This window comes from Shewanella sp. MBTL60-007 (genome assembly GCF_019654915.1).
In the GTDB taxonomy this organism is placed as follows: Bacteria; Pseudomonadota; Gammaproteobacteria; order Enterobacterales; family Shewanellaceae; genus Shewanella.
This window is the reverse complement of the sequence record NZ_BPET01000013.1, coordinates 1-57671: the sequence shown is the minus strand read 5'-3', so window position 1 is coordinate 57671 and position 57671 is coordinate 1. Positions and strand designations below refer to the sequence as shown.

The following is a 57671-nucleotide window of genomic DNA, read 5'->3' as shown; positions in this document are numbered from 1 at the left end:
AGAAGCTGCCCGATGCTTGCTTCAGACCAGTCTTATCTTCACGCTGGTAGTTAACGTAAGTACTCCATAAGCTTTCACCTTGGTACTCGAAACCTAAGCCTGCGCGTTTACGCTTAAGCGACAACTCAAGTGGATTAAGGCTTGAGTATAGGTTCGTCATATCTTGCGTACTGCCACCGTGAACCCAATCACCCGGTAGGGTAAGGTCATCGCCACCAATACCTTGATAAGGGCTCATTGCCTTATCGGTTTTGTAGGTTGCGATCTGGCGGTAGTTTAGGTTCAAGTTATATTGACCCGCTTTACCTGCATTAATCTCAGCGCGGCCATTTTCCATGCCGAGGTTGTCCGCTTCGATACTTGCTTGGTAGCCGTTTTCGCCAGTGTATTTTACATCGGCGTCAACTTTACCTGCAAAGCCATCTTCGGTAGCAAAGGCGTTAGCTGAGCGAATATCATCGCTGTCGCTGTAACCAGCACCAATACCAACTGTGCCTGATACGCCTTTTTCGACTTTACAGTTTTTACAAACCCACTTATCGAATTTTACTTTTTCAGTGTTCGCGTTTTGAATGCCATAACCGTCAGCCGCGATAGCGGCGCCAGATAGCATGCCAGCATGGGTAATCAAAGCGAGCGTGACTAAATTTAATTTGAATTTCATCTTCTCGTCTCCCTTAGCGCTGCAGTAGCTTGCCAGATGGATGGTTTGAACCATGGATCTGGTTGTGACAGTTCAGACAGCTACGGCCACCAGTCATGGCGTTACCGCCAACAGTAGAACCTTGAGCTGTGTTGCCAAAGAGTGCTTGACCGCTGTGAGCAGACGAGTGGCACTGTTGACATAGCTGAGGAGCACGAGTCTTAAGCATGCCTTCGTTAACGCTTCCGTGAGGGTTGTGGCATGTCACGCAGTCTTCAGTAACGGGTGCATGCTCCCACAGTTTTGGGCCGCGCTTCTCCGCATGGCATGAGTAGCAGGTTTCATTAACGTTTGGCTTAACAAGATCGGCTTCGCTCATGGTGCCGTGTGGATTATGACAATCGCTACACACCATTTGCGCCCACTTCATTGGATGGCTTGAACGCTTGTTCATGTCAGCTTTTTGCTGAGTATGACAGCTAGTACAAACTTCCATTTCGGTGTTTTTAGATAGCACTGGATCTTTAGCTGTGTGTACTGAGTGACAAGAGGCACAAGCTACATCTGCATTGTCATGGTGTCCGCCATTCCAATCCATACGCTTGTCGTCTTTATGACAGCTCATACAAACACTGTTTTGTAGCTCAGGAGCCAGAGTTGAGTCTGGGCCAAAAGCGATCATCGGCTCGTTACCGCCGCGGTTATGCTTACCCATAGGGCCGTGACACGCTTCACACTGAAGGCCTGCCATTGGGCTCTTGCTTGAGTCAACTGAACCGTGAACGCCTTTGAATAGATCCATCACTTTTTCAGACTTGCGGTGACACATTAGGCAAGAGTCTGCACCTTTTGGTGAGTACTTACCTTCGGCAAACTTCTGATCCAGTGTGGCTTCAACTTCATCAGGGGTCATCTTGGCGTCCCATTTAGAAGCAGTAGCCGTTTGAGCAAAACCAAGTGACAGTACAGCCGATGCCATTAAGGCTGGCAGTAGGTTTTTAAATTTTTTTGTGATCTTCATAATAGCTTCCTAAACTTGCACAATTTTGAAGAGAAAGTGGGGGAGAGGCCTCCCCCTTTTTCAAAACTCATGGACTCAGGTGGTTAACACTTGAGTCCATTTGAGTTGCGCAAATTACATCTTCACAGAAGTGTGATCGTCTGCAGTTGGCTTGTGGCAGAAGAAACAGGTTTCTAGCTGCGCAGCATCGCTTACTTCTTGCTTATCAAAGCTATTAACGATTGCGCCTTGACCTTCAACGTGAGCCTTAAACTTGTTTAGAGACTCTTCGTTATAGGTATGGCAAGACATACAAGTTGCTGCGATAGGTGTTGTATATGCTCCACCAGCAGTTGCCAAAGCGCCTTTCTTCTTGAATGCATCAAGGTTTAGGTCGTTATGACACTGGTCACAAGTCATGCCTGCAATAGCAGCATAATCACCAGCGCTATGAACCTTATGTACTTTCATCTCAATCGAGCCCATGTTTGCACCGCTAGCATAGGTACCATCAGGAGTGTGACAAGTAACACAACCATCAACGCCGACAACCATTTCACCGTTTACTTCACGACCTAGCTGTTCTGTCATAACAAAGCCTGCATGGTACTTAGTGTGGCTATTTAAAGGCCACTCAGTGCCATGACAGCTTTCACAAGCTTTGATGTTAACAGAGTCTGTATGACGTACACTTGCAGCTTCTCCAGATAGTGTGCCGTGAGCCATAGCAGCCTTCATACTGGTGTGTGATACACCCTCTTCGCATTTAACAGCGGTTGTACCATCGTTGCAAAGAGACAGACCGATAAAGCTAAATGCTGTATCAGTATCGCCTTCACCGTATGGAAGATCTTTAATTACTGTTACGAACTTACCATCAATAATTTCAACTTTTGGTTCAACAGATAACGCACCATCTTTGACTAGGTTAATAAGAACTTTATGTTCGCCATTGATAGGGTTGTTGTTGTAACCCATGATTGGGTAGTTAGGGCCAACGTTAGTGATGGCTTCTAATTGCTTAATATTGCCAATAAAAGTCGTCGCATCAATCGCAGTACCAGCTGCATCAGTAATGGTCACACTTAACGTCGTTTCGCTACCAGCGTCAGTTGCAGCAGCGGTTAAACTTGTTTCCATACCATACTGCTCGACAAACGCTTTCTTTTGAACGAAGCCTTCAGTGTGGATCTCTTCAGTCCAGCTCGCGTTATGACAAGCGATACAGTTTGAGTTGTCAGCTTGTTGTGAGTGGCCTTTACCTGCAACGAAGTCGATGCCAGTGTGACAGCTTGTACAAGTTTCCATTGTTGGAACGCGAGACCAGTTACCCCATTCGCTTAACTCATCGCTACCTTCAGTAGGTGCTACGTGGCAGGTAGTACAATTGTCTTGAACGATAGCGTTAGCGGTTTCTGCACTCTTGTCCATGTTTCTGCCGTACATTTTTGCATCGTTATGTACGTTATGGATTAAGTGATTGTAGGCAACTTGTGGCTTGCCTTTACTATCAGCCATCTCTTGGGTATGACATGCAGCACAAGTTTCAGAAGAGGTGTAGCTATGATAAATCTTCTTGCCTTCAGCGTGGCATGAGTTACAGCTTGCAGTAGAAACAACATCTTTTGTGTATGTTGCTTCGTAGCCTTCACCTGAGAAATCTTGTGAAACTTCAGTACGCGGTACGCTTGTTTCGCCATCGGCTAGTGTCGAAGCACTGGCGATGATGTTATAACGCTGAGTTAGCTCAGAGTTATAGCCTTCAACTGGAATAGTGAAGCTATAATTACCATTCTTTTGGTCAACAAACTCTTTTTGTGAACCAATGTATTGCCATTCTGCACTGTTACCCGCACCAGTAGCGCCTTGTGGGATAAGCTGTACCACTTTTTTTACTTCAAGCGCAGTTAGACCAACAACAGGTAGGTCTTCTTCGTTTGTAGCAAACACATTGATTGTCGGAACGCCATCGGCATAAGTAACGTCAGTCACTTTTAGATTTAGCGTGTTGATGTAATCAGCAGCTGGGCCACCTGGGTTGCCGTTGTTACCATCATTACCATCGTCGCCACCACAACCTGTTAGGGCCATAGAGACAGCACCTGCTGCTAGAAGCAGCGCTATTTTAGATTTGTTTGTATTCATCATTTTTTCCCTGCATAGGTTTGGCACTGTCTTAGGCGTGTGGCTCAATTTAGTAAAGCCGACTGTAATTTTTTAATTGCCGCTTAAGTCAATGCTGGAAATAAGATTCCCCAATGAAAGGCTAACGTAATGTAGGGCTAAAATCTGCATAACAGGTGTCAAGATGTGACCTAGATCTGTCTATTTCTAAAGAGGTATTAGGGGGAGAGGGGAAACGTTGTAAAAGTTAAAAATATCGGACTTATATGCGTGATATATGTAATAAAAGTTTCCAGTCGTTATTGATAGTGGTTTTCCAGTTATATTCTAAATAAAAAGGGAGGCTAAGCCTCCCTTTTTGTATTACACGTTAACTGTGAATATAACTACCCGAGTAGTTACTTACCCCAGTTTGAGTGAGCGTCTAGTAGTGCAGCGTCTTTATGACAAGTCGCACAAGTCTCTTGTACATCTAATGCTTCGTACTCAGAAGCTGGGATACCTAGTGTTGTCAAAGATGCGCCTTCTTGAACTAAGATGCCGCCCATAGACTTGATGTGTGAAGCTGCAGAGCTATCTAGCGCGTATGGCGCTTGGTGACAACTTACACAAGCTGCAGTTTGTGGAGAGACAACAAGCTGCTCACCCCAAATAGTCTTGCCTTCAGCATCAGTACCTAGGTTCTCTTTACCGAATGCAACAGGAGCTGCGTCGCCTTTGATCTTGCTTAGTGAGAAACCATCTTCACCGTGACACGCTTGACACTCAGCTTTCTTGAAGAACATGCTTCCGCCGCTGTCATACAAGTAGTGCTTGCTATGAACGATATACGCTAGGTTAGATGAGCCTGTACCTTTCTTGTCGCGAGTACCGTTGTGACAAGTTGCACAGCCGTCCATATCGTTGCTGAAGCGGTGCTTGATGTCGGTAGTGTGACATTGCTGACAATCTGTCATTGCAGCGTGCTGTACACGTGGTGACTCTTCAACTTTAGCGCCATCTACTGCAAAGTAGAACGTATCAGATACGGCATATGGGCCAGAGTTAGGGATTGAGCCGTCTTCAGCTTTTTCACAGTCTTCTACAGCGCCTTTACCGTCAAAACAAACGTGTAGCTGGCTGCTTAGTGCGGCTTTAACACCTTCAGTTTCCATTACTTCAGCAACTTTATAGTCTGCGTCAGTAAAGGTCACATCGATTGAGCCTTCAGCGCCGGCAGTGAACTTGTCATAACCTACTTTTTGGTAGTTAACAACGAAGTCATCATTAACAACACCGTTGAATAGGATTGCGCTTGTGTATCCGCCATACTTGTATGGGCTAGGATCAATTTGAGCAAGCGTAACAGTGGTGTCACCGTTAGTAACAGTCATGTTAGCAACAACAGTCTTAGATGCGGCATCATAGCTCATGCTGTTAAAGGTAACTTTTGTTACAGCAGCTTGTGCATTGTCGTTTTCAGCATAGTGACCACGCTCTGCACCACGGTAACCGTCAGGGTCGTTGTGGCAGCTTACACAGTTTTTCTTGCTATCAGCGATCTGGTTGTTTTCACTATCCCAGTGCCAGCTTGGTACTGCGTATTGGCTGTTGTGACAGTTCATACAAGTCGCAGTATCGATATCGCCTTTCCAAGCGTCAGCCATTGCTAGATTTTCATCAGGCTGGTGACAAGTTAAGCAATTTGAAGCTGATTGTGGGTAGATACCGTTGTAGTAAGAGTGGCTGTGAATATCGTGAGCCATACCCTTGATTGAACCATCGAACTGGTATGGTTCGCCAACAGCATTGCCGTCTTCATCTTTGTCTTGCTTCATGTAAGTGTTGTAGTCTGCATGACAGAAAGTACATGATTCAAGAGTAACGTGTTTGCCACCGTGCATCGCTAAAGCGCCATCTTGACCAGGACGGTGACAAGATTGACATGTTTCGTTGGCGATAACAGCTTTTGGTTGTTCTTGAGCTGTATCAGAACTTGGCTGCCAGTAGAAGAAACTATTATCTACAAGAGTTGAACCAGCATCGTTTGCAGATTTAACGCCTAAATAGATGCCGCTTGTTGCTTCCGCATCAAACGCATATTTATCTAAAGTATCAACAGCTTTGTTTAATACTAATGTGTAGCTACCATCGCCGTTGTCAGTTAGGCAGTCTTCGCAGTTTTTACCTTGGAAGTAAGACGAGCCTGTGTAATGGCCATCACCTTTATCTTTGTTGAAGTAGCTCAACCAGATTTCGCGTGGTGAACCTTCAATATCAGTAGTGCCGACTTCGTCTTCATTACCCATACGGCCGAAAGAAACTGCACCAATGTCATTTTGCTGTAAGCCAAATACTGCTGCGCCGTTAGCGTCCGCTAGATTGAAGTTTACGGTTAGGAAGCCGTCTTCACTCACACTTGCTGAAGTGATGTCAGCTTTTACTTGTGATACTGCACCGATAGGCTTGCCAACTGGACCTGGCTTACCATCTTCACCATTTTTTCCATCATCACCGCTACAACCCGTAACTGCTAGTGATAGCAATCCGGCTGTAAGCAATGCTTTTGAAGCAGCGCTTAGATTAAATTTGTTCATCATTTTATGTCCCTGCAATAGTTTTTAATCATCACTAACTGCAGGTCTTTTATGAGAATTATTCTCAACTAGCTGCAATTAGTGTGTGGAATTTTATTTCCAACTCTAAGGCTATCTAAGAGGGAGATATTTAGCAGGTGTTTTAGCCCCTTTATGTGATTAAGGTCAGACTATTTCTTTAGGGGTAGTCAGAAAAGTGTGTTTTTAGGACTAATTTAATTATCGATTAAGAATTGTTCGCAGGAAAAGCGTCTATTGTTGCCTAGTTGTTGCTCGTTTTATGTTCACGTTTTAGTCTGTTTATTTAGATGTTTTTCTTTATGCGGTGCATAGATAGGAACGTTAGTTCTTGGGCAAAAAAAAGCGAGAAGATAATCTTCTCGCTTTTTTGCTTGAGTTAAGTTGTAGCCGTGGTTTTCGGCTAGCATTTACACTTATTTGTAGTTAGTCGGGTGCACTTTATCTACTCCGAAAGATTTACCTTCAGCGTGACAAGTCGCACAGCTTTCTGTGCCATCATAAGTGCCGAGAGGCGCGCCGAAAACACCACCATTACTTTCAACATGGCCTCTTAGTGAGTTACTATTTTTGGTATGGCAGCTAGCACAAGTCGCTGCTATAGGCGAGAACTCTACAGCATCACCGCGCTCGGTCGCACCTTCTCTTGCGGTGATAGTTGCCGGTAAGCTATGCATCTCATTCATATCCAACTGGCCTTTATCATGGCATGTCGAGCAGTCGCCATAGTGGTTAGGGAATGTAATAGCATCGACATCGTTATCACCATAAGACTTTGTGCGCTTATTAGCATGCAGTGTATGCACAAGGTTGCGATAATCGAGGGTATTATTTAGCTGACGGAATGGCTGAATATCACCTGGTGTATGCTTCGATGTTGCATTTAGGTACATAGTCATATTGCTGTTATGACAACTTGCACAGTTACCATCGGTAAAGCTAGTTGCTGTAACCGGTGAATGACATGCACCACAACCAGAATCAGATGGCGTGCTGTTTCGGTTGTGAACCGCTTTGATATCGAATTCACCCTCGTGACAGCTAATACATTTAGCTTCAGAGGCAGCATGGCGACGGCTTTCAGTTGTACCAAACTCTGTCCCTTGCGCAACTAAGGTGACCTCTAGCAGTTCAATGCTATTTTCGTCACCAGCCGCTACTTCACAAGAGGTAAGTACCTGAGCCTTTTTATCGGTGCACACAATTGCTTTGGCCATAAGCATACCTGAATGCGTGACGCCGAAATCATTGGCAGTAATATTCTCAATAGTGAAATCGGTAGAGAATGCTGATTCCTCAGCTGACACGTTAGCATTAGATATCAGATCCCAGACTTTACGAGACTGATTGTTTGCCACCTCACTGGTGAAACCATTATCTACTTCACCTGCTGCTGTTAACCAAACACTATTCACGCTGTCGGCAAACACACTTTCCAAACCTTTATGGTTTAATGTGAATGTCATGGTACTCGTTTCGCCCTCGGCTTCACTCATCAGTGTTGCATTAGTCAGCGCTAACTCAATATCAGAGATGATTTGATCCCGAGTATAGGTATGTGCCATATGGAATATAGCCGCGCCCTGAGGGTTACTATCATCGGCATGGCAGCTTGAGCAAGACTGGTTTTCAAATACACCACGAACATCTGCACCTTCTACACCATCGATTTCAGGTGTTGCATAATAGTGGAAGTAGTTACCAACAAAACCGCGATCTTTGCTTTCCCCCGGGGGAGTTAGCCACTCGGCATTATCGACTGGGTTGAAATCGGCCATGTGACAAGATGCACAGGCTTCTTGGCGATGGAAGTGGAAGTTCTCTGCTTGTGCTGGCGAGTGATCTTCATTGATATGGCAGGTCTGGCAATTACCCATATCAGTTGGGAAGGTCGTGTTTGTGTAATCATGTACACTACCTCCGTAACCCGCCATTAGGTACGTGCCGTCATGGATGCGGTGAAGCATTGAACCAAAATCGATTGTCGCGCCTGTTTCTGGATCGCCTGAGTAGGTCGTATGACAAACTACGCAGTTTTCTATTTCAATGCGCTTGCTGCCATGCATCATTAACTTAGGTGCCCAAGCGTGCTCGTAATCATCACTGTGACAACGGATACATGATTCTTGTAGATCAACGAGATTGCGAGTCTCATCTGCTTCAGCTGCACGATCAAACGCAGGCACAAAATCATAGTGAGTGTTAACAAGAGTGGCAGCGCTAAAGGTGCTCGTTGGCTTAAGCTCTAATGTGACACGGTGTGTAAGCTCTGGATTAAACTCTGTATTGACTGCTTCTATCTGTTCATATTCTGAAAGTGCTTTTGAGAAGGTATAGCGGTAGGTTCCGTGCTCTAGTCGCTCAATACAATCTGTTTTACAGCCTGTTTCAATATTGGCTTGGATTTGATCGCCTGCAAGATGGTTGTACCCTTCAGGAATGTGCTCCAAGTTGGCGCTTTTTACGGTGTTAATGTAGCTAGTCCATTGGGTGGGTTTTACCCCTTTAAACTGTTCAGGTGTAGCTGGCTGTCCTACTGCATGCATGTCGCGCTTTTGCAGTGCATCAAGCTTAGCGATACCAAAGCCTAAGGTGTTTATGTCATCGAATGACTCTAAGCCTGACACTGCCACACCGTTAGCGTTTTCTAGCTTAAAATCAACCGCGACAACACCTTCAGTGATCGTGGCGTGGAGGATATTGGCTTGCAAGCTAGTGGCTTGCTGGATATCGACACCGATATTGCCATTTTCGCCGTCTTCACCATCTTTACCGTCATTGCCACAACCGACAAGCGCAATGGAAAGTGCACCAATACCGATTGCTGACTTAACAGCTGTAGTTAGTTTATATCGATAATTCATCATCATTTTATTCCCTGCATAGGTTCTATTGCTGTGAGGTTTTTACCTCTTAAGCATGAGGGGGAGCCTCAATACGATCCTACCCAAAAGAGGTAGTCGCCTTTGAGGTGGTAGGGTTAAATGTGACCTAGGTCGTCACGGCAAGGTTGAACTGTTAATTTATGTTAAATCGCTTACTTATTAGTATGTTGGCTTTGATTCGTATCGCGATTTAAGTTTGTGTTAATTTTGAGCGGGTGAAACTTAAAGTAAGCTTAATTGGTGGCGTAAATTTGAGCATTAGCTTGATTTAAATCAAAGCGGTTTAGCTTCGAGAGGTTAGCGTGCTAACCAAATATCAACATTTGCTCGGGTGAAATGTTGCTCAGGTTATCGCCAGTGTTTATACCCTGTTAGTGATTATTGATTCCGATGTTGTATTAACTGGGCTGGCACAGCATCAGCAGCTATCGAGCGGCTAATAAAAAAGAGGCCGAAGCCTCTTTTAGTTGTTTTTTAATGAGGGTTTATCGCATTCAGAGTTAGTTGCCGTGAATTTCCATTAACTGCGCTGGATTGTGACACGTTGCGCAGGCTTCGGCTGCACGTCCACGAGCATCATCGGCGCTCATACCATCTAAAATACCACCATTCGCAACGATATGGTTTGCGCCAGACTCACTCAAGTACTTCTGGTGGCAGCTTAGGCAAGCGCCTGCATCTGAAGACACCCAAATACCAGCTTGCTCCTTAGTATCTAAGTTAGGATAGTTCCATACCCTGTCGGATGCTCGACCAAGCTGAATACCATCTTCAGTATGGCAGGTTGAACAATCAGTTTTGAGTACCGTGCCTGACTGAACGCCTGCATACTTGAGATAATGGCCATCGGCTTCATGAGCCTTGTATGCGTAGCTTGTCGCCTTATCGTATTCGCCAGAGCCTCTTACAGACTCTTTTGTTGGCTTATCTGATGTATGACAAGTCTGACAGTTATAACCATTGTTGTAATGATAGTTTTCTTGGTTGTGGCAACTCTGACACTTAGCCGCGTCAATGATTGAGCGGCGCATCGCAGCCTGCATGGCGTCATCGACACCTGTACCTGACCAAACAAAGCGATAAGGAGCTTCTTTAACGGCAACCGATCGTGTTCTGTCAGAACACTCAGTCATCTTGATCTCTGCAACTGCGTAACCTCCGTTATTAAAGCAAACTTCAACCGTAGACCATAATTCGAAGGTCTTGCCATCAGCATCATCTGGCATATCGAAGGTTGTGCCAGTAATAGTAAAGGTCTTAGTAGCCGCGTCATAACTACCTTCTGATAACCTAAATCGGCGTTGGCTATATGAGGCGTCACTATATGCAGGGAAGTCTTTATCCGTATCCCAAGCCACAATGACACGGGTACCAGTTTCGATAAACTCAGCACCAATCGCTTCACCGTTACTATCTTGAATTTGTACGTCAAACATCAATTTGCCGTTACCATCAAGGCCGATATTGCTGAACATCACGCCCATGGCCTCAGCTTCAACATATGCCTTTAAGACATCGCCATGACGTTTCTCTGCACTGCCGGTTCCAGGGTAAGTATCGGTTGAGTTATGGCATGCCATACAGTTTGTGCTGCTATGGTTTTGCGATGGCTTTTCAGTATGACAGCCAACACAAGCCATGTTACTCAACTCTGCTTTAAACAGGTCTGCATTAGCTGGTGCGCCTTCGCCCTCAACATGGCATGAAGCACAGTTGGCAGCTGGTTTTTGTGGGAACATCACCTTGCCATAATCATGCACACTGCCACCGAAACCTACAATTTTATAAGGGGCTGGCACCATGCCATCTGGCGTGCTGGTTTCTCTATCTTGACCTTTGTGGATCGCATGGATCATATAAGTGAAATCGACACTGTTACCACTTTCAGGATCGCCCGAGGTTGAGGTATGGCAACTTGCACAGTTAGCTAACGCAATACGTCGTCCACCGTGAAGCTCGAGGCTTTCTGGTTGGTGACAGGTGTAGCATGTTTCAATAGTCACTACATTGCGGGTTTGAATATCGGTAGTCGCACCCGTCGAGGGCTGCCAATCATGGTGTGCATTTGCCGTGGCCTGAGGCAGTTTAAGCTCTAATGTCGCCCTGTGGGTGTTGTCTTCACCATAGGTGATAGTGAGCGGTTCAGTGACATTTGCGATGTTTTGCTGGAAGGTATAAGTATAACTACCGTCACCATTATCGACTAAGCAATCATCACAATCTCCTGCTTTCTCAACATTTGCTTGATACTGCGGGGAAGGGGTTAGATCGCTGGTGTCATCCGGTGGAGTGCCGGGTTCTTTTAGATCATTAATATACGCCTGCCATTGATAACCTCGGTCGTATTCAACTTCGTCGATGGTTTCACTGACCTTAGCAAGTTGAGCAATACCAAAGCGTAAGTCATAGTCTTTATTTAGGCCGAGTACCGCAACACCGTTAGCATTTTCTAGGTTGAAGTTAACTGTAACTGTCCCATCTGTTACCGAGGCTTCGGTAAATTGCGCCTGTACGCTAGAGGTCGAGTCAATATTTACACCAACTACACCATCCTTACCATCGGCACCATCATTGCCATCGCTACAGCCAAAAAGCAGAGCCGATGCGGTGAGCGCAATTAAACTTAATTTCAAGTGTCTAATTTTCTTATCCATAATTTGCGTTCCATTATTTTGTAATTAGTTCTGTCACTAATTATTTTTGTAACTGGTTTCTTTACGTTACAAATCGTTTCTCATCACAGAATAATTTAGGCCTAAAGTAATAGGTTTAGGCCTACTCGTTTTATTATTTTATAGGGTGAACCTTTAACACATCGACCGCTGCGCCTTGGCCGTGGCACGTTGCGCAGCTTTCTGTTCCCGCGGTGGCATCGGCCTCTGTACCTTTAAATACACCGCCTTGTTGGGTCATGTGTGCCACTGCTGAATCACCTAAATGGCAGGCACTACAGATAGCCGAAGCGGGGCTGGTAAAGGTGCCATCGTTAAAGGCAAGTGGTTGCACAGCGCTGCTAAGAGGTAGGGCTGCTGTTAATACTCCGGCCTCATCAGTGGTGTGACACTGGGCGCAATTACCTATATTGCCTGGATAGTTAATGTCTGGGTAACTCTCTCTAGAGCCTGCATGCAGCGTATGGGCTAGGTGCTTATAATCCGCTGTCGATGCTGCAGGGTTTGCTGCCGTTGAATTAGCAACCATATTAGGGTTGTGGCAGAGCTGACATTGACCCTCAAGATCGTTGCGTGAACCGTGATAATTTAATTGTTGATCACCATGGCAGCTACCACAGGTCTCATTGGTCACAACGACTCTACGCCCAATCTCTGTTAAGGCCGTTGCACTAAAGAACTGATGACTTGACTTGATGGTGGTGGTTGAGTCGCTGCTCTCGCAGTCGCTCAACATTGCTCCATCGTTGCAAAGTTTACCTTGAATGGCGAGGGTTCCTTTATCTGTTGCAGGATCAGTACTTAAAGTGAGGCCGGTAATTTGATAATGGTAGATGCCATTACTGCCAGATAGTGGCGTGCTATCTTGCAGTTTTATCGATCTAGCACTGCGTGTAGTATAGTCAACGCTTATCCCCCAGTTGGCATAAACACGTAGATCATTAATAAAGTTAAGCTTATCGGCACTATCGCTGTAGACCTCATTCGTTGCGGGATTGGATAAGCGAATGGAGAAGTTAACGGCATTGCCAGCGAGTTCGGCACTGATAACTTCAACATTGAACTGTCCAAGTAACTCATCTGTGTCTTCTTGGCTGTGTGCACTCATGGTCCAGTCGGAGTTATGACAGGCAACGCAGTTACTGTTATCAACTTGAGTCGGGTGACCTTGACCGCTTGGGAAGTCTATATTGGTATGGCAGCTGCCACAGGCTTCCATCGTGGGAACGCGTGCCCAGTTCATATTCTCTGTCAGGGCTTCATCTGCTACGTGACAAGTTTGACAGTCAGCGAGTGAAACTGGAAATCCTGTAAGGTGTTTGGTGTGAACCATTGGCGCGAACACGTTACCAGGATTGCTAACCCTATCGCTGTTATGGCAGGTGACACAGGTCTCTACTTCATTATAATTGCTGCCATGAAAAGCTAAGTCGTTATGGCAGGTATTACAGGTAGCCATCTCTATGAGATTGCGGGTGTAGGCTGGTTCGCTGCCATTATCTTGCCAATCAAAATGCTGATTAGTGATGGGCAGGTCAGTTCCGTCGGGGAGGCTGTCGCCGCCAACTTTGATCACTACACGCTGAGTGGCTCCAGGCATAAAGCTAATGTCATTCATACCATCGAACGCACCGCTAAAGGTATAGCTGTACTTACCGTTCTTATGATCGACGAACTCACCATCACAGCTGCTGGAGCAGGACTCAGATGTAAAGTACTGCCATTGACTGGCATTGCCTGCATTGGTATAGCCCTGAGGCAGAAGCTGCGCAGCAAGATAAGTTGTCGATGGAATACCGACTACGGGTTCATCGGCTTCATTAGTAATGCGGTAATTGACCGTTGCAACGCCTGAGTCCAGTAGCACCTCATTTACCGTGATATTGAGACTATTAATTTCGCTTGCTGGTGGGCCTCCCGGTTCGCCAGGGTTACCGGGTTTACCATCGTCTCCACCACAACCGGCCAATAGGGCTATTAGCGCAAGAGGAATACTTTTTACTACTAGTGATTGAGTGACTCGTTTCATATTGATGTCCTTGAATTCCTTTTAATTGACATGGCTTTAGTTAGTAGCTCAAGGTTATAGGCTGTAGCTAAATGTTAAGCCAACATAGTGGGCACTATAGTTGTGGCTAAGGTCTCCAAACGTTAAAACGTTGGGGATTGAGTCGACCGTTAACCTCTGGTTTAGCCAATCAGAATCTTTATAGTTTTCAAATATCCAATCAAAACGTAATGCCATTTTCTCGCCAAGTTGATATTTGGCGAATGCATTAATGTTGTGGGTTTCGGCAAAATAATCGCCGTAAGGTGAAGTTAAACCTTGGGTGATTTCGGTATTACTTTGACCATCTGAATAGCTATAATCCAAACCCAGATCCAGCTTGTTATCTAAAAGCTGTAAGTAATCGAAACCAACGCCGACTAAGGTTGATGTTTCATCGGTATTGGCGTACCAGTTTGGTAAACTAAAGTTACTGCTACCAGCTTGGTCACTATCACGCCAATCTTGGTTGAGGTAAGCGTTGACGCTGAAGTTTTCGCTAAATAGATAGTTAGCCGATATATCGTAGCCTTGGGTGTCGACTTCAGTGAGTCCGACTAGCGTATCGTCATAATCATCATTGCTGACATATGCGTTTGCACTTGCCGAAAACGCTGATGCCGGATTGTAATTAACACTGAGGCGGTACTCTTGACGTTCTCTGTCTGCGAGGTAGGACTTTCTTAAATATGGGTTACTTAGACTTGCTGTGGAGTCTATAGCTTTATAGCGACTCCCAGTTCTATCTTTATACTCTGCTTTAAGCCAAGCAGACCAAGACGGTGAAATATTATAGTTAAACTTAGCGAAGACCCCATTCTGTTTTAGGGAGTCCCTGTCTAAGTCACTAAAATCGTTATGGTCATACTGATAGCCTGCATCAAGATAAGCGGCGCGGCTGAATCGATATTTTGCACTGAGCTTTGCCTGTTGCTTAGTTCGATCGTACTCGGGGTTAACGGCCGTTCCTGAGTAGTAGCTATCTGTTATGACCTGAGGGAAAGGGTTCTGAGCCGTCTTGTTATCCCTATCTGAATAATCGTAACTCGCTCTTACGCTTAAGCCCCGTAGAAGTCTGCCCGAGTACTTCAGTTTCATGTCAGTAGTATCGACCTTACCATCGAGATCTGCTGTTGGCAGGGCGGGGCTTGGACCATTAATCGTTGCAGGGAGGAAGGCCTCATCTTGGGTAAAGCTTGCAACACCTATATGCATGAGCACTTGGTGGCCTTTGCCACTGAGCTGGGCATTGGCTCCGATTCGATAGGCTTTATTGTCTGGCGACACAGCACTTTGACCAGTGTAAGCAGCTCCAAATGTTGGGCTAAAGGCATTTTGCCAAACAATCGAATTATGATCGTTTTTATACTGACTAAAACTTGAGTCAACTCCAGCTAACCACCCCTTACCGTTGAAGTAAATCTTTGCGCCAAGTTCATCTGTTGTGTCATCTATGGGCTCGGCAAGCATGGCGCTATTAGTCAGGATGTTGCCAGAAAATGCGCGTTTGCCTTCTCTCTTCTCATGCTGATAACTAACATCGGCTTGGTAAAAACTGCCTTTATATAAGGCATCGAGTAAGAAACGGTCCCTTTGGGTCTTTAGCTCAACCTCTCTTATATCATCGAGTAGAGTCGGCATCTGTGATGTCACAGCCCCTGTCTGCCAATTGGCCGGGAGAGTGAGGCTATCGCTACTGTTTAGATAAGGGCTTAGAGCTGAATTACTTTGATAATTAGCTAATCCGCGGTAGCCCAGTGCAATCTGATATTGCCCAGGTCGGCCCGTTTCAATTGCAGCGCTGCCAGCATCATAGCCAAGTTTGTTAGCTGCGAAGCGTGTTTCATAGCCAGATTCAGACTTATTAATTAAATCTGCCTCTACATGTCCTACAGCACCATCGGTATCAGTCCCAGTTGCATTCCCAAAGCGAATATCGGTAGCATCATTATACGCCGCACCTATCCCCACAGTACCTTTGAAGCCTATTTCAGTAGTACAACGCTTACATTCCCACTTACTGGTATCCGCTTTAACTCTGTTAGCATTTTGCAGCCCGTAGCCATCGGCTAACGCTGGGGATATGCTGGCACTGATCGCTAGCGCTAGCACAGATAACTGTTGCCCTGTTTTGATATTTTTCTCTATTCCAAACATAACGGCCACTCCTTGTTAGCGCTGTAATAACTTGCCAGATGGATGATTAGAGCCATGAACTTGAGAATGGCAGTTCATACAGCTTTGCCCAGCGTTAAAGGCATTAGGTTTACCGCCAAAGACGGCATTAGATGTATGGCCAACCGATGCGTGACACTGCTGGCAGAGCATCGGAGGCTTACTATTTAGCATGGCTTCGTTAACACTGCCGTGGGGGTTATGGCAGGTGGCACAGTTATCGGTTACGGGGGCGTGCTCCCAAAGTTTAGGTCCGCGTTTTTCCGCATGACATGAGTAACAGTTTTCGTTAATGCTCATTTGTTTAAGGTTGGCATCGGCCAAACTTCCATGAGCGTTATGGCAGTCGCTGCATACCATCTGTTGCCATTTAAGAGGGTGAGCTGAACGTTTGTTGATGTCGGCTTTTTGTTGAGTGTGACAGCTAGTGCAGACCTCAACCTCTTTGTTTTTATCTGATATTGGGTCGTGGCCAGTATGAACTTGGTGACAGTTTGCACAGCTTACATCGGCATTGTCGTGATGGTTGCCTTCCCAAGCGATACGTTGATCATCGTTATGGCAACTCATGCACACGCTATTTTGTTTTTCAGCGGGAACGGGGGAGCTTGAACCGAAGGTTATCATTGGCTCTTTACCGCCTCGGTTATGTCTGCCCATAGGGCCATGGCAGGCTTCACATTGAAGGTCGGCCATCGGTGAGCCTTGAACATCACTGCCATGGACGCCGTCAAACAGCGCCATGACTTTTTCGCTTTTTCGGTGACACATTAAACAGGAATCTGCGCCTTTAGGAGAGTATTGACCTTCAGCAAACTTTTTATCGAGTATTGCTTCAACCTCCTGAGGCGCTTTGTCATCCCAAGGCGTTGCCATTGTTGTAAAACTCGTCACCATAAAGGCAAGCAATAATAGGCGCACAAGTTCTCCTGTGAACCATCCCATGTTCTTGCTCATCATCTCACTCCACTCGCTTTTAGAAGCGATATTTTTAATTATGTTTAAACGTTCAGAACAATATTAGTAATTCCATAAATTACTAACATGAAATAATAGAACAGATTCGTGACAATTCCATAACATATCTAGGGGTTTATTTGGTGAGTTGACTGATTTTTAAGGAGTTAGCCATTGATGTGTGATCTTGATCACACGACTGTGATTGAAAGGGGGGATTATTGGGTTAGTTAAATAATAACCATTCTTAATTAATGCGTTTATTAGTTGAGAGTTTTGTCACATAATAGCGAACACAATTGAAAATTATTATCGTTTACAGTTCTAAATGTTGATCTAGGTAAAGTTATTACGCGTTTGTGTCCTTTAAAATAATTACCAATTTCAAAGAGAGTTGAGCCCTGTTATTAGGTGGAATGCAGAATGAAGCTAAGTGAATTAAGTCCAGGCGATATTGCCAGAATTTCTCAAGTGGGTCAGATAGATCTACCTGCTGTAGTAAAGCGTAAGCTGCTATCTATGGGGATCACCCCGAATACTCGATTCTCATTGATCCGCAGGGCACCAATGGGATCTGGTGTTGAGTTGGATATCCGCGGCAGTAAGTTATGCATGCGTCGCGATTTGGCAGATATTATAGAGGTTGAAAAAGCGAATGGATAAACAATTTAATTGCGTTACTGTTGGTAACCCGAATGCGGGTAAGTCCACGTTATTTAACGCATTAACCGGATCTAATCAGCAAGTCGGTAACTGGTCTGGTGTAACCGTTGAGAAAAAAACAGGACAGTTTGCATTGCAAGGTAGTGATGTTTACTTAACGGATCTTCCCGGTATTTACGATCTTCTTCCTGCAGGTAATAGCTGTGACTGTTCGTTAGATGAACAGATTGCACAGCAATATCTAGCCGAGCAACCGATTGACGGTATCATCAACTTAGTCGATGCGACCAATATTGAACGTCACCTTTATTTAACGGTACAGCTACGTGAGTTGGGTATTCCAATGGTGGTTGTATTAAACAAGATTGACGCTGCTATTGAGCGTGGCATTCATATCGATATAGCCAAAATGAGCGAAGAGTTGGGCTGTCCAGTCGTTGCTGTTTGTTCGCGTGAACCTAAAGATATTGAAAAAGTTAAGCAACAGTTTGTTGCGCTACTTGACGGTAAAGTGTCAGAAGCACCATTGGTTCTTGACTATGATAAAGAAATTGAATCTGTTGTATCGAATCTCCTGTCTCAGGACCCTGAGTTAAGTCGTGGACGCGCCTTGGCGATGCTTGCAAATGGATTAGGCTGTGGCAAGTGTAAAAATAGCCAAGTGGCGAGTGAGGTTGAGCAATACTCTCAAGCGTTATCTAGCCAAGGCAAAGATGTTGAAATAATGGTAGCAACGACTCGCTTTAATTTCGTTGAGCAAGTGTTTACTGGCTCAGTGCAGAGCGATAATGCCGAAACCTTCACCGATAAACTCGATAAGTTGGTGTTGCACCCGATTGCGGGGATCCCTGTTTTCCTATTCGTTATGTATTTAATGTTCATGTTTAGTATTAACGTGGGCAGCTCTTTTATCGACTTCTTCGATATTACCGCAGGTGCGCTGTTTGTTGATCATTTAGGCGCATTTATGACAAGCCTTGGTTCGCCTGCATGGTTAGTCACTATTATCGCTGGTGGTATTGGACAAGGTATTCAAACGGTCGCAACCTTTATTCCTGTTATTGCTGCTTTATTCCTTGCTTTGTCAGTGCTTGAAGGCTCAGGTTATATGGCGCGAGCAGCCTTTGTGGTTGATGGTTTGATGCGCCGTATTGGTCTCCCTGGTCGAGCGTTTGTGCCTATGATTGTTGGTTTTGGTTGTTCAGTACCAGCGATTATGGCAACACGTACTCTTGGTAGTGAGCGTGAGCGTATCGTTACAGGTATGATGGCACCATTCATGTCTTGTGGTGCAAGATTGCCAGTATATGCATTGTTTGCTGCTGCTTTCTTCCCTGAGTCAGGCCAAAACTTAGTATTCTTGCTTTATATTATCGGTATCTTTGCCGCTATTGGTACGGGTCTACTATTGCGTTCAACATTGCTACCTGGCTCTAGCAGTGCGGTTGTAATGGAGCTGCCAAGTTATGAGAAGCCAAAGTTTAAGACGGTTATGGCACGTACAGGCAAGCGCACTAAGAGCTTTATTATGGGTGCGGGTAAAACCATTGTGATCGTGGTGACTTTACTTAACTTCGTTAACGCTATCGGTGTTGATGGCTCATTTGGCCATGAAGATAGCTCTGAGTCGGTATTGAGTGTTGCGAGTCAAAAAGTCACTCCGCTATTTTCACCTATGGGTGTTGAGCAAGATAACTGGCCTGCAACAGTGGGGATCATTACTGGTATCTTCGCTAAAGAAGCAGTAGTCGGTACCTTGAACAGCTTATATTCTGACGGAGGCGCTGGTGATGAAGAGTTGGCCCCATTGAGTGACACCTTCAATGAAGCATTAGCTACTATTCCTGAGAACTTGTTTGGTATTGCTCCAGAAGATCCACTTTCAATTTCTGTTGGCGATGTGTCGTCTGTAGAGTCTGCATCAGAAGAGTTAGAAGTTGATACGTCAACCTTTAGCGCGCTACAAGCTGGCTTTGCTGGTGTAACTGCAGCATTTGCTTATCTGCTATTCGTTCTCTTATATACGCCTTGTGTGGCTGCTATGGGAGCATTAGTTAACGAATTTGGTGGACGCTGGGCGGCATTTGCAGGCCTATGGACATTCGGTTTGGCTTACGGCGTGGCGACAGTGTTCTACCAAGCGGCAACATTTACACAGCACCCACTGCAATCGAGCCTATGGATTGGCTTCTTCGCTATCGCTTTAGTTGTGTTCTATGTTTGGCTTAAGAACAAGGGTAAGAAAACCCAAACTATCATTCCAGGCATTAAAGTGATTACTGAATAACGCGAATAGCGTATACTGTTATCAAATAATAAAAAGCAGCGATGATTCGCTGCTTTTTGCGCTATAAATATAGCCACTGAAGAGGTTTTTAAATCTCAGTCGTTGATCCTTTACAGAATCTGTAGGATTATGCGTTTTTAGTCTTTAATCATCGTTCGCAAAGAGGAATTCCATGAGTCATGTGGACACTGAAGTACGTCCAAGTAACTTCATACGTAACATCATAGATGAAGATCTCGCTAGTGGTAAGCATACGAGTGTACATACTCGCTTTCCACCAGAGCCTAATGGCTTTCTTCATATCGGCCACGCTAAGTCTATTTGCCTAAACTTTGGTATTGCTCAAGACTATAAGGGTCAATGTAACTTACGTTTTGATGATACCAACCCTGAAAAAGAAGATATCGATTACGTTAATTCTATTCAGGCCGATGTGCAGTGGCTCGGTTTTCAGTGGGATGGTGATATTCGCTACTCATCAAACTATTTCGATAAACTTCATCAGTATGCCGTTGAGTTAATTACCAAGGGCTTAGCTTATGTTTGCTTCCTAAATAGTGAAGAGACCCGTGAATACCGCGGAACGTTAAAAGAGCCAGGTAAGAACAGCCCTTATCGCGATACGTCTGTTGAAGAGAACCTAGCGCTATTTGAAAAAATGCGTTTAGGTGAGTTCAAAGAGGGCGAATGTGCTTTGAGAGCTAAGATCGATATGGCGTCACCATTCATCTGTATGCGTGATCCTATTATCTATCGTATTCGTTTCGCGCATCATCACCAAACAGGCGATAAGTGGTGCATTTACCCAATGTACGATTTTACCCACTGTATCTCAGATGCTATCGAAAACATTAGTCACTCTTTGTGTACACTTGAATTCCAAGATAACCGTAGACTCTACGATTGGGTATTGGATCATTTAGATGACTTCCAAGCACCAAACAGAACCCGTCAGTATGAGTTTTCGAGACTGAATCTTGAATACACCTTGATGTCGAAGCGTAAGCTTAATGATTTAGTTGCCCGTAACCTAGTAACAGGTTGGGATGATGCGCGTATGCCTACGATTGCGGGTTACCGCCGCCGTGGTTATACACCAGCGTCAATCCGTGAATTCTGTAAGCGTATCGGTGTGACTAAGCAGGACAACATGGTTGAAGTGGCCATGCTAGATGCTTGTATTCGTGAAGAGCTTAACGAGTTCGCACCACGAGCAATGGCAGTGATTAATCCTGTTAAAGTGATTATCGAAAACTACCCAGAAGGCCAAGTTGAGATAATCAACGCCGCAAATCATCCTAGTAATGAAGAGATGGGTAAACGTGAGCTGTCTTTTGGCCGTGAACTGTTTATCGACGCTGATGACTTCCGCGAAGAGGCGAACAAGAAGTACAAGCGTTTAGTTCAGGGTAAAGAAGTGCGCCTGCGTAATGCTTATGTGATTAAGGCTGAACGTTGTGAAAAAGATGCTGATGGTAACATCACCACTATTTTCTGTACCTACGATGATGAAACTCTTGGTAAGAACCCAAGTGATGGTCGTAAAGTAAAAGGCGTGATCCATTGGGTCGAAGCGACAACGGCAAAGCCAGCTGAATTCCGTCTTTATGAAAGACTATTCAACGATCCTAACCCTGCCGCTGCAGAATCTGTTGATGAAGTGCTCAACCCACATTCATTGACTGTTAAGCATGGTCTAGTGGAAGCTAGCCTTGCAGATGCTGAGGTTGAAAAAGCGTATCAGTTTGAACGTGAAGGTTACTTCTGTGCAGACAATAAAGACTCAAGTAAAGACAGCTTAGTGTTTAACTTAACGGTTCCGCTAAGAGACTCTTTCGAGTAATTCTTTTTGAGTTGAGCGTCAAAATGAAAAAAGCCGACATGATGTCGGCTTTTTTGTTGCTTAAATTTGCACTTTACTTATACCAATCAGTATAAGAATTTGATCTACTCAGAGCGATTTGGGCAAACACATTCTAGGCGAATAGCTGCAATAATGGTTATTCCCTTATAAAGCTATTTAACGAAAAAGTAGGCCGCCAAAAACGCTCCAGAATGGCGACTAAATGTTCATACTTATTGGTACTACTGATACATAGGGCCGAAACCGACACTCCAAAGAATTACACTAGAGGCCATGAGCCCGACTAAGAGCACTAATCCTGCTGTCACCACTGAACTTGCATAAATAAAGCCTTTCTCTTCAGGGATATTCATGATGATCGGTACACCCGTGTACAGCAGGTAAACAGAATAAGCGAGTCCAGCAAGGCCAACCACCATGATAAACCACAGCGTTGGATATAGCGCTGCCAATCCTACCATAAATAATGGTGTGGCTGTGTATGCTGCAAGCTCTAGCGCTTGAGTATAACTCGGTTTGGCATCAAATGTTTTTGCCATCCAAAATGCTAGGTAGGCGAGGGCAAAGACACCTCCAATGAGTCCGAAATACATGCCTGTGGACATGAACAGTGCGCTTTGGGCGGTTAAGAACTGGCGGTCACCAACGCCTAAGTCCCAGCCAATTTGTGATGTCGCAATAAAGGAACAGATTGCAGGAATGAGCGCGATGATGACGATGTGACTCAAACTACTACGCAATGCTTCGTGATTTTTCTCAATAGTATGCCACTCTTCTTTTGGATGAGTGTATAGCCCCAATAAGTGATTCAATATCATTATAATAATCCTCGTTTAGCAATTATACCGATTGAATTGGCCCGCCAAACTGCAGACGAACTTTTTATAGCTCTAAGGTTATTTATTGAACAAAATCTGCTAGGAGTCAAGCCTATCGAATTAAGCATAGGCGTAAAGCTAGGATTGTGCAGGGAATAGCTGGTAAAATAATGCGCTACTAATTCCTTCCTCATAGAGTCGAGTATGCAGCAGCTATTAGCTCCAATATATGCCTTTTTAAACTGTGAAACACCTGACAGCTGGATTGAAGAAGCAAAGAAACCTGAAAATTTGAAGGGGTTGTTGATAGATCATTGCAACTGTGAGCTAAAAGCGGCGCAGACGGCGATGTTTCTGATCCGTAAATATGCCATCGATAAGCAGAGCGGCCAAGTGCTGCTCGACTGGGCTAAACCCTATGAAGACTTTGTTTACATCAAAGAGCGAAATATTGAGTCTTTTCTGACGAAAGAGAGTAAGAAAAATGAGCTGTCAGCCGATTTGGTTTCCAGAAAGGACTTTGCCCATAGTGAAGACTTGATAGCTAAGATGGTACGCCTTATTAAAGAGGAGTTTCATCACTTCGAACAGGTGCTTGCGATTATGCATAGCCGCGGCATCGAATATCAAAATGTGCGTGCAGGGCGTTACGCTAAAGGCATGATGAAGCAGGTGAGAACCCATGAGCCCGCAACGTTAATCGACAAGTTAATTGTCGGAGCCTTTATTGAGGCGCGCTCCTGTGAGCGTTTTGCTAAGTTAGCGCCTTTTTTAGATGAGGAGTTAAAGAAATTTTATATCTCCTTGCTGCGCTCCGAAGCCCGCCACTATCAAGATTACTTGATACTTGCACAGGCTATTTCTGATAAGGATATTAGTGAGCGAGTGGCGCATTTTGCTGCGGTTGAGGCTGAACTCATCTTGTCTGAAGACACAGACTTTAAATTTCATAGCGGCGCACCTGCTGTGAGTGCCGTGGTTGCCTAAAGTTTAGGGCTCTAATGTTTTAGGGTTTTAAGGAAGAGAGAAAAGCAAGTAATAGATTACTTGCTGAAAGGGAGTTCGATAAGTTCTATCTTGTCTTGGCTAACGCTTAACATGCTGCCTTGCTCATACCAATCGCCTACAACGATACGGCGTTTCCCGTTAGCGAGTTGATGAACTGCTGGCCTATGAGTGTGGCCGTGGATCATCTGCTCGGTTTTCGTGGTATCAAGTAGCTTAAGTACTGCATCAGGCTCAACATCCATGATGGAATAACTTTTCTGCTGATTACTGCTCTGGCTTTTAGTGCGCAGTTTTGCGGCAATATCGAGTCGCTTCGACTTTGGTAAATGGGCATATAGCCACTTAGCCCAACTCATATTACGAAACTTTCTAAAACGCTGATAAGACTTGTCGAGTGTGCACAGGCTATCGCCATGCAAAATAACGCTTGGAACGCCATATAAGTCCAAGGTATAGACTTCGGGTAGTAGTGTCATGCCGCTGCGTTTTGCAAATGCATTACTAATTAAAAAGTCTCTATTTCCGTGGATAAAATAGATCGGCAGTTTTTGTGAAGCCCGTTTTATCTTATCGGCCAGTTCATTGGCAAAAGGCTCTGCAATATCATCGCCAACCCAGACTTCAAAGAGATCGCCAAGGATATATAAAGCGTCGGTATCGTGAAGTTGAGTGTCGAGGAATGTGAGGAAAGCTTGGGTGATATCGGGGCGATCTGCACTTAAGTGCAAATCGCCCACAAATAGAGTGCGCATCGAGGTAATATTACTCTTCGATGGTCACTTTTTCGATGATAACAGCTTCAAGAGGAACGTCTTGATGCATGCCACGATTACCTGTGCTAACTGCTTTAATCTTGTTTACTACGTCCATGCCTTCTACAACTTCACCGAATACACAGTAACCCCAGCCTTGTGCTGACTCAGACTTAAAGTCTAAGAAAGTGTTGTCGTTAACGTTGATGAAGAACTGCGCCGTAGCAGAATGTGGATCAGAAGTGCGCGCCATAGCGATGGTGCCAGTTTTGTTTGATAAACCGTTGTTCGCTTCGTTTTCAATCGTTGCGTTTGGACGCTTTTGGTCCATATCTTCAGTGAAACCACCACCTTGAACCATGAAACCATCGATTACACGGTGAAAAACAGTACCGTCGTAGAAGCCTTCTTTAACGTAGTTAATGAAGTTAGCAGCAGTTTTTGGGGCTTTCTCAGCATTAAGTGCTAGCTTGATTTCGCCGTGGTTGGTATGAAGTGTGATCATATTTTAACTCTCATAATTTAACGTAACGTAAATAATGGCTGGATTCTAACGTAATTGCTTAATTGCATAAAGCATTGAGTGTTTACAGCTACCAATTAACCTCTTTGCTGATAGCTACATTAGCGTTTTTCGCTGCTCCATAGAATTGAGGCAAAGTTATCATGACCAATAATCCGCTCAAGATCGCAATCTAGCTCGGTTGCGGCATATCTGTGCATCTTTGCGGGCTTTAGCTAAGAAAACAGCTTGGAACAGCGACTTTTGCAATGGTAGACTGAACAACTAATTTTTAATTCTAGCCGTTGAAGAGAATAATCAATGTTGAAGCTTTACAATAGTCTGACCCGCCAAAAAGAGCAGTTTGTGCCACTACAACCAGGAAAGGTTGGCATGTATGTGTGTGGGGTGACCATCTATGATTTATGTCATATTGGCCACGGACGCACTTTTGTATCTTTCGACATGATTGTTAGATACCTAAGATACAGCGGATACGACGTTAATTTTCAGCGTAATATCACCGACGTCGATGACAAAATTATCAAGCGTGCCAATGAGAATAACGAGAGTTGTGATTCATTGACAGAGCGCTTGATTGCCGAAATGCATAAAGATTTTGATGCATTGAATATGGCGCGTCCTGATAATGAGCCTCGTGCAACCATGCATATGCCTGAGATCATCGATATGGTTGAAAGACTTATCGAGCGTGATCATGCATATGTTGCATCAAATGGCGACGTACTATTTAGCGTATCGTCATTCCCTGAGTATGGTCGTTTATCGGGTCAAAATCTTGAGCAACTGCAAGCCGGTGCTCGCGTAGAAGTTGAAGACACTAAACGCGATCCAATGGACTTTGTGCTTTGGAAGATGTCAAAGCCGGGCGAACCAACATGGGATTCACCATGGGGACCAGGTCGTCCAGGGTGGCACATTGAATGTTCAGCAATGAACAGCAAGCACTTAGGAGTGCACTTTGATATTCATGGTGGCGGCAGCGACTTACAGTTCCCGCATCATGAGAATGAGATTGCTCAGTCTTGCTGTGCTCACGACACACCGTATGTTAACTACTGGATGCATACTGGTATGGTGATGGTTGATAAAGAGAAGATGTCGAAGTCTTTGAACAACTTCTTCACTATCCGAGATGTGCTAGGCCACTACGATGCTGCGACAGTACGTTACTTCCTGTTATCTGGCCACTACCGTAGCCAGCTAAACTATTCTGAAGATAACTTAAAGCAGGCTAAATCAGCTCTTGAGCGTATTTACACCGCACTTAAAGACCTAGACTTAAGCGTGGAAGCTGCGCCTGCCGAAGAGTTTGTGGCTAAATTCAAGTTGGCAATGGATGACGATTTTAATACGCCAGAAGCTTACTCAGTATTATTTGACATGGTGCGTGAAATTAACCGCCTAAAAGCAACTGATATGGCTCAAGCCTCTGCGTTAGGTGTTGCCCTAAAAGAACTTGGTGATGTGTTAGGTATTCTAGGCCAAGACGTTGATACCTTCTTTAAAGGCGAAGGCAGTGACGACGAAGTGGCACAGATTGAAGCCTTGATTGCTGAGCGTAATCGCGCTCGTGCAGAAAAAGATTGGCCAGCAGCTGACGTTGCACGCGATGGCTTAAATGCATTAGGCGTAGTTTTAGAAGATGGTCCAGAAGGTACCACTTGGCGTAAGAAGTAATACCTAGGTCGTTAATAGCCGTTTAAATACAAAAAAGCCTGCATCTGCAGGCTTTTTTATTAGTTTGGTTGCTAACTATTTGCTAGAACCTAGAACCTAGAACCTAGAACCTAGAACCTAGAACCTAGAACCTAGAACCTAGAACCTTCTGTTAATCGTGATAATTCTCACAAGCGTATAAGGTGTTTTCTAGCAGGCTTGCAATGGTCATAGGTCCAACACCACCCGGAACAGGGGTAATAAAACTCGCGCGCTGGGCAGCTTCTTCAAACTGCACATCACCAACAAGCTGACCGCTCTCTAAGCGGTTAATGCCCACATCGATTACGATTGCGCCGGGCTTGATCCAATCTCCTGGAATAAACCCGGGCTTGCCGACGGCAACGATGACTAGATCGGCTTGTCTGACTTTATCTTCAAGGTTGCGAGTAAAACGATGACAAGTGGTTGTCGTGCAGCCGGCTAATAGCAGTTCCAGTGACATAGGACGACCGACGATGTTTGATGCGCCGACGACAACTGCGTCTAAACCAAAGGTATCAACACCTGTTGACTGGATTAATGTCATGATCCCCATAGGTGTGCATGAACGCAATACTGGAATACGCTGAGCAAGGCGGCCAACGTTATAAGGATGGAAACCGTCGACATCTTTGTCTGGGCGGATACGCTCAATGACTTTAGACTCTTCAATATGTTCTGGAAGAGGAAGTTGAACTAAGATGCCATCGATACTTGGATCTTCGTTACATTCATCAATCAATGATAAGAGTGCTTCTTCAGAAGTGCTGCTGTCTAAATCATAAGAGCGAGAGATAAAGCCGACTTCTTCACAGGCTTTGCGCTTACTGCCAACATAAACTTGTGACGCTGGATCAGCTCCAACAAGAATTACGGCTAAACCTGGGACTCTTTTTCCTGCCTCTTTGCGGGCGGTTACTTTGTCTTTGAGTTGAGTTCGAATGGATTGAGCGATAGCTTTACCATCGATGTTTTGGGCTGTCATTGGGGTAGGTGTCCTTTATACGGCGCGATAATGGAAAACGGCGACATTTTAACAGGACGGGGTAAATGTGTCATTGATTTAGGCCGTTAACAAACAATTCTAATATACGGATAATCACTCTCTGCGAACTAATTCGATTTTACCTACGCTGAACGTTGCTAAGTCTGTTGATAAAGGTGGCGGAGGCATAGTTCATCATCTCTGATAATAAAATGGTTCGTCAGCGGTTTATTTCACTTAATATAAGTATATTTGCTGGTTAATCCTGCAACTAGGCTAAAGCTAAAGCTATTAGCCTGTTAAATAGCCATGCGAACATCTTTTTTTAAAAAAGGCGTTGACGACTTTTAGAAGAGGGGATACTATGCGCTCCGTTCTCAACGAGCAGCAAGTTGTTGTCCTTGAGAGCCTGAAGCAGTAAAGGTTATCCCAACGTGAAAACGCACTTTACAATAGGTTTCAAAGTTTCGGTGATTAGCGCAGCCCGGTAGCGCATCTGGTTTGGGACCAGAGGGTCAGAGGTTCGAATCCTCTATCACCGACCACATTTAAACTAACGTGGAACGTTAGTTGCCCAGTTCAGGAAATGAATTTAATTCATTGCCGAGCGCCCGTAGCTCAGTTGGATAGAGCACCCGCCTTCTAAGCGGGTGGCCGCAGGTTCGAATCCTGCCGGGCGTACCATTTTTGTGGTGATTGTAGCTCAGTTGGTAGAGCCCCGGATTGTGATTCCGGTTGTCGTGGGTTCAAGTCCCATCAGTCACCCCACTCATTCTGCAAAGAAGTAAAGAAAGCGACCCTAGGTCGCTTTTTTTACGCCTGTAAATCGCGCTTTGAGGCTCGACTCAGGCGCATTCGATAGATATAATGTCGCGTCTTGATAATTATCAACTAAAAGATACCGGTGCCGATCGTCAGTATTTATGGGCATTTTGGTGAAATTTACGGATCAAGAAACGAATACCTGAGTAGTTGATTTTTCGACTATTGCAAAGGACGATAGACACATTTCGAGGTAAAAAAATGCAAGTTTCTGTTGAAACCACACAAGGCTTAGAGCGTCGCCTAACAATTTCTGTACCTGCTGAGCAGATCGAGAACACTGTTAAAGAAGCATTAAAAAGCGAAGCTAAGCGTGCTCGTATCCCAGGTTTCCGTCCAGGAAAAGTACCTGTAAGCGTGATCAATAAGCGTTATGGAAAAGCTATTCGTCAAGACATCATGGGTGAAGTGATGCAGCGTAACTTCGTTGAAGCTATTATTGCTGAGAAGTTAAACCCAGCTGGTGCTCCAACATTGACTCCAGGTTCAACTGAAGGCGAAAACTTTGAGTTTGTTGCGACTTTTGAAATCTACCCAGAAGTAGAACTAAAAGGTCTTGAGTCAATCACTGTTGAGCAACCAACTGCTGAAGTAACTGAAGCAGACGTTGATTCTATGATTGAAACGCTACGTAACCAACATGCGACTTTCGAAGTTGTTGAGCGCGCTGCGGCTGAAGGCGACAAAGCTAAGATCAACTTCGTTGGTTCAATCGATGGTGAAGAGTTCGAAGGCGGTAAAGCTGAAGATTTCGAACTTCAACTAGGTAGTGGCCGTATGATCCCAGGCTTCGAGTCTGGTGTTGAAGGTCACAAAGCAGGTGAAGAGTTCAACATCGAAGTGACTTTCCCTGAAGATTACCACGCTGAAAACCTAAAGGGTAAAGTAGCGACTTTCGCTATCACTCTGAATGAAGTTCAAGCGGCTAACCTTCCAGAAGTTAACGATGAGTTCGCTACACTATTCGGTATTACCGAAGGTGGTATCGACGCACTACGCGGCGAAATCAGCAAGAACATGAGCCGTGAGCTTGAGCAAGCGCTTAAAGCAAACGTTAAAGAGCAAGTTCTTAACGGTCTAGTTGAGCAAAACGAAATCGAATTGCCAAAAGCACTAATCGACGGTGAAGTAGAAGTATTGCGCAAGCAAGCTATGCAGCGCTTCGGTAACCAAGCAGCAAACATGCCTGAGCTACCAGCTGACCTATTCACAGAGCAAGCTGAGCGTCGTGTTAAAGTAGGTCTACTACTTGGCGAAGTTATCAAGACTAACGAGCTAAAAGCTGAAGACGAGCGCGTTCAAGGTCTGATCGCTTCTATGGCTTCTGCATACGAAGATCCAAGTGAAGTTGTAGCTTACTACAACGGTAACGAAGAACTGATGCAGAACATGCGTAACGTAGCTCTAGAAGAGCAAGCGGTTGAAGCTTTGTTGAAAACTGCAACTTTGACTGAAAAAGCAGTCAACTTTGAAGAATTTATGAACAAGGCTACAGGTCGCGCGTAACCATCGCTTGACTTAAATGGCTATTAGCCATTTATAATGGCTCGTATGAGGTTCCTCATGCGGGCCATTTTTATTTAGGGAAGTTAATCATGCACAAAGCGCCAGAATCAGTACTTAACGCACTCGTTCCTATGGTTGTCGAACAGACGGCTAAAGGTGAACGTTCATATGATATTTATTCTCGCCTTTTGAAAGAGCGAGTGATCTTTCTCGTTGGCCAAGTTGAAGAGCATATGGCTAACCTTATCGTTGCTCAGTTACTGTTTTTGGAGTCAGAGAGCCCAGATAAGGATATCTACCTATACATTAACTCGCCAGGCGGTAGCGTAACTGCTGGTATGGCGATCTATGACACTATGCAGTTTATTAAACCAAACGTCAGCACAGTGTGTATTGGTCAAGCGGCGAGCATGGGCGCATTTTTGTTAGCAGGCGGTGCAGAAGGCAAACGTCATTGCTTACCGAATTCTAGAGTGATGATCCATCAGCCTTTAGGTGGCTTCCAAGGTCAAGCGTCAGATATCGCTATTCACGCCCAAGAGATCTTAGGTATTAAGCATAAGCTTAACTCTATGCTTGCTGAGCACACAGGGCAGCCTCTTGAAGTGATTGAACGCGATACAGACCGCGATAACTTTATGAGTGCGACAGAAGCTGCTGAATACGGATTAGTCGATTCAGTGATAGCAAAACGAGGCTGATTTTTACTGTCCTCTGAGCTATGCTCAAATAAGAAGTAACGAAAAGATTTACGCAGTACAATTACTGCAAACAGAGGTAAAGTAATGGGTGAAGACAAAGGTAACGGTGACGGCGGAAAACTGCTGTACTGCTCTTTTTGTGGTAAGAGCCAGCATGAAGTAAGAAAACTCATCGCTGGGCCTTCTGTATATGTTTGTGACGAGTGTGTTGAACTCTGCAATGACATTATTCGAGAAGAAATTAAAGAGATTTCACCAAAGCAAGAGCAAGACAAGTTGCCGACGCCTCATGAGCTAAGAGCACACTTGGATGATTATGTTATCGGTCAAGATAAGGCAAAGAAAGTTCTTTCTGTTGCGGTATATAATCATTATAAGCGTCTTAGAAATGCCAGCCCTAAAGATGGTGTTGAGTTAGGCAAGAGTAACATCCTGCTTATCGGTCCAACGGGTAGTGGTAAAACATTATTAGCAGAGACTTTAGCGCGCGTTCTTGATGTACCATTTACGATGGCCGATGCTACGACATTAACCGAAGCGGGTTACGTGGGTGAAGACGTTGAAAATATCATCCAGAAGCTACTGCAAAAGTGCGACTACGATGTAGATAAAGCGCAGCGCGGTATCGTGTATATCGATGAGATCGATAAGATCAGTCGTAAGTCTGATAACCCATCAATCACACGTGACGTGTCGGGCGAGGGTGTACAGCAGGCGTTATTGAAACTTATCGAAGGAACTATTGCTGCAGTGCCTCCACAGGGCGGCCGTAAGCATCCGCAGCAGGAGTTCTTGCAAGTCGATACTTCTAAGATCCTGTTCGTCTGTGGTGGTGCATTCGCAGGTCTTGAGAAAGTGATCGAGCAACGTGCCCATGTGGGTACCGGTATTGGTTTTGGTGCCGAAGTTAAAGGTGAAGCCGACAAGAAGACTATCTCTGATACACTACTGCAAGTAGAGCCAGAAGATTTAGTTAAATTTGGTCTGATCCCCGAATTTATCGGCCGTCTACCAGTATTAGCAACGTTAGCTGAGCTGGACGATGAAGCGCTAATTCAAATTCTCTCACAACCGAAGAATGCGATTACTAAGCAGTATGCGGCATTGTTTGAGATGGAAGGCGTTGAACTTGAGTTTAGAGACGATGCACTTAAAGCGATTGCCCTTAAGGCACAAACGCGTAAGACGGGTGCTCGTGGACTTCGCTCTATTGTTGAGGGGATCTTGCTCGATATCATGTACGATCTACCGTCGACAGACGATGTGGCTAAAGTTGTTATCGACGAGTCAGTGGTTAAAGGCGAGTCTAGCCCAATCCTGATCTACGCTAATAACGAAGCACAAACCGCAACAGCGGAATAAAATCTCGTCTACAATCGAGTAGTGAGTTTAAAAGGAGCCAATATGGCTCCTTTTTTATACACTTCTTTAATTAATTCTTTTTCGCTATTGAAACCTATCGAATCACCCCAATATACTCATAAGTAATCATAAAAAACGGAATCGAGCTATGACCCTAGAGCGTGATGCGCGAATCGAACTACCCGTACTACCACTAAGAGATGTGGTGGTCTATCCCCACATGGTAATTCCGTTATTCGTCGGTCGAGAGAAGTCTATTCGTTGCTTAGAAAAAGCGATGGATCAAGGTAAACAGATTATTTTAGTCGCCCAGCGTGATGCTGAGCTAGACGACCCAACTAGCGATGACATTTTTGATGTAGGTACAGTTGCATCAATACTCCAGCTATTAAAACTACCAGATGGTACCGTAAAGGTATTGGTTGAAGGTGGCCAAAGAGTTTGCATCGATAGCTATATCGAACAGGAAGAGATCTTCCAAGCAACGGCTCACTATCTCGAATCAGAGCCCCTTTCAGAGAAAGAAGAGGAAGTTCTCGTTCGCTCAGCTGTTGGTCAGTTTGAGGGCTACATCAAGCTAAATAAGAAGATCCCACCTGAGGTATTAACTTCGCTGTCGGGTATCGACGAGGCGGCAAGACTTGCCGACACCATGGCCGCACATATGCCGCTTAAGCTAGAAGACAAACAGTCTGTGCTTGAGATGGTCAATGTTAGCGAACGCATCGAATACTTGATGGCGATGATGGAAGCTGAAATCGATCTATTACAGGTTGAGAAGCGTATCCGCAGCCGCGTTAAGAAGCAGATGGAGAAGAGTCAGCGTGAGTACTATTTGAATGAGCAGATGAAGGCCATTCAAAAAGAGCTTGGTGATATTGACGAGTCTCACGATGAGTTTGAAAGCTTAGCCAAGAAAATCGAAGAGGCACAGATGCCTGCAGAGGCTAAAGATAAAGCGTCTGCAGAGCTGAACAAGTTAAAGATGATGTCACCTATGTCTGCTGAAGCGACTGTGGTGAGAAGTTACGTTGAGTGGATGGTGTCTGTGCCTTGGCACAAACGCTCTAAAATTAAACGTGATTTAGCTAAGGCGCAGGACGTACTCGACACCGATCATTTCGGGCTTGAAAAAGTTAAAGAACGCATTCTTGAGTATCTAGCGGTTCAAAGCCGTGTTAAGCAGCTTAAGGGGCCAATCCTTTGTTTAGTTGGGCCTCCAGGTGTGGGTAAAACATCCTTGGGTCAATCTATTGCTAAGGCAACTGGTCGTAAGTATGTGCGTGTTGCCTTAGGCGGCGTTCGTGATGAAGCGGAGATCCGTGGTCACCGTCGTACCTATATCGGTTCTATGCCGGGCAAGGTCATCCAGAAGATGTCTAAAGTCGGTGTTAAAAACCCACTGTTCTTACTGGATGAAATCGATAAGATGAGCAGTGATATGCGTGGCGACCCAGCTTCGGCATTGCTTGAGGTGTTAGATCCTGAGCAAAACTCAGCATTTAGCGATCACTACATGGAGGTCGATTACGATCTATCTGATGTGATGTTTGTGGCTACCTCTAACTCGATGAACATTCCTGGCCCACTACTAGACCGTATGGAAGTCATTCGCTTATCTGGTTATACCGAAGACGAGAAGCTTAATATTGCTAAGCAACACTTATTGCCGAAGCAGATAGAGCGTAACGGACTAAAAGCGAAAGAGGTGACAGTCGACGATAGCGCTATTATCGGCATTATTCGTTATTACACTCGTGAAGCCGGCGTTCGAGCGCTTGAGCGTGAACTATCTAAAATCTGCCGTAAGGTGGTTAAACAAATTTTGCTTGATAAGAGTATTAAGCATGTTGAAGTTAACCAAGACAACCTTAAGTCGTTCCTAGGTGTACAACGCTGTGACTACGGTAAGGCTGAGTCTAATAATCAGATTGGTCAAGTGACTGGTCTTGCTTGGACTGAAGTGGGCGGTGATTTGCTGACTATTGAAGCGACATCTGTGCCTGGCAAGGGCAAGCTGACCTATACAGGTTCACTTGGCGATGTCATGCAAGAGTCGATTCAAGCGGCAATGACAGTTGTGCGTGCTCGCGCAGAACAATTGGGTATTAATCCTGATTTCTACGAGAAGCGCGATATTCACGTGCACGTACCTGAAGGCGCGACACCAAAAGATGGTCCATCTGCTGGTGCGGCAATGTGTACAGCTCTCGTTTCTAGTTTAACGGGTAATCCGGTTCGCGCAGATGTGGCGATGACGGGTGAAATTACTCTGCGTGGTGAAGTTTTACCAATTGGCGGATTAAAGGAAAAACTCTTAGCTGCCCATCGTGGTGGTACGAAAGTTGTTCTAATTCCAAAAGAAAATGAGCGTGATTTGGAAGAAATTCCACAAAATGTCATTGCCGATCTAAAAATTCATCCAGTGAAATGGGTTGATGAAGTATTGAAATTGGCGCTTGAGCGACCAGTTGAAGGCTTCGAAGTAGTATAAAACGTGGACTAACGCAATAAAATGCAGGATACCTTTAAAAAAACAGTAAAAAAGGGCTTACCAAAGTTTGAAGCTGTGGTAGCCTAAGTCTGTGGAGAGTCAGTTGCTCCAGCCCTTGGAGTGACTGGTTTTGAGTAGTATCCTAATTTATTTCTTTGGTTTTCCTATAAGGCTTGAACTTTGGTTCTAAGCTTGTTATAAAAAGCCTCCGCAGACCGCTCTAGACAAGGATTTGGGTGCGGCGCACAAATTACATTCAAGGGGATGACATGAACAAATCTGAACTAATCGAGAAAATCGCTTCTGGTGCTGACATTTCTAAAGCTGCTGCTGGCCGCGCATTAGACTCTTTCATTGGCGCAGTTACTGAAGGCCTAAAAGAAGGCGATAAGATTGCTCTTGTTGGTTTCGGTACTTTCGAAGTGCGTCAACGTGCAGAGCGCACTGGTCGTAACCCACAAACGGGTAAAGAGATCAAAATCGCTGCAGCAAACATTCCAGCATTTAAAGCTGGTAAAGCTCTAAAAGACGCTGTTAACTAAGAAAGTTAGCAATGCAGCCTTTGTAAGGCTATTGTAAGAAAGCACTGCTTGGCAGTGCTTTTTACAAATAGAGAGGGCAATAATTGAGGTAACCCTTAATTTTGCCAGCAGGAGCCTGAAGAGATTACTTTTCATCTCCTTTAAATTACAAAAAGGCGCATCCAGACAGTGATGCGCCTTTTTATTTTATCCATCGCAACCAGCGAGAAGTCTGATGTTAGAAAAGATTCGCGAAGGCTCACAAGGTGTAATTGCAAAAGGCATTTTAATCCTTGTGATACTTTCATTTGCATTTACAGGCGTGAGTAGTTATTTAGGTTCTTCAACTGAGGTTGCAGCTGCTACCGTAAATGGTGAAGAGATCAGCAACTCAGCGTTAGAACAAGCCTATCAAAACGAGCGTAGTCGCTTAGAACAACAATTAGGTGATATGTTTGCCACTCTGTCTGCCGATGACAACTACATGCAGAGCGTAAAGCAAAGCGTATTAGAGCGCTTAGTTGCAGATAAGCTACTGGATCAAAATGCTGCAGAGCTTGGATTACGCGTATCTGATGAGCAGATTAAAGCTGCAATCATGAGCGAGCCAGCTTTTCAAACTGATGGAGTCTTTGACAACGACCGTTACCAAGCGATTCTGCGTCAGTTAGGCTATCAGGCAAATACTTTCCGCGACATGATGCGTACCGATATGACTCGTCGTCAGCTTGTTGCGACCCTAGTGGGTTCTGAATTCGTTCTTCCTGGTGAAGCCAAGTATTTGGCCGATCTACAAGGCCAGACCCGTGACATTGACTACAAGGTTATTGACGCGACTCCATTCCTTGCAGACATTAGTGTTACCGATGAGCAGATCAAAACTTATTATGACTCTAATCTAGATCAGTTCATTCGCCCTGAAGTAGTTAGTCTTGACTACATCGAGCTAGACGCAAAAGATTTAGCTAAAGATGTAAAAGTGACTGATGCTGAAGCACAAGCATACTACGATGAGCACAAAGCGAATTACACACAAGCTGAGAAGCGCTTAGCTGCACATATCCTTGTTCAAACAGGTGACGATGACGCGGCGGCTAAAGCGAAAGCTGAAGCCATCTATAAGCAACTTCAAGACGGTGCAGACTTTGCTGAAGTCGCTAAGACTGAATCTGAAGATACCTTTAGCGGTGAGCAGGGTGGTCAACTAGATTGGTTTGAAGCGGGCGTTATGGAGCCTGAATTTGACCAAGCACTGTTTGCGCTTAACAAAGGTGAGTACTCAAATGTTGTTAAAACAGACTTTGGTTACCACATCATCAAGGCTCTTGATATTCAAGCCGGTGCTCAAGCACCATTTGCTGACGTTAAAGAAAAAATCATTGCTCAGCTTCAAGATAAGCAGGCAGTAGATAAGTTCTATGAGCTACAGCAAGTTTTGGCTGACACCAGCTACGAAGTACCTGATACGCTAGCGGAGGCTGCTAAGGACCTAGGTGTTGATGTTAAGACAACGCCTGAGTTCACACGTACTAATCCGCCAGAGCTATTCTCTAATCCTGAGCTATTAAAAGCGGCATTCTCTTCTAACGTGCTACTTGATGGTATGAACAGTGATGTACTAGAAGTTGCTCCTAATCACGTTGTTGTGATCCGTGTTAACACCCATAAGGCTGCAGGCACTATGGAGTTAGCTGACGTTCGTAACGCGATTGCTAACCGCTTAAAGCAAGAGCAGGCTAATGAAGCTGCGCGTAAGCAAGCACAAGAAGCTATGACCGCTGTTGAAGCTTCAGGTGTAACAGCTGACTTTATTGTTAAAGATAAGCTAGGTCGTTTTGAGCAAGACGTTGATGGCGCAATCGTAAACAAAGCATTTGCTATGGCTCAGCCAAGCGATAAGCCTTCAGTTGATACTGTTGCGCTAGCAAATGGTTACGCAGTAGTGGTATTGAAGAAAGTTAATCCAGCTGAAGGCGTTGATGCTAACCTTCTTGACTCACTCAAGCAGCGTTTAAGCGCTCAGTACAGTGAAAACGATTACCGTGCAGTGATCGCGTCACTAAAAGCTAAAGGTGAAGTGCTTTACCCAGTTGCTGAGTAAACGCTATAGGGTAACCACTGCTGAGTCATTGCTACTTAGCTAGCTTTACTCAATCATTAATAGTGAGCCTTATATGAGGCATTGAAAAACCGGCGAAGGCCGGTTTTTTTATGGGCGCAGCAAAGCTATTGCCTATGTATTAATTCGTGCAGGGAAGCGCTCTGTGTCCTTGGTGGTGTATCGCATTGGCTTTTGCTTTAGAAGCTATTTATCACTAAGTTAACCATGAAGCGCTCCGCCTTCGCGAAGAACATGAAGGGAGAAGATAAAAAAGCTTGCTGCTTTTCTTGCAGCTCTCGTTGTTTTTCGTGATGAACGTTTTCAAGGAGCAATAAAAAACGCCGCAATAAAATATTGCGGCGTTTTAATATTTGCCTAAGCTAGACTTTGCTAGTTAGATTGAAATCACGTCAAATTCAACGTGCGGGTTCACATCTGCATCATAATCGATACCTTCGATACCGAAACCAAACAGTTTTAGGAACTCTTCCTTATACTCACGGTAATCAGTTAGCTCTGCAAGGTTCTCTGTGGTGACTTGTGGCCACATATCACGGCAATGCTGCTGGATCTCTTCACGAAGCTCCCAGTCATCCAAACGTAGACGGTTTGACTCATCCACATCTGCAGCAGTACCGTCAGCCTTAAATAGACGCTCGCTAAACATACGGTTAATCTGCTCGATACAGCCTTCATGTAGACCTTCTGCGCGCATCTTCTTAAATACCATAGCTATATATAGTGGCATAACAGGAATTGCCGAGCTCGCTTGTGTTACAACGCTCTTAAGCACTGCAACGTTAGCGCTACCGCCAGTTGCTGAAAGCTTATCATTTAGGGCATGTGCAGCGCGGTCAAGATCCATTTTGGCTTTACCAAGTGCGCCGTGCCAGTAAATAGGCCAAGTCAGCTCGGTTCCGATATAGCTATAGGCAACGGTCTTGCAGTTGTCGCTTAGCACGCCAGCTTCTGATAGCGCTTGCATCCACAGTTCCCAGTCTTCGCCGCCCATGACAGTCACTGTATCGGCAATTTCTTGCTCTGTTGCCGGTTCAACACTGGCTTCGATAATGGTGTCTTTATTGGTATCAACCGCAGTAGCTGTATAAGTCTCACCGATAGGTTTTAGTGATGAACGTACAAGCTCACCGCTATCTGGCATTTTACGCACTGGTGATGCTAATGAGTAAACCACCATATCGACTTGACCAAGGTCTTGCTTGATAATCTCAATGGCTTTCTGTTTAGCTTCATGGCTGAAGGCATCACAGTTGATGCTCTTAGAGTAAAGCCCTTCCGCTTTAGCAAACTTATCGAACGCAGCAGAGTTGTACCAACCAGCTGTGCCAGGTTTAGTTTCGGTACTTGGCTTTTCAAAAAACACGCCTAATGTGGCGGCATCGCTACCAAAAGCTGCAGTAATGCGTGAAGAAAGACCGTATCCACTTGAAGAGCCAACGACTAAGACTTTCTTAGGGCCATTAGCAATTTTACCTTTAGCTTTGGTAAAGTTGATCTGTTCAAGGACATTGGCTTCACAACCAACAGGATGGGTCGTAGTACAAATAAAGCCACGGATTCTAGGTTTGATGATCATATTTTTTGATTCTCTTAAAAAATTGTCTCTAGGATAATTAAACCGACACCAAATGGCACTCGTTTTTCTTGAAAATCGGCTTTTTTATCAGTGGTTGGAGCAGTTTACCCGTTGCAAACAACATGGTCTTGTATGTTGCCGACAGACATAAGACACCCTCTTCATCTCTGAAGGACAAATGTTGTGAGTACCATTAATGTAGAAGCAATTCATGGCTTTGCTTCAAAATAGCTAAACTCTGATTAAACGAATACATCTTTATAAAGATTAGTATTATTTTTTACGCGTAAACAGGCTTTGCTCTTGAATTAACCTTTGGGTGTACTCATGTTGCGGCTGATTAAATAGCTGCTCTGTTGTTGCCTTCTCAACCATAACCCCTTTTTTCAGCACCATGATTTTATCGCTGACATGACGAATGATATTCATATTATGGGATACGAATATATAAGACAGCCCCATTTCTTGTTGTAGCTCTAACAGCAGGTTGAGGATCTGTGATCTTACCGAAAGGTCCAGCGCAGTTAAGGCTTCATCCGCGATGATAATTTTAGGATCAAGCATCAAGGCGCGAGCGACTGCCACGCGTTGTTTTTGTCCCTCTGAGATCATATGGGGATAGAAATCGGAGTGCTCTGGCAACAGACCTACTTTTTTCAGCTTATCGATGACCTGAGCCTTGCGCTCACTGCTGTCTAGGTCGGTATTGAACTTCAAAGGCTCATCTAATAACTCACCAATGGTCAACCTTGGATTAAGTGAGGTATTTGGGTCCTGAAAAATCATCCGAATAAGGCGGCAGCGTTGTTTAAGATCATGCTTATCTAGTGGCTCACCTTCAAAGAAGATCTCGCCGCCACTTCTGACCTCAGCTCCCACCAAAATACGGGCAATAGTGGTTTTTCCTGAGCCCGCTTCCCCAACTATCGCCAGTGTTTCACCTCGATTGAGTTCAAAAGACACAGGCGATAATGCATGGTTATATTGGCGCTTAAACCGCTTGTAGCCGGCGTAATAGCTTTTGCGGAGATCATTAACTTTAAGAAGTGGTGTCGTCATTACATGGCTCACTGTGATAAGGAAAATGACAAGCAAAATAGCGGTCTTTTTTGTGGCATAGGCTTGGTTTACTGACGCAGCGCTTTTGTGCCTGCGGGCAGCGCGGCCCTAATCGACAGCCTATAGGCAAATGCTGCAAGGCCGGGGCGGAACCAGGCAAGGTTCGCATTACCGATTTATGGGCAAGGGCACCGGAATAGTCAGGCATATTGTCCAGAAGTGCTTTGGTGTACGGATGAAAAGGTTGTTCGAGTACTTCGGCTGTAGGGCCTGACTCCATCACTTGGCCACTGTACAGAACCGTGAGTTGATCACACCAACCAGATAAGGTATCTAACTCATGGCTAATCAGAAGGATAGATACGCTGTGTAGCTGATTGAGCTTGCCTAGGAGTCTAAAAATTTGTGCCTGAGTACTTAACTCCATCGAGTCTGTTGGTTCATCGGCAATTAACAATCGCGGTTGGTTGGCAATCGCCATGGCGATCATCACTTTTTGGCACTCACCCGCAGAGAGTTCCCATGCATAGCTGCTCATGACCTCTTCAGTATTTTTTATGCCGACTTTATGTAGCCATTTTTGCGCGGTAGCCTTACGTGCCTTGTTACGCTTCCAGAAGGGAATTTGCTTATCTTTTGGCATGGCTTCGATAAGTTGACTACCAACTGAGATGGCTGGATCTAGGCTACCAGTGGGATCTTGGAAGATAACGGCAATATCGCTGCCCATTAAATTTCGTCGCTGCTTAGCCGACATATCCATTAGGTTTTGGCCATCCCACATCATGCGGTCAGCAGTAATACTCCAGTTATGGCCTGGTACCCCTAAAATGGCACGAGCCAGCAGGGTACGGCCTGAACCTGATTCACCCACTAAACCATGTAGCTCTCCAGGGTTAATGGTTAGGCTTACACGCTCCAATGCTTTGACACGTCCATGGGGCGTATCAAGTTCGATGGTAAGATTTCGAATATCGAGTAAGGGCATAATATTAGTTTCTGATGGGCGATAACGCCGATCTCAATCCGTCACCAACTAAGTTGATAGCCAACACACTACATAATATAGCGACACCTGGAATCGTTACCGTCCAAGGGGCGGTCAATAAGTTATCGAGTCCTTGTGACACCATGGCTCCCCACTCTGGACTTGGGGCCTGAGCGCCAAGGTTCAAAAATCCTAGGGCGGCAATGTCCAAAATAGCAGCAGAGATAGCGAGTGTGGTTTGAATAATTACTGTTTCCCATACGTTAGGCATAATCACGTACCAGAAGATCTGAATTGAGTTGGCGCCATCGAGTTTCGCCGCAGTCACATAATCTTTTTGCAGCTCCTCATGTACCGCTTGATGAATGGCTCGTACAAATTGCGGAGTCAAGGCGATACCAACGGCCCAAAACACGTTTTCTAGACCAGGTCCCATGACGGCAACAACCAAAATGGCTAAAAGCAGTGACGGAATTGATAATAAGGCGTCCAGTAGGTGGCTTAATATAGAAGACTTAAGGCCCTTCATCATGCCGGAAATAGAGCCGATGATAAAACCAACCACTAATGAGGCGAGTACGATTCCGAGTGCCATGCCAAAAGTCAGGTGAGCGCCATGGAGCAGGCGGCTGAAGATATCTCTGCCTAAGTCATCGGTGCCAAGGAAGTGCTCAACCGTACCGCTTGCATCCCAAGATGGCGGCAACAGCAGCGCTAACGGGTCTTGTTGCTCTGGAGAAAAGGGGGCTATCCAAGGACCAAAAATCGCTAGGGTGAGCATACAACACACAGCCCAAAGGCCTATCAGTGCGAATGGATTATCGGAAAACGCCTGCCATACCTTTTGTGTCGGTGAGAGAATATGGTCTTCTTGATAAATTCTAATTCGCGGCATAGATCTCTTTCCTGCTTAGCGGATTATAAGCGTTGTGTATGACTTCAATTAAGATACTCAGGAATATAATGGTCAATGCGACCCCTAACACACCACCTTGAATAACCGTGTAATCTCGCTGGTAAATACCAGATACCAACCAACTTCCTACGCCTGGCCATGAAAAAATCACCTCAACAATCATGGCATAGCTGGCAAACGTACCTAACATCAGGCCCATATTCTTTAAAACAGGGATCAGCGCGTTTGGCAGTGCATGACGCAATACAATAGTACTGGTATGCAAGCCCCTAGCTTCAGCGGCCTTAATATAGGGCAGCTCCATGATATTTAGCATGGCTGCACGCGTAATACGCACAACCACAGTAAAGGGCAATACTGCCAACGTTATCGAGGGCAAGATGATATGAAATAGTGCATCTTTAAACGCTGAGAACCGATAGACAGAATCCCAAAGTAAGGTATCGATAAGCATAAATCCGGTAACTGGTTCGATTTCGTATAACAGATTATTTCGCCCTGATACGGGAAGCCAACCCAGCTTAACCCCAAACCATAAAGACAGGGTCAGTCCTAACCAAAATACAGGAATGGAGTAGCCTGTTAGGGTGATCGCCATGATGCTGTGTTGGGTAACCTTGTTTTTACTCAGTGACGCAAACACCCCTAGCGGTACGCCGAGCACCACCGCAATTAACCCTGCAACTATTGCAAGCTCAAAAGAGGCTGGAAGCGCCTGAGTTAGCTCATCAATGACAGGGCGCTGAGATGTGATAGAGACACCTAAGTCACCGCTCAAGCGGTTTTTTGCGTAGGCAAAAAATTGCTCCAGCTGGTTTGAGTTTAACTGGTATGCTTCTTCGATATCTTGTATTTGCTCCGATGTCGGGGCTGTAATACCGGTTAGCGCAATGAACTTATTGGTAGGGAAATAGCCCGTCGTGATGAATAGAACCGCTATCAAGACAAAGCTGGTCGCTAGAAATAGATTCAATCTGCGAAGAAGATAACGACCCATTATTGCGTTTCCTCTACTGTAATTTTCTTAGCACGTTCAAATGAGATCCCACCAAAAGGCGTAAGCTGAGTTTGCTTAATATCCTTACTCTTAAAGGTCAGCTGTGTGGCATGAGCAAATGGCATCATAGGAACATGTTCGATAAACAGCGACTCTGCCTGTTGGTATAGGGCTTTTCGCTGCAACTCTGAAGTTGTTGCTTTGGCCTGCGCTAAGATCCTGTCCATCTCTAGATTGCACCACTGGGCACGGTTACTCGATGATTGTAGTGCATCACAGCTCATCATAGGTGAGAAGAAGTTATCGGGATCGCTATTATCGGCATTCCAACCGATTAGCACCGAATCATAGTCATTACGACTGAGCTTTTGGTTAAATACACTCCAATCATAGGTGACGATATTGACGTCTACGCCGATATTGGCCAAATCCGCTTGAATAAGCTCGGCGGTTTTTAGAGCGTTGGGATTATAAATGCGTGCAACAGGCATCGCCCAAATATCGATGCTGAGCTTATCTATGCCTGCTTCATCCAATAATGCCCGTGCTTTTTCAGGGTTATATTGATAAGTGCTCTTATTATAATGATAGGCCCATGATTGCGGTGGTAGCATACCAGTCGCTTTAATTGCCGTCTCTTGGTACACCGCGCGCAGAATATTTTGCTTATCCACGGCATAGGCCAATGCTTGACGCACGCGTACATCATCGAAAGGCTTTTTCTTGGTATTAAATGCCCAAAATGCAACGTTGAAGCCCAATTGAGTATCTAATTCCAGATTGGGATGCTCTTTGATGACGGGTAACTCGCCAGCTTTCGGCAGTGCCGATACATTGCAGTCACCGGTGATTAACTTGGTTAATCTCGCGCTGCTTTGGGGCGTAATATTAAAGACTAATTGCTCAAATTCCGGTAGGGTGCGCCAAAAGTTATCATTGCGGTGATAGCGAATGAGTTCATTCTTCACGTATTTGACCAACTTAAACGGCCCCGTGCCGACGGGCTTTCTATCCAATAGCTCTGGTGTACCTTGGGCGAGAAGGTTATCGGCATACTCTTTAGAAAGAATAACAGAGAAACCTGTGGCCAAGTTTGAAAGGAATGAGGCATCGCTTTGGTTTAGGTGAAATACCACTTCATCATCGGAGACTTTTTCAATTTCGGTGACACTTTGTGCGAAACCGATACTCTGAAAAAACGGATAGCCTGTTTTTGAGATCTTATGATATGGGTTATCACTGTCGATAATTCGATTAAAAGAGAACAACACATCATCGGCATTAAAGTGACGAGTCGGCGTAAATAGTGGTGTTTGATGAAACTGTACCCCATGGCGCAATTTAAAGCGGTAGCTTAGGCCGTCATCAGAGGTTTCCCAAGATGTAGCAAGCGCTGGTACTATTTCACCAGAAACAGGATCGTAATCAACTAGACTGTCGTAGAGTTGTTGCGAGGTCGCATCAATCGTGGTTCCTGAGGTCACCAGTTGAGGATTAAAGGTCTCGGGATTGCCCTCAGAGCAGTAAACTAGCCCTGTAGGAACTTGCTGTGGGCCACAGGCGGTGAGTAACAAGTTAATCGCAGAGATCCCAGTGATTAACTTTATTCTCTTTAGCAGCTGTTTCATTAAGCCATCATTTTTGAGCTGAACGTTATTAGCTATTTTAACAGTGCCCGCTAGCTAACAGCAATTATTTATCCAGCAAGTTGTATTTCTTTAAGATCCCGCGCAGTTGATGATAGCTTAGGCCCAGTAGTTCAGCGGTTTTCTTTTGATTAAATTGCCCAGCTTCTAACGCTTGTTTTAAGATGCGTACCTCACCTTGCTCACAGTGGGTTTTAAAGTCGATAGGAAAGCTTAACGAGGCTTCTGTTTGTGGGCCATTGTTAGCGCTCACTTCAGTACTGCAATCGGCTACAGTAGGCTTGGCATCGTTTGATGGCGTTTGTTGGCGTTCTTTTGTTTTAACGCGTTTTGTTGGTCGATATGGTGAGGCGAAGGGATCGATAATGATCTGTTCAATGGCGGCATGAGTATCGGCATTTCGATAGACACTACGCTCCACTACGTTTTTAAGCTCACGAATATTGCCCGGCCAGTGGTACTCCATCAACTGATTGATAGCACTACTGCTAAAGCCTTCAAATAGTTCAAGCTTTAACTGCCTAGCCATACCAACTGCGAAGTATTCTGCTAATGGCATTATATCCTCGGAGCGGTGCCTGAGTGGTGGTAGGGTGATCACATCGAACGCAAGTCTATCAAGCAGGTCAGCTCTAAACTCACCGGCTTCAGCTAGGGTGGGGAGATCTTCGTTAGCGGCACAGATAAGGCGAACATCAGTCTGTACAGTCTTGCTGCCACCAACTCGTTCAAACTCACCGTACTCAATAACCCGCAGTAATTTTTCTTGAATAAGGCCAGAGGTATTAGCCAGTTCATCTAAAAATAGTGTGCCACCATCGGCGCGCTCAAAACGGCCTTCATGTTTTTTATTGGCGCCAGTAAATGCCCCTGCATCATGGCCAAATAGTTCACTTTCTAGTAAGTTTTCACTTAAGGATGAACAGTTGAGTTTAATAAAGCTCTGATCCCAGCGCTTGGACAAATAGTGTAATCGCTCGGCGATAAGTTCCTTACCTGTGCCGCGCTCACCAATAATTAATACAGGCTTAGATAAAGGCGCCACTTGTGAAATATGTTCAAGGACTTCCAATAGGGCATTGGACTGTCCGATAAGATTATCTTGCTGAAATTGATTGGTCACAGTAAGTTTTAGTCTTTCACGCTAATTATTGGTGAAAATAATAATATGATGCTCAGTTTATAAATGAAAGAAAAAGTTAAAAAATTGTTTAAGTGTCTGTATAATAATTAAAAGTTAAAGTTGGCACGGAATGTGGATTGTAATTATCGAATCCAACGTTAATTTAGAGGAAATCATTATGGGAATCTTTTCACGCTTTGCAGACATCATTAACTCGAATATCAGTGCATTACTCGATAAGGCAGAAGATCCAGAGAAAATGGTGCGTCTGATCATCCAAGAGATGGAAGATACGTTAGTTGAAGTACGCTCTACCTCTGCAAAAGTTTTAGCCGAGAAAAAAGAGATCATTCGCCGTATCGCAAAAGTGCAGGAGCAGGTACAAGATTGGGAAAGCAAAGCCGAGTTAGCCCTGTCTAAAGACCGTGAAGACCTTGCTAAGGCGGCGTTAGTTGAAAAGCAAAAAGCTAACGACCTTGCACAAAACCTAGCAGCCGAATTGGTTGTGGTTGAAGAACACATTCTTCGTCTTAAAGAGGAAGTGAACTTACTGCAAGAGAAGCTAGCCGATGCAAAGGCGCGTCAAAAGACTATTATCATGCGTAAGCAGACTGCTTCATCACGTTTAGAGGTGAAAAAGCAGCTTGATTCAAGCAAGATTGATAATGCGATGAATAAGTTTGAGCAGTATGAGCGCCGTGTTGAAAATCTAGAATCTCAAGTTGATTCTTATGATTTAGGTAACAAGAAGACGCTTAATGATGAATTTGCAGCCCTAGAAGCAGAAGATTCAGTGAATGCAGAGCTTGAAGCGCTTAAGGCGAAAATGAAGGGAAGCAAAACCAAAGCTAAGTAATAAACGAGATCAGAGGTAAGTTATGAACATGGATATTTTGATAGCCCCAATTATTGTTTTTCTGGGATTTGTGGCTCCGATATGGCTGATACTTCATTACCGCAGTAAGCGACAGGTTAGCCAGGGACTTACTGAAGAAGAGTTTAATCAGCTAAATGAATTAATCGCTAAGGCTGATAAGATGTCCCAGCGCATCGAAACCTTAGAAGCCATCCTAGATAGTGAGGCGCCGCAGTGGAGGAGTCGTAATGATTAAACATAATCGATTCACTGCAGTAGGTAAGCATTACTATTTAATTAACTAACAAGGAGGAAGTAGAGATGACCGAAGGTAATAGAACCTTATATCGAATTCCTCAGTCGGGTAAAATTGCGGGTGTTTGCGCAGGCATAGCAGATTATTTTAATTTCGAGACTTGGCTAGTTAGAGTCCTAGCCGCTTCCATCTTTCTATTAGGTGGGTCGGGGATCGTACTGATTATCTATGTGCTGCTTTGGATGATATTGGATATCAAACCCGGCACAGGGAAGAATGATTCTTTAAATAAAGAAATTGGACTAAAGAAGAAAGTTTGGCAGTCTGGCGAGCCAGCTAAAATGGCATTAAGGGATGTAAACAGCCAATTTAGAGCGTTAGAGGTGCGTTTACAGAACCTAGAGCGTCATGTGACTTCTGATAACTACGATCTTAAAGATCAAATTAACAATTTATAGTCAATCATCAATAGCCAATCATCTATAGTTCACTGACGGGGCAGGCTATACTGCCCTAGAACTATCTCATTACGGGTTTCACTTCATTTTATGGCGAGTCTTAAACAGTCACTTAGAAAACTCGGTAAGAATACTCAAGCCGTCGCGCTAAGAACCACAGATAGAAATTTACGATTAGCGGTAACAGGGTTAGCCGGAGCAGGTAAAACGGCCTTTATTACCGGCTTAGTCAATCAATTGCTCCATTCTGGTATTGCTGAGACCAGCTCACCGTTGCCTTTATGGCGAGTAGCTAGAGACGGTAGACTCTATGGTGTTAAGCGCGATATGCAGCCAGACTTGACCATTCCAAGTTTTAATTATGATGGGGCGATAAAGTCTTTAACCACTGATCCTAAATCTTGGCCAGTTTCCACCCGCAATATTAGTGAACTACGACTTGCCATTAAGTACCGTCCAGCAAAAGGCTTGTTAGCTAAAGTCACTGATAGTGCAACTCTCTATTTAGACATTGTCGATTATCCTGGTGAGTGGTTATTGGATCTACCTATGCTAAAGCTATCGTTCCAGCAGTGGTCCAATACTCAACTCGAGCGAAAATCTGTATTTGAACGTTCAGAATATTTTAGCGCATTCTCCAAGGCACTCGATGATGTGGAGCTTGCCAGTCCCGCCGATGAGCTAAAGTTGCAGGAGATAGCAGACCTTTACCAAAAAGTTTTACAGGACTGTGTCAGTAATCATGGGTTTTATTATGCTCAACCGGGTCGCTTATTACTGCCCGGAGAACTCGATGGTACGCCTGTATTGGCGCTGTTTCCGCTGCTTAATATTGGTGAGGATGAGTTTTTATCACTGGAGCAGTCTGCGGAGAATAGTTTCTATCATACATTAAAGAGACGTTACAAAGAGTATGTAAAGCGTGTGGTTAAACCTTTCTATCAAGACTACTTTGCCAAGTTTGATAGGCAACTGGTGCTGGTTGATTGCTTTACACCGCTCAATCGGGGCCGTGCTCAGTTTGATGATATGAAGTCGGCAATTCATGCTGTGATGGAAAGTTTTCACTTCGGTCAATCGAGTCTACTGAAGCGATTATTCTCGCCCAAAATCGACAAGCTACTGTTTGCTGCCAGTAAGGTTGACCATGTGACGCGAGATCAGCAGGCCAATGTATTATCGCTCTTGACTCAGCTTGTGCATCAGAGCCAACAATACGCCAAATTTGAAGGCTGTGAAGTCGAGACCATGGCGATCAGTGCCATTAAATCAACCAATCACGGCATGGTGAAGCAAGATGGCAAAGAGATTGAAGTGGTCCGGGGCTGTGAGCTTGGCCAAGGTCAACCCGTGACGCTGTTTCCCGGAGAAGTGCCTAAGTCTCTACCCGCTGCCGATTTTTGGGATAAGCAGGGATTCGAGTTTATCAACTTCGCCCCCGCGACTAATCAAAATACCCAACGCAGTAATGCCGATTTTGAGCACATACGTTTAGATCATGTGTTGCAGTATTTGCTGGGGGATAAGCTAAAGTGATTTTGAGTAAGTGAGTCATTATGTCACACGATAATAATTCCATAAGAAAGCAGCTGCGATTCGATAGTGATGCTAAAGAGCCTGAACCTAAGCTTGCCCAAGGCATCAGTTTCGAATCAAAAGTTGAGTTTATTGAAACTGAAACGCAGGCGGAACCTGAACTTGACTCGCTTGTCGATGAGCATTTCTCCGGTTTCGACCCCGTTGATTTAGAACAAGATAAACCTGTAAAGTCTAAACGCAGTTGGCTAACCAAACTGTGTTTAGCTGGCGTTGCTCTCGTCATCGCTGTAGAGGGCTTTTTGGGGCTACAGGCCGCATTTTTACAAAGCAGTTGGTTATTTGGGCTTTATGCTTGTGTGAGTGGATTAGTGTTACTTTTGGCGGGCAAAGTCACTTTTGTTGAATGGCGTAAGCTTAAAGCACTTAAACATATCGAAGATAGCCAATCCATAGGTAACCGTTTAGTGCACAGCATGCAGATGGGGGAGGCGGACCCTTTCATCGATGGGATTACTGCCAAGCTGCCAAAAACTAGCGAACTAATGAAGTTCGAACAAAGTATCACGCCAGAACAAAATGATGCTGAGAAGTTGATGTTATTCGACTCTATAGTCTTAACGGAGCGAGACTTAGCCGCTAAGAAAATTGTGCGTCGTTTCGCGCAAGAATCGGCACTACTCCTCGCAGCTAGCCCGCTAGCAGCATTGGATATGGCAATCATTCTTTGGCGTAACCAGAGCATGATTAATAAGCTCGCCGCTTGCTATGGGGTGGAGTTAGGCTATTGGAGCAGAATAAAGTTGATTCGCAGTATTATCGGCAACATCATCTATGCAGGTTCAAGTGAGATTATTACTGATTTAGGCACGCAGTTATTGTCGGTAGAGATGTCAGGTAAACTGTCGGCGAGACTCGGTCAAGGGTTAGGTGGCGGGCTATTAACTGCAAGACTCGGTTATCAAGCCATGGCATTGTGTCGTCCGCTTGAGTTTAATGCCCAGTCTAAGCCTAAGCTCTCTGGGATCCATAAAGAACTGCTGCTTAGTTTGAAAGAGCTCTCGGCGAGCGTACTGTCTAAAACCGTGAAAGCCGAAAAGAGTAAAGTTCATAAAGACTAATGCTTATCGAAATCTAATTGATATCGAAGCGGCGTATCTAAACTAGAGCTCACTATAGCTAGAGCTAATTACAAAAAGTCCAGTTCATCATAGGCCGCCAAACAGCGGCCTAATCATTGTCTATCCTGCCCTTGCAATTCATTCGTTTGTAACAATCGCTTTACAACTGGATTGAGGCAAATCGTATTCAAATAGTATGATCTTTATCCAGAGTAGTTCATCTTGGTTGCGGAACTCACACCAACCTTTGCTGTTTCAATTGTTCTTCTGAATGGGTTGGTTAATTCAGCCAAAAATATTTGCAAAGAACTGATATCAACAACTATTAAAAGATCAGTCGTCATCAAGTTGGGAGAGCATTATGCAAGATAGATGGCAGCTTGCCACAAAAGTGATCCATGCGGGACGTGAACCTAATGAGTCCGGTGCACTAGTGACGCCTCTGTGCCAGAGTGCGACATTCGTATTTGAAAGCGCCGAGCAGGGTGCTGCGAGGTTTTCGGGGAGTGAGCAAGGTTATATTTATACTCGTTTAGGCAATCCGACAACGGCGGAACTTGAGCGTAAAATTGCCGCTCTAGAGGGCAGTGATGCCGCCGCTGCAACCGCTTCTGGGATGGCAGCGGTATCGGCAGCCTTATTAGCAAACTTAAGTCATGGCGATCACTTAGTGGCATCTCATGCCGTCTATGGTTGTACCTTTGCTTTAATGACTTCTCAACTGGCTAAGTTTGGTATCGAGGTTACTCTGGTTGACTTTATCGATGAAGCCGCCATTGAAGCGGCGATAAAGCCCAACACTAAAGTTTTATTTTGCGAGACGCCTGTTAATCCTCATCTGAATGTTTTCAACCTCGATGTTATCGCACGAATCGCTAAGGAGCATAATCTAGTTAGCATAGTGGATAACACCTTTATGACGCCTCTGCTGCAGCAACCGATTAAACATGGCATCGACATTGTTATTCACAGCGCAACAAAGTATCTCAATGGTCACGGTGATGTGATAGCTGGGATTGTGTGTGCCAGTTTCGAACAGATGGAAGTGATTAAGTTTGAAGTGCTTAAGGACGTTGGCGCGGTGATCTCGCCCCATGATGCTTGGTTGATTTTACGGGGGCTAAAAACTTTAGATGTGCGCCTCGAGCGCCACTGTGATAATGCGGAGAAAGTGGCTAGCTATCTTGAGCATCATCCAAAAGTGTCAAATGTGTACTACCCAGGGCTTGAAAGCCATGCAGGGTATAAACTACTAGGCTCACAGATGCGTAGAGCGGGTGGGGTTATCGCCTTTGAGTTAGATGCGAGTCTTGAGCAATCAATCAAGTTTATAAATCAGGTATCACTGTTTTCTATTGCGGTAAGCCTTGGGGATGCAGAGTCATTAATTCAGCACCCGGCATCCATGACGCACTCACCCTATACCGAAGAGGAACGAATTGAGGCTGGGATCACCGATAATCTATTGAGGATCTCTGTCGGTCTCGAATCTGTGGAGGATATTATTCAGGCTCTTGAAGATGGTTTAGCAAACTTGGGCTAGATCCGAGAGTTGAGCTACTGCCTAAATTAAGCATGAGAAGAAAGCCCTGCCAAAGAAAGGCAGGGCGATAATACGCTAAACTTCCCAGAAAGTATGGGCGATGATATAGAGCACGACCATGCTGATAAAGTTGATGATCACACCCGCTTTCATCATCTCAGATTGCTTGATATAACCTGAGCCATAAACAATGGCATTGGGCGGCGTCGCAACAGGCAACATAAAGGCGCAAGAGGCGGCGATACCAATCAAAACGGATAGCATTACAGGAGAGAGGCCGAGAGCTTCGGCAATTGCGGCGAATACAGGAACTAACAGTGCTGCACTGGCTGTGTTACTGGCAAATTCTGTCAGCATCACTACGAAGGCGATTACTGCAAAGGTAAATAGTGCCATATGAGTGTTGCCGAAAATGTCGGTGATCCAGTGAGCTAAGAACACACTTGTGCCAGTCGCTTTTAACACAGCGCTTAAGGTTAATCCGCCCCCGAACAGGATAAGAACCCCCCAGTCTGTTGTCGACTCAATTTTTTTCCACTTAACTAAGCCTAGACCAGCTAAAAGCACGACTGAGCCGAGTGCCACAATAGTATCGAATTTTGAGATTCCACCTAGGGCTTGAGAAATGGGTTTACTGAAGATCCAGCAGCATACTGTAGTGATAAAGATCAGTAGCGTGAGTTGTCCTTGAAAAGTGAGTGATTGCTTCTCAGTTTTAACTTCGCAGATCATAGAGAGATCTGGCTTAAAATACAGGTAGAGTGCAATGAGCATCATCGGCAGCATGATAGCAACGGTGATCAGACCAAACTCAAGCCAATCGGCAAATGAAAGACCCACTTGAGCCGCCGCGATAGCATTTGGTGGACTGCCAACTAAAGTACCAATACCGCCAATATTTGCGGAGTAGGCGATACCTAATAGCAAGAACAGATAGGTACTCTTATGTTTCTTGATATCGATCTGGTGCAAGATCCCAAGTGCTAGTGGTAACATCATCGCAGTCGTAGCGGTGTTGCTGATCCACATAGAAAGAGCCGCGGTGATCCCGAATAGCATCAAGCAGGCGACAGATAAACGGCCTTTTGAGGCTCCCAGAACTTGTTGGGCAATTAATTTATCTATACCTTGGTGGTTTAGCGCAGCAGCTAGCACAAATCCCCCGAAGAACAGATAGATAATGGGGTTAGCAAAGTTGCTCATGGCTGTTTGGGTTTCGAATACACCAAATAGCACAGCTAGAATCGGAATTAAAATAGCGGTGACACTGATATGGATTGCTTCTGTTAACCATAATATTGCCGCGAACACCAGCATTGCCAAGCCTGTGTTGACGCCCTCCTCGAAAGGAAGGAAGTTATACATCAAAAATAATAGCAGGATATCTGCAGCGAGAATGACTAGGTTTTTCTGCTGCTTTGACATTTTGCCATCAGTATTATCGGGTACTTTTGTTGATTCAAATGACATTGGAATGTCCATTATTATTTTAGGTTGGCTCACTCTAGTCGAGGTTTACTTAAGTTCAAAATTTTAAACTCGGTTAAAAACTTTCAAGTTTGACTCGCTTGAAATGTGCTATTTATCACGCTTACCCCGCAATTTAAGATGCATATCACCTTGGCTTGTTTTGTTATTTCGAAATTAATCTGTCAAAGGGGCATTTAATACAGAAGCCATGCAAGTTACTGAAAGTTAGCCGTTATGCTCTAGCTGTGATCGCGATCACTTTAGTTGTGGGTGCTATGTGATGTCGGTCTGCTATTGGCTAAAACCGAGGTCATGATCTACATTAACTTTGTGGCCAAGGAAAAGGGATTGAGGCCACACCTTTAAGGATAAATAAAAGGAGATATTCATGAATAAAGTATTTTTGTCTGTTTTATGCCTATCTAGTGTATTAATGTTCCCCGCTTTAGTGGAAGCTAAAGTAGCAGGCGTGCCAACCTCTCAGGGGCAAGCCAAGCAGTCCAAAGCTAAGCAGTCAGTAGCTAAGTCAGAGTTGATTAAGATTAATAGCGCGACGGCAGAGGAGTTATCGTCTCTCGATGGTATTGGTGAATCGAAAGCTGCTGCAATTGTGGAGTATCGAAAAACCCACGGGAATTTCAGTTCTGTCGAGCAACTGACTAACGTAAAGGGGATTGGTGAGAAATTGATTGAGAAAAACCGCAGTCAATTAAGTTTGTAATGATTTTCGCTTGTTAATACCCTAAAAGCCCTTTTTAAAAGGGCTTTTGTTTATAGAATCATCGATCAAACCAAAACAGGGCCAAGTTGGCTGATTATCACTTGATTGATAGCGGTGCATGGTAGATAATGCAGCCGTTCTTTGGAGTAACACTCCAAAAGAAATCAGTGGTGACCCTAGGGTCCCCCCGCAATGATAACTTGTGAACTCGGCCAGGCCTGGAAGGGAGCAACCGCAGCAAGTGACTCATGTGCCGGGGTGCGGCTCTAGGGGAGCCTCCAAACTAAAGTCTAATCAAAGACTTATCTCAGAAAGACCTCAGGTGATACACTTGGTGGTACACTCGATGAGAAATGGTTTACATAAAACTCCCCCATATTTGTTTCAATCTCGTCATGGCATTTGGTATGCGCGTATAGTCGTACCCGAAGCTCAACAAAGCTCCCTTGGTAAGCGTGAAATCAGAAAGTCGTTAGCGACTAGAGACCGTCTTGAAGCCGTTCGTAAGTCTTGGCAAGTGTTGAGTCAGTTACGCAGTGTTGCTGAAGGTGGCACTCAAGGCACTACTGAGACGGTTCATACTCAAGCCTGTACGCAAGAGACCTTAAGACCAGTCAAGGTTTCAGCTGCCACTATTACTATCCCAAGTAACAACAGTCATCCTAAGCTCCCAAGACTCAGTCAAGTAGCTGAAGAGTTTTGCCAAGAGAAACGTAAGCAAGGCGCTTGGTCATCGCATAGCGAACAGGTTAACCGTCAGACCTATAAAGATATGATTGGGCTTCTAGGTGATATACGTCTTGAACAGTTCACGCTGGCTAAGGCATTAGAGTACAAGCGACACTTCTCATCTAAAGCTGACCTTGCAGTCTCTACAGTTAATAAGCGGCTGACTCGAGTCTCTGCACTATTACAGTGGGCAGCTATTCATTACGGCATCAGTAACCCGATGGTTGGCTTAAGTATTAAGGTGTCGGCAAAGGTTAAAGCCTCTAAGGCTCGAGATGCTTTGAGCGAGACCAAAATCAGACAGCTATTTAGGGAAATCCCATCAACTACTGAGCATAAGATGCCTTATCGTGCATGGTTGCCAAGGCTTGCTGCTTATACTGGTGCAAGGCTAGGGGAATTAGCTCAACTATATATAGATGACTTTACTGTTATTGATGGTTACCCCTGCATCCACATTAGAGCGACACATCCAGATCAGTCCATTAAGACCGCGACCAGTGAACGTGTCATCCCTATTCACCCTAAGCTAATCGCTATGGGCTTCCTTCAGTTTGTTGATAAGCAACAGGCTAGCGGCCACGAGCGACTATTCCCAGAACTCAGGAAGATATCGACTCGTGGTTATTCACATCAGGTCTCTAAATGGTTCTACACCTTTAAGCCTAAGTTAGGCTGGGGTGAGCGAGACACCTTACATGGTATTCGTCATGCTGTGGCTACTCAGCTCAAACATAAAGAGTACAGCTCAGATATGGTCGCTGGTTTGCTTGGTCATTCTCATGGCTCGATTACCTTTGACCGCTATGGTAAAGAGTACAAGATAGAGAACATGTTGAAGCTGGTTAGGGCGTTGGATTGGGGGGGAGTTTATTAATCTTGTGCTAAGCATCGGTCAACAGCAGCACTTTAAGAGTTGAGCTTCTTGTTTCGGGGGGGGGGGCTCTATTTTTACTCATCTAAAGAAGAACTGATTAAACGATGCTTGGTTTGCTAGTCATGATAGATTTCAGTGTAATCAGGGTCTAGTAAGTAGACCATCTCAGATTCGTACATAAACTCTAATCCAAGCTGTCTATATCGTTCCTGTTCGGCAATATAGTCTCTTTCTCTCAATCCCTTACCTTTAGATAGTATTGTGTCATCATGGAAAACAACTACATACTCAAACCCTCGACTCCAAAGCTCATTACTAACAATGGCCTGTTTTACTGCTGAATGGTTCCAACCAAATTGTAGCTGTAGCCACTCAGGGCTAATTCTGTTGCCTGCATATGCTTGTTTGTTATCCTTGAGGTATAGTCCGTCCCCAATTGACACTGTATGGTTTAGTTTATGGCACTTGAATTCAATAACAGTTTTGGTTTCGGGATGGTAAAAATCAGCTTTAGCCTTAAACATTGAGCCGCTATTGTCATCAAAGTCAAAACCTTTAAGAAGGAATTTATTATCGATACTCATTAGGTTTGCGTTCCTACCATGAAAGGCTTGTTCAGCTTTGCTTTGATACATTAAACAACCTCCCAAGGCGGTGTCATATTCGCTTTTGGTTTACCGTTAATATCTAGTTCGGAAATTGTAGCGTAAGGGCTTAATATTGAGCCAAATGCTGGTATAGGGAGGGCTGCTATTTGATACTTAACCCCACAACTCTGTGCAAGCTCTTTTTGAAGTTCATGTGCTCTAGTAATAGCCAGTTCGATGTTAGGTGAATTGGTACTATCAAAGTAGATAAAGTATTCAATAACTTCAGTTTCAATGTTGTTGACCTTAACCGTTTTTGCTACTTCGGCAAGCTCTAAACCAAGCACTAAGTCCAACTCTGAAGCAGAGAGAAGGTCGGTTGTTTCACCTACAGATAGCTCATCTAGTGTTATTGTTGATATGAGTTTCGTATTGGTTAACTCTTGTTGAGTTGCTTCATGGTGGTTGATTGCAGTCCACTTAAAAGCTTGTAGGCTGTTCGATAAGTCTTTGATTAATGTATCACTAGCTTTAACGATAACAGTTTTGTGTTCATCGACGACTTTCTGGATACAGCCTTTAAACTTATTTTCAAAGTTTAAAAGTAGGGTATCTAAGAGAATATTTCTCATCTTTTGGGTTCCTCAGTAATATGTAAAGGACTGATTTGTCCTAAGGCTCGGACAGATGTGTCCGCCTAAATAAAGTTAATAATAACTATAATACGCAGCGCTATCGCTTTGGGCTAAAGCCCTCCGCTTAGCTTGCTTGCACTGAAAAAGGCAAGAGCTATCCATCCCTAATCTCATCTTCTACCTCTTCAGTGTCTTCAACATAGCTGTCATAAAAGTCCGCATTTTCTACGTAGTCAGGCAAGTCGATAATTGCAACATTACACCTCGCCTCTACTAGCTCTATCATTGATTTAGGCATGAGTTCGTAACTATCAGCATCCAACACAACAAACTTACCAAGCTCTTGTATATAAGGTTTTGTTATACCTAACTCAGTCAAAGCCTTGGCTAAGCGTCCTACATGAAAAGGTTCTTTTAGATTAATGGGTTTTACTTTATTAGATATAGGTTCTACTTCTTTAGTATCTAAAGGGGCTGCTTTTGGTTTCCAAGGAAGGTAAGTATCGACTAGTTTTCTACTTATTCCATTTTCTTTTGCTTTGTTTAACCGTGTAATTATCTCAATTTTGTCTGTGTAAAAGTAATCACCAACAGGAGATAGTGGCACAAGGTAGTTGGCGTTATCCCAGTTTGGGAAGGTGACTAGTAATCCGCTCTGAGGAATCCCCTAATGATTTTGATAAAAATCATAAATTTAAGGTAGATGCACATCTTGTCATGTGATCAAATGGTTCTGAGAAAAATCAATAACCAGACAACAAGATGTGCGAACTCGATATTTTACACGACTCTCTTTACCAATTCTGCCCTGAATTGCACTTAAAACGACTCAACAGTTTAACGCTGGCTTGCCACGCATTACTTGAATGTAAAACGCTCACTCTTACCGAACTTGGTCGTAACCTGCCAACGAAAGCCAGAACAAAACATAACATCAAACGAATCGACAGATTGTTAGGTAATCGTCACTTGCACAAAGAGCGACTCGCTGTATACCGTTGGCATGCCAGCTTTATCTGTTCAGGTAATTCGATGCCCATTGTTCTTGTTGACTGGTCTGATATTCGTGAGCAAAAACGGCTTATGGTATTGCGGGCTTCGGTGGCACTACATGGTCGTTCTATTACTCTTTATGAGAAAGCCTTTCCGCTTTCAGAGCAATGTTCAAAGAAGGCTCATGACCAATTTCTAGCCGACCTTGCAAGCATTCTACCGAGTAACACTACACCGCTCATTGTCAGTGATGCTGGCTTTAAAGTGCCATGGTATAAATCCGTTGAAAAGCTAGGTTGGTACTGGTTAAGTCGAGTCAGAGGGAAAGTGCAATATGCAGATTTAGGTGCGGAAAACT

At 44.6% G+C, this 57671-nt stretch carries 43 protein-coding genes, 3 tRNA genes, 1 other RNA gene and 1 pseudogene (1 of these 48 running past the window's edge); 24 read left to right on the top strand and 24 right to left on the bottom strand.

What is annotated here, in order from left to right; genetic code table 11:
* The 9 genes from K5Q92_RS06500 to K5Q92_RS06460 all read right to left on the bottom strand — a co-directional run.
* A protein-coding gene (locus tag K5Q92_RS06500; RefSeq protein ID WP_220768212.1) for an MtrB/PioB family decaheme-associated outer membrane protein crosses the window boundary here: on the bottom strand, positions 1-664 show its beginning. The gene continues 1436 nt to the left of window position 1, outside the view; 664 of the gene's 2100 nt are visible here — the first part of the coding sequence; the start codon lies at positions 662-664; the stop codon falls past the left edge of the window.
* A gap of 13 nt (positions 665-677) precedes the next feature.
* On the bottom strand, positions 678-1664 hold the full coding sequence (locus tag K5Q92_RS06495; protein WP_220768211.1) for a DmsE family decaheme c-type cytochrome: 987 nt from the start codon (positions 1662-1664) through the stop codon (positions 678-680).
* 114 nt (positions 1665-1778) lie between these two features.
* Complete coding sequence (locus K5Q92_RS06490) at positions 1779-3791, bottom strand: OmcA/MtrC family decaheme c-type cytochrome (RefSeq protein ID WP_220768210.1); 2013 nt, start codon at positions 3789-3791, stop codon at positions 1779-1781.
* Between the two features lie 374 nt (positions 3792-4165).
* The gene (locus K5Q92_RS06485) at positions 4166-6346 is read right to left on the bottom strand and encodes an OmcA/MtrC family decaheme c-type cytochrome (RefSeq protein WP_220768209.1); all 2181 of its coding nucleotides are present in this window, start codon (positions 6344-6346) and stop codon (positions 4166-4168) included.
* Between the two features lie 431 nt (positions 6347-6777).
* Complete coding sequence (locus K5Q92_RS06480; protein WP_220768208.1) at positions 6778-9231, bottom strand: OmcA/MtrC family decaheme c-type cytochrome; 2454 nt, start codon at positions 9229-9231, stop codon at positions 6778-6780.
* Positions 9232-9746: 515 nt separating this feature from the next.
* On the bottom strand, positions 9747-11900 hold the full coding sequence (locus tag K5Q92_RS06475; protein ID WP_220768207.1) for an OmcA/MtrC family decaheme c-type cytochrome: 2154 nt from the start codon (positions 11898-11900) through the stop codon (positions 9747-9749).
* Positions 11901-12033: 133 nt separating this feature from the next.
* The gene (locus K5Q92_RS06470; protein ID WP_220768206.1) at positions 12034-13947 is read right to left on the bottom strand and encodes an OmcA/MtrC family decaheme c-type cytochrome; all 1914 of its coding nucleotides are present in this window, start codon (positions 13945-13947) and stop codon (positions 12034-12036) included.
* A gap of 54 nt (positions 13948-14001) precedes the next feature.
* Entirely contained in the window at positions 14002-16122 is a 2121-nt protein-coding gene (locus K5Q92_RS06465; protein ID WP_220768205.1) for an MtrB/PioB family decaheme-associated outer membrane protein, read from the bottom strand.
* Between the two features lie 15 nt (positions 16123-16137).
* Positions 16138-17037 (bottom strand): DmsE family decaheme c-type cytochrome, encoded by a 900-nt coding sequence (locus tag K5Q92_RS06460; protein WP_259649512.1) that lies wholly within the window; start codon positions 17035-17037, stop codon positions 16138-16140.
* 483 nt (positions 17038-17520) lie between these two features.
* Here K5Q92_RS06460 and K5Q92_RS06455 point away from each other — a divergent pair, with 483 nt between their 5' ends.
* From K5Q92_RS06455 to glnS, 3 genes are all read left to right on the top strand, one after another.
* Entirely contained in the window at positions 17521-17760 is a 240-nt protein-coding gene (locus tag K5Q92_RS06455; protein ID WP_202721535.1) for a FeoA family protein, read from the top strand.
* The gene (gene feoB / locus K5Q92_RS06450) at positions 17753-20047 is read left to right on the top strand and encodes a Fe(2+) transporter permease subunit FeoB (RefSeq protein WP_220768204.1); all 2295 of its coding nucleotides are present in this window, start codon (positions 17753-17755) and stop codon (positions 20045-20047) included. The genes K5Q92_RS06455 and feoB overlap by 8 nt, the downstream gene beginning before the upstream one ends.
* Positions 20048-20219: 172 nt before the next feature.
* Positions 20220-21890, top strand: coding sequence for a glutamine--tRNA ligase (glnS, locus tag K5Q92_RS06445; RefSeq protein WP_220768203.1), 1671 nt, complete (start codon positions 20220-20222; stop codon positions 21888-21890).
* A 242-nt stretch (positions 21891-22132) separates the two neighbouring features.
* On the opposite strand, the gene K5Q92_RS06440 is transcribed toward glnS, so the two are convergent.
* Positions 22133-22729, bottom strand: a complete 597-nt coding sequence (locus K5Q92_RS06440; RefSeq protein ID WP_220768202.1) for a Yip1 family protein — start codon at positions 22727-22729, stop codon at positions 22133-22135.
* A gap of 204 nt (positions 22730-22933) precedes the next feature.
* Here K5Q92_RS06440 and miaE point away from each other — a divergent pair, with 204 nt between their 5' ends.
* Entirely contained in the window at positions 22934-23716 is a 783-nt protein-coding gene (gene miaE, locus K5Q92_RS06435; RefSeq protein ID WP_220768201.1) for a tRNA isopentenyl-2-thiomethyl-A-37 hydroxylase MiaE, read from the top strand.
* Positions 23717-23772: 56 nt separating this feature from the next.
* Here the strand turns inward: miaE and K5Q92_RS06430 are convergent, their stop codons facing one another.
* Positions 23773-24489 carry a UDP-2,3-diacylglucosamine diphosphatase gene (locus K5Q92_RS06430; protein ID WP_220768200.1) on the bottom strand — a complete coding sequence of 239 codons (717 nt, stop codon included), beginning with the start codon at positions 24487-24489 and terminating at the stop codon, positions 23773-23775.
* A gap of 10 nt (positions 24490-24499) precedes the next feature.
* Positions 24500-24994 (bottom strand): peptidylprolyl isomerase, encoded by a 495-nt coding sequence (locus K5Q92_RS06425; RefSeq protein WP_220768199.1) that lies wholly within the window; start codon positions 24992-24994, stop codon positions 24500-24502.
* Between the two features lie 318 nt (positions 24995-25312).
* Here K5Q92_RS06425 and cysS point away from each other — a divergent pair, with 318 nt between their 5' ends.
* The gene (gene cysS, locus K5Q92_RS06420) at positions 25313-26692 is read left to right on the top strand and encodes a cysteine--tRNA ligase (protein WP_220768198.1); all 1380 of its coding nucleotides are present in this window, start codon (positions 25313-25315) and stop codon (positions 26690-26692) included.
* Positions 26693-26843: 151 nt separating this feature from the next.
* Here the strand turns inward: cysS and folD are convergent, their stop codons facing one another.
* Positions 26844-27698, bottom strand: coding sequence for a bifunctional methylenetetrahydrofolate dehydrogenase/methenyltetrahydrofolate cyclohydrolase FolD (folD, locus tag K5Q92_RS06415; protein ID WP_220768197.1), 855 nt, complete (start codon positions 27696-27698; stop codon positions 26844-26846).
* A 468-nt stretch (positions 27699-28166) separates the two neighbouring features.
* Here folD and K5Q92_RS06410 point away from each other — a divergent pair.
* The 9 genes from K5Q92_RS06410 to K5Q92_RS06370 all read left to right on the top strand — a co-directional run bounded on the left by K5Q92_RS06410 (position 28167) and on the right by K5Q92_RS06370 (position 37205).
* Positions 28167-28243, top strand: a tRNA-Pro gene (locus tag K5Q92_RS06410).
* A gap of 62 nt (positions 28244-28305) precedes the next feature.
* Positions 28306-28382 (top strand) — tRNA-Arg (locus K5Q92_RS06405).
* Positions 28383-28390: 8 nt separating this feature from the next.
* Positions 28391-28466, top strand: a tRNA-His gene (locus K5Q92_RS06400).
* Positions 28467-28721: 255 nt separating this feature from the next.
* Positions 28722-30026 (top strand): trigger factor, encoded by a 1305-nt coding sequence (tig, locus tag K5Q92_RS06395; RefSeq protein ID WP_220768196.1) that lies wholly within the window; start codon positions 28722-28724, stop codon positions 30024-30026.
* 89 nt (positions 30027-30115) lie between these two features.
* Positions 30116-30727, top strand: a complete 612-nt coding sequence (gene clpP / locus K5Q92_RS06390; RefSeq protein ID WP_220768195.1) for an ATP-dependent Clp endopeptidase proteolytic subunit ClpP — start codon at positions 30116-30118, stop codon at positions 30725-30727.
* An 84-nt stretch (positions 30728-30811) separates the two neighbouring features.
* The gene (gene clpX, locus K5Q92_RS06385) at positions 30812-32089 is read left to right on the top strand and encodes an ATP-dependent protease ATP-binding subunit ClpX (protein WP_220768194.1); all 1278 of its coding nucleotides are present in this window, start codon (positions 30812-30814) and stop codon (positions 32087-32089) included.
* A gap of 148 nt (positions 32090-32237) precedes the next feature.
* Complete coding sequence (lon, locus tag K5Q92_RS06380; RefSeq protein ID WP_220768193.1) at positions 32238-34583, top strand: endopeptidase La; 2346 nt, start codon at positions 32238-32240, stop codon at positions 34581-34583.
* A 269-nt stretch (positions 34584-34852) separates the two neighbouring features.
* A complete protein-coding gene (gene hupB, locus K5Q92_RS06375; RefSeq protein WP_012155904.1) occupies positions 34853-35125 on the top strand; it encodes a nucleoid-associated protein HU-beta in 273 nt (90 codons plus the stop codon).
* A gap of 214 nt (positions 35126-35339) precedes the next feature.
* Entirely contained in the window at positions 35340-37205 is a 1866-nt protein-coding gene (locus tag K5Q92_RS06370) for a SurA N-terminal domain-containing protein (RefSeq protein WP_220768192.1), read from the top strand.
* A 394-nt stretch (positions 37206-37599) separates the two neighbouring features.
* Here K5Q92_RS06370 and fabV read toward each other — a convergent pair whose 3' ends face one another.
* From fabV to pspF, 7 genes are all read right to left on the bottom strand, one after another.
* Positions 37600-38802: an enoyl-ACP reductase FabV gene (gene fabV / locus K5Q92_RS06365; RefSeq protein ID WP_220768191.1), complete on the bottom strand. Its 1203-nt coding sequence runs from the start codon at positions 38800-38802 to the stop codon at positions 37600-37602.
* A gap of 273 nt (positions 38803-39075) precedes the next feature.
* Entirely contained in the window at positions 39076-39861 is a 786-nt protein-coding gene (locus K5Q92_RS06360; RefSeq protein WP_220768190.1) for an ATP-binding cassette domain-containing protein, read from the bottom strand.
* Positions 39842-40849 carry an oligopeptide/dipeptide ABC transporter ATP-binding protein gene (locus K5Q92_RS06355; RefSeq protein WP_220768189.1) on the bottom strand — a complete coding sequence of 336 codons (1008 nt, stop codon included), beginning with the start codon at positions 40847-40849 and terminating at the stop codon, positions 39842-39844. The genes K5Q92_RS06360 and K5Q92_RS06355 overlap by 20 nt, the downstream gene beginning before the upstream one ends.
* 4 nt (positions 40850-40853) lie before the next feature.
* Positions 40854-41744, bottom strand: coding sequence for an ABC transporter permease subunit (locus tag K5Q92_RS06350; RefSeq protein WP_220768188.1), 891 nt, complete (start codon positions 41742-41744; stop codon positions 40854-40856).
* Entirely contained in the window at positions 41731-42762 is a 1032-nt protein-coding gene (locus tag K5Q92_RS06345) for an ABC transporter permease (RefSeq protein ID WP_220768187.1), read from the bottom strand. Before K5Q92_RS06345 ends, K5Q92_RS06350 begins: the two co-directional genes overlap by 14 nt.
* On the bottom strand, positions 42762-44390 hold the full coding sequence (locus K5Q92_RS06340) for an ABC transporter substrate-binding protein (protein WP_220768186.1): 1629 nt from the start codon (positions 44388-44390) through the stop codon (positions 42762-42764). The genes K5Q92_RS06345 and K5Q92_RS06340 overlap by 1 nt, the downstream gene beginning before the upstream one ends.
* 64 nt (positions 44391-44454) lie before the next feature.
* The gene (gene pspF, locus K5Q92_RS06335; RefSeq protein ID WP_220768185.1) at positions 44455-45531 is read right to left on the bottom strand and encodes a phage shock protein operon transcriptional activator; all 1077 of its coding nucleotides are present in this window, start codon (positions 45529-45531) and stop codon (positions 44455-44457) included.
* A gap of 178 nt (positions 45532-45709) precedes the next feature.
* Between pspF and pspA the strand changes: the two genes are divergently transcribed.
* From pspA to K5Q92_RS06305, 6 genes are all read left to right on the top strand, one after another.
* Positions 45710-46387, top strand: a complete 678-nt coding sequence (pspA, locus tag K5Q92_RS06330) for a phage shock protein PspA (protein WP_220768184.1) — start codon at positions 45710-45712, stop codon at positions 46385-46387.
* 22 nt (positions 46388-46409) lie between these two features.
* A complete protein-coding gene (gene pspB, locus K5Q92_RS06325; protein ID WP_220768183.1) occupies positions 46410-46643 on the top strand; it encodes an envelope stress response membrane protein PspB in 234 nt (77 codons plus the stop codon).
* A gap of 65 nt (positions 46644-46708) precedes the next feature.
* Complete coding sequence (pspC, locus tag K5Q92_RS06320) at positions 46709-47101, top strand: envelope stress response membrane protein PspC (protein WP_220768182.1); 393 nt, start codon at positions 46709-46711, stop codon at positions 47099-47101.
* Positions 47102-47191: 90 nt separating this feature from the next.
* On the top strand, positions 47192-48637 hold the full coding sequence (locus tag K5Q92_RS06315; RefSeq protein WP_220768181.1) for a YcjX family protein: 1446 nt from the start codon (positions 47192-47194) through the stop codon (positions 48635-48637).
* Positions 48638-48657: 20 nt separating this feature from the next.
* Complete coding sequence (locus K5Q92_RS06310) at positions 48658-49758, top strand: TIGR01620 family protein (protein WP_220768180.1); 1101 nt, start codon at positions 48658-48660, stop codon at positions 49756-49758.
* A gap of 361 nt (positions 49759-50119) precedes the next feature.
* Positions 50120-51301, top strand: coding sequence for a PLP-dependent aspartate aminotransferase family protein (locus K5Q92_RS06305; protein WP_220768179.1), 1182 nt, complete (start codon positions 50120-50122; stop codon positions 51299-51301).
* Between the two features lie 75 nt (positions 51302-51376).
* Here K5Q92_RS06305 and K5Q92_RS06300 read toward each other — a convergent pair whose 3' ends face one another.
* Entirely contained in the window at positions 51377-52726 is a 1350-nt protein-coding gene (locus K5Q92_RS06300; RefSeq protein ID WP_374758441.1) for a DASS family sodium-coupled anion symporter, read from the bottom strand.
* Between the two features lie 433 nt (positions 52727-53159).
* Between K5Q92_RS06300 and K5Q92_RS06295 the strand changes: the two genes are divergently transcribed.
* The 3 genes from K5Q92_RS06295 (at position 53160) to K5Q92_RS06285 (ending at position 55098) form a co-directional block, all read left to right on the top strand.
* On the top strand, positions 53160-53492 hold the full coding sequence (locus tag K5Q92_RS06295) for a ComEA family DNA-binding protein (protein WP_220768177.1): 333 nt from the start codon (positions 53160-53162) through the stop codon (positions 53490-53492).
* Positions 53493-53668: 176 nt separating this feature from the next.
* Positions 53669-53765: signal recognition particle sRNA small type (ffs, locus tag K5Q92_RS06290), an RNA gene on the top strand.
* Positions 53766-53838: 73 nt separating this feature from the next.
* Positions 53839-55098: a site-specific integrase gene (locus K5Q92_RS06285; RefSeq protein WP_220768176.1), complete on the top strand. Its 1260-nt coding sequence runs from the start codon at positions 53839-53841 to the stop codon at positions 55096-55098.
* A gap of 116 nt (positions 55099-55214) precedes the next feature.
* Here the strand turns inward: K5Q92_RS06285 and K5Q92_RS06280 are convergent, their stop codons facing one another.
* From K5Q92_RS06280 to K5Q92_RS06270, 3 genes are all read right to left on the bottom strand, one after another.
* Positions 55215-55682, bottom strand: coding sequence for a hypothetical protein (locus K5Q92_RS06280; protein ID WP_220768175.1), 468 nt, complete (start codon positions 55680-55682; stop codon positions 55215-55217).
* Positions 55683-55732: 50 nt separating this feature from the next.
* The gene (locus tag K5Q92_RS06275) at positions 55733-56317 is read right to left on the bottom strand and encodes a hypothetical protein (protein WP_220768174.1); all 585 of its coding nucleotides are present in this window, start codon (positions 56315-56317) and stop codon (positions 55733-55735) included.
* Between the two features lie 157 nt (positions 56318-56474).
* Positions 56475-56927 carry a hypothetical protein gene (locus K5Q92_RS06270; protein WP_220768173.1) on the bottom strand — a complete coding sequence of 151 codons (453 nt, stop codon included), beginning with the start codon at positions 56925-56927 and terminating at the stop codon, positions 56475-56477.
* 155 nt (positions 56928-57082) lie between these two features.
* Between K5Q92_RS06270 and K5Q92_RS06265 the strand changes: the two are divergent.
* Positions 57083-57671 (top strand): annotated as a pseudogene (locus K5Q92_RS06265) (IS4-like element ISVsa5 family transposase); the annotation flags it as partial.

What these genes read in the sequence shown, in the direction of transcription:
- K5Q92_RS06495 (WP_220768211.1), bottom strand. Translation starts at nt 1,664, where the DNA reads ATGAAGATCACAAAAAAATTTAAAAACCTACTGCCAGCCTTAATGGCA.
- K5Q92_RS06490 (WP_220768210.1), bottom strand. Translation starts at nt 3,791, where the DNA reads ATGATGAATACAAACAAATCTAAAATAGCGCTGCTTCTAGCAGCAGGT.
- K5Q92_RS06485 (WP_220768209.1), bottom strand. Translation starts at nt 6,346, where the DNA reads ATGATGAACAAATTTAATCTAAGCGCTGCTTCAAAAGCATTGCTTACA.
- K5Q92_RS06480 (WP_220768208.1), bottom strand. Translation starts at nt 9,231, where the DNA reads ATGATGATGAATTATCGATATAAACTAACTACAGCTGTTAAGTCAGCA.
- K5Q92_RS06475 (WP_220768207.1), bottom strand. Translation starts at nt 11,900, where the DNA reads ATGGATAAGAAAATTAGACACTTGAAATTAAGTTTAATTGCGCTCACC.
- K5Q92_RS06470 (WP_220768206.1), bottom strand. Translation starts at nt 13,947, where the DNA reads ATGAAACGAGTCACTCAATCACTAGTAGTAAAAAGTATTCCTCTTGCG.
- K5Q92_RS06465 (WP_220768205.1), bottom strand. Translation starts at nt 16,122, where the DNA reads ATGTTTGGAATAGAGAAAAATATCAAAACAGGGCAACAGTTATCTGTG.
- K5Q92_RS06460 (WP_259649512.1), bottom strand. Translation starts at nt 17,037, where the DNA reads ATGGTGACGAGTTTTACAACAATGGCAACGCCTTGGGATGACAAAGCG.
- K5Q92_RS06455 (WP_202721535.1), top strand. Translation starts at nt 17,521, where the DNA reads ATGAAGCTAAGTGAATTAAGTCCAGGCGATATTGCCAGAATTTCTCAA.
- feoB (WP_220768204.1), top strand. Translation starts at nt 17,753, where the DNA reads ATGGATAAACAATTTAATTGCGTTACTGTTGGTAACCCGAATGCGGGT.
- glnS (WP_220768203.1), top strand. Translation starts at nt 20,220, where the DNA reads ATGAGTCATGTGGACACTGAAGTACGTCCAAGTAACTTCATACGTAAC.
- K5Q92_RS06440 (WP_220768202.1), bottom strand. Translation starts at nt 22,729, where the DNA reads ATGATATTGAATCACTTATTGGGGCTATACACTCATCCAAAAGAAGAG.
- miaE (WP_220768201.1), top strand. Translation starts at nt 22,934, where the DNA reads ATGCAGCAGCTATTAGCTCCAATATATGCCTTTTTAAACTGTGAAACA.
- K5Q92_RS06430 (WP_220768200.1), bottom strand. Translation starts at nt 24,489, where the DNA reads ATGCGCACTCTATTTGTGGGCGATTTGCACTTAAGTGCAGATCGCCCC.
- K5Q92_RS06425 (WP_220768199.1), bottom strand. Translation starts at nt 24,994, where the DNA reads ATGATCACACTTCATACCAACCACGGCGAAATCAAGCTAGCACTTAAT.
- cysS (WP_220768198.1), top strand. Translation starts at nt 25,313, where the DNA reads ATGTTGAAGCTTTACAATAGTCTGACCCGCCAAAAAGAGCAGTTTGTG.
- folD (WP_220768197.1), bottom strand. Translation starts at nt 27,698, where the DNA reads ATGACAGCCCAAAACATCGATGGTAAAGCTATCGCTCAATCCATTCGA.
- tig (WP_220768196.1), top strand. Translation starts at nt 28,722, where the DNA reads ATGCAAGTTTCTGTTGAAACCACACAAGGCTTAGAGCGTCGCCTAACA.
- clpP (WP_220768195.1), top strand. Translation starts at nt 30,116, where the DNA reads ATGCACAAAGCGCCAGAATCAGTACTTAACGCACTCGTTCCTATGGTT.
- clpX (WP_220768194.1), top strand. Translation starts at nt 30,812, where the DNA reads ATGGGTGAAGACAAAGGTAACGGTGACGGCGGAAAACTGCTGTACTGC.
- lon (WP_220768193.1), top strand. Translation starts at nt 32,238, where the DNA reads ATGACCCTAGAGCGTGATGCGCGAATCGAACTACCCGTACTACCACTA.
- hupB (WP_012155904.1), top strand. Translation starts at nt 34,853, where the DNA reads ATGAACAAATCTGAACTAATCGAGAAAATCGCTTCTGGTGCTGACATT.
- K5Q92_RS06370 (WP_220768192.1), top strand. Translation starts at nt 35,340, where the DNA reads ATGTTAGAAAAGATTCGCGAAGGCTCACAAGGTGTAATTGCAAAAGGC.
- fabV (WP_220768191.1), bottom strand. Translation starts at nt 38,802, where the DNA reads ATGATCATCAAACCTAGAATCCGTGGCTTTATTTGTACTACGACCCAT.
- K5Q92_RS06360 (WP_220768190.1), bottom strand. Translation starts at nt 39,861, where the DNA reads ATGACGACACCACTTCTTAAAGTTAATGATCTCCGCAAAAGCTATTAC.
- K5Q92_RS06355 (WP_220768189.1), bottom strand. Translation starts at nt 40,849, where the DNA reads ATGCCCTTACTCGATATTCGAAATCTTACCATCGAACTTGATACGCCC.
- K5Q92_RS06350 (WP_220768188.1), bottom strand. Translation starts at nt 41,744, where the DNA reads ATGCCGCGAATTAGAATTTATCAAGAAGACCATATTCTCTCACCGACA.
- K5Q92_RS06345 (WP_220768187.1), bottom strand. Translation starts at nt 42,762, where the DNA reads ATGGGTCGTTATCTTCTTCGCAGATTGAATCTATTTCTAGCGACCAGC.
- K5Q92_RS06340 (WP_220768186.1), bottom strand. Translation starts at nt 44,390, where the DNA reads ATGAAACAGCTGCTAAAGAGAATAAAGTTAATCACTGGGATCTCTGCG.
- pspA (WP_220768184.1), top strand. Translation starts at nt 45,710, where the DNA reads ATGGGAATCTTTTCACGCTTTGCAGACATCATTAACTCGAATATCAGT.
- pspB (WP_220768183.1), top strand. Translation starts at nt 46,410, where the DNA reads ATGAACATGGATATTTTGATAGCCCCAATTATTGTTTTTCTGGGATTT.
- pspC (WP_220768182.1), top strand. Translation starts at nt 46,709, where the DNA reads ATGACCGAAGGTAATAGAACCTTATATCGAATTCCTCAGTCGGGTAAA.
- K5Q92_RS06315 (WP_220768181.1), top strand. Translation starts at nt 47,192, where the DNA reads ATGGCGAGTCTTAAACAGTCACTTAGAAAACTCGGTAAGAATACTCAA.
- K5Q92_RS06310 (WP_220768180.1), top strand. Translation starts at nt 48,658, where the DNA reads ATGTCACACGATAATAATTCCATAAGAAAGCAGCTGCGATTCGATAGT.
- K5Q92_RS06305 (WP_220768179.1), top strand. Translation starts at nt 50,120, where the DNA reads ATGCAAGATAGATGGCAGCTTGCCACAAAAGTGATCCATGCGGGACGT.
- K5Q92_RS06300 (WP_374758441.1), bottom strand. Translation starts at nt 52,726, where the DNA reads ATGTCAAAGCAGCAGAAAAACCTAGTCATTCTCGCTGCAGATATCCTG.
- K5Q92_RS06295 (WP_220768177.1), top strand. Translation starts at nt 53,160, where the DNA reads ATGAATAAAGTATTTTTGTCTGTTTTATGCCTATCTAGTGTATTAATG.
- K5Q92_RS06285 (WP_220768176.1), top strand. Translation starts at nt 53,839, where the DNA reads ATGAGAAATGGTTTACATAAAACTCCCCCATATTTGTTTCAATCTCGT.
- K5Q92_RS06280 (WP_220768175.1), bottom strand. Translation starts at nt 55,682, where the DNA reads ATGAGTATCGATAATAAATTCCTTCTTAAAGGTTTTGACTTTGATGAC.
- K5Q92_RS06275 (WP_220768174.1), bottom strand. Translation starts at nt 56,317, where the DNA reads ATGAGAAATATTCTCTTAGATACCCTACTTTTAAACTTTGAAAATAAG.